The organism is Acidobacteriota bacterium (assembly GCA_028875575.1).
GTDB lineage: Bacteria > Acidobacteriota > Terriglobia > Versatilivoradales > Versatilivoraceae > Versatilivorator.
This window is the reverse complement of the sequence record JAPPDF010000042.1, coordinates 1-57,671: the sequence shown is the minus strand read 5'-3', so window position 1 is coordinate 57,671 and position 57,671 is coordinate 1. Positions and strand designations below refer to the sequence as shown.

The 57,671-nt window shown below is 60.6% G+C and carries 49 protein-coding genes and 1 tRNA gene (1 of these 50 running past the window's edge); 19 read left to right on the top strand and 31 right to left on the bottom strand.

Going from position 1 to position 57,671, the window contains the following annotated elements:
- The 5 genes from clpX to OXI69_06230 form a co-directional block, all read right to left on the bottom strand.
- Positions 1-923, bottom strand: partial view of an ATP-dependent Clp protease ATP-binding subunit ClpX gene (clpX, locus tag OXI69_06250; GenBank protein MDE2665733.1) — the 5' portion only. Its footprint begins 313 nt before the window's first position; the window shows 923 of its 1,236 coding nt (coding positions 1-923); its start codon is at positions 921-923; the stop codon falls past the left edge of the window.
- A gap of 134 nt (positions 924-1,057) precedes the next feature.
- Complete coding sequence (locus OXI69_06245) at positions 1,058-1,939, bottom strand: hypothetical protein (GenBank protein ID MDE2665732.1); 882 nt, start codon at positions 1,937-1,939, stop codon at positions 1,058-1,060.
- Between the two features lie 100 nt (positions 1,940-2,039).
- Positions 2,040-2,624: an ATP-dependent Clp endopeptidase proteolytic subunit ClpP gene (gene clpP, locus OXI69_06240; protein MDE2665731.1), complete on the bottom strand. Its 585-nt coding sequence runs from the start codon at positions 2,622-2,624 to the stop codon at positions 2,040-2,042.
- A gap of 37 nt (positions 2,625-2,661) precedes the next feature.
- Complete coding sequence (tig, locus tag OXI69_06235) at positions 2,662-3,951, bottom strand: trigger factor (protein MDE2665730.1); 1,290 nt, start codon at positions 3,949-3,951, stop codon at positions 2,662-2,664.
- 102 nt (positions 3,952-4,053) lie between these two features.
- Positions 4,054-4,138, bottom strand: a tRNA-Leu gene (locus OXI69_06230).
- 170 nt (positions 4,139-4,308) lie between these two features.
- Here OXI69_06230 and OXI69_06225 point away from each other — a divergent pair.
- Entirely contained in the window at positions 4,309-4,899 is a 591-nt protein-coding gene (locus OXI69_06225) for a TlpA disulfide reductase family protein (protein ID MDE2665729.1), read from the top strand.
- Positions 4,900-4,903: 4 nt separating this feature from the next.
- On the opposite strand, the gene OXI69_06220 is transcribed toward OXI69_06225, so the two are convergent.
- Positions 4,904-7,333: a hypothetical protein gene (locus tag OXI69_06220; GenBank protein MDE2665728.1), complete on the bottom strand. Its 2,430-nt coding sequence runs from the start codon at positions 7,331-7,333 to the stop codon at positions 4,904-4,906.
- Positions 7,334-7,488: 155 nt separating this feature from the next.
- Between OXI69_06220 and OXI69_06215 the strand changes: the two genes are divergently transcribed.
- Entirely contained in the window at positions 7,489-8,592 is a 1,104-nt protein-coding gene (locus OXI69_06215) for an isocitrate/isopropylmalate dehydrogenase family protein (protein MDE2665727.1), read from the top strand.
- A gap of 253 nt (positions 8,593-8,845) precedes the next feature.
- On the opposite strand, the gene OXI69_06210 is transcribed toward OXI69_06215, so the two are convergent.
- The 20 genes from OXI69_06210 to OXI69_06115 all read right to left on the bottom strand — a co-directional run bounded on the left by OXI69_06210 (position 8,846) and on the right by OXI69_06115 (position 34,203).
- On the bottom strand, positions 8,846-9,463 hold the full coding sequence (locus tag OXI69_06210; protein ID MDE2665726.1) for a cob(I)yrinic acid a,c-diamide adenosyltransferase: 618 nt from the start codon (positions 9,461-9,463) through the stop codon (positions 8,846-8,848).
- A 136-nt stretch (positions 9,464-9,599) separates the two neighbouring features.
- Complete coding sequence (locus OXI69_06205) at positions 9,600-10,379, bottom strand: phytanoyl-CoA dioxygenase family protein (GenBank protein MDE2665725.1); 780 nt, start codon at positions 10,377-10,379, stop codon at positions 9,600-9,602.
- Between the two features lie 37 nt (positions 10,380-10,416).
- Positions 10,417-11,181, bottom strand: a complete 765-nt coding sequence (locus OXI69_06200; GenBank protein MDE2665724.1) for an SDR family NAD(P)-dependent oxidoreductase — start codon at positions 11,179-11,181, stop codon at positions 10,417-10,419.
- A 613-nt stretch (positions 11,182-11,794) separates the two neighbouring features.
- Positions 11,795-15,646 (bottom strand): IPT/TIG domain-containing protein, encoded by a 3,852-nt coding sequence (locus OXI69_06195; GenBank protein ID MDE2665723.1) that lies wholly within the window; start codon positions 15,644-15,646, stop codon positions 11,795-11,797.
- Positions 15,647-15,678: 32 nt separating this feature from the next.
- A complete protein-coding gene (locus OXI69_06190) occupies positions 15,679-16,251 on the bottom strand; it encodes a hypothetical protein (GenBank protein MDE2665722.1) in 573 nt (190 codons plus the stop codon).
- A gap of 237 nt (positions 16,252-16,488) precedes the next feature.
- Positions 16,489-16,890: a M67 family metallopeptidase gene (locus OXI69_06185; protein MDE2665721.1), complete on the bottom strand. Its 402-nt coding sequence runs from the start codon at positions 16,888-16,890 to the stop codon at positions 16,489-16,491.
- Positions 16,891-16,945: 55 nt separating this feature from the next.
- Positions 16,946-18,133, bottom strand: coding sequence for a cell division protein FtsZ (ftsZ, locus tag OXI69_06180; protein MDE2665720.1), 1,188 nt, complete (start codon positions 18,131-18,133; stop codon positions 16,946-16,948).
- A 298-nt stretch (positions 18,134-18,431) separates the two neighbouring features.
- The gene (ftsA, locus tag OXI69_06175) at positions 18,432-19,670 is read right to left on the bottom strand and encodes a cell division protein FtsA (protein MDE2665719.1); all 1,239 of its coding nucleotides are present in this window, start codon (positions 19,668-19,670) and stop codon (positions 18,432-18,434) included.
- A gap of 55 nt (positions 19,671-19,725) precedes the next feature.
- Positions 19,726-20,628, bottom strand: coding sequence for an FtsQ-type POTRA domain-containing protein (locus tag OXI69_06170; GenBank protein MDE2665718.1), 903 nt, complete (start codon positions 20,626-20,628; stop codon positions 19,726-19,728).
- Between the two features lie 40 nt (positions 20,629-20,668).
- Positions 20,669-22,054, bottom strand: a complete 1,386-nt coding sequence (gene murC, locus OXI69_06165; GenBank protein MDE2665717.1) for a UDP-N-acetylmuramate--L-alanine ligase — start codon at positions 22,052-22,054, stop codon at positions 20,669-20,671.
- Positions 22,055-22,126: 72 nt separating this feature from the next.
- Complete coding sequence (murG, locus tag OXI69_06160) at positions 22,127-23,257, bottom strand: undecaprenyldiphospho-muramoylpentapeptide beta-N-acetylglucosaminyltransferase (protein MDE2665716.1); 1,131 nt, start codon at positions 23,255-23,257, stop codon at positions 22,127-22,129.
- Between the two features lie 81 nt (positions 23,258-23,338).
- Positions 23,339-24,430: a putative lipid II flippase FtsW gene (gene ftsW, locus OXI69_06155; protein ID MDE2665715.1), complete on the bottom strand. Its 1,092-nt coding sequence runs from the start codon at positions 24,428-24,430 to the stop codon at positions 23,339-23,341.
- 70 nt (positions 24,431-24,500) lie between these two features.
- Positions 24,501-25,865, bottom strand: a complete 1,365-nt coding sequence (murD, locus tag OXI69_06150) for a UDP-N-acetylmuramoyl-L-alanine--D-glutamate ligase (protein MDE2665714.1) — start codon at positions 25,863-25,865, stop codon at positions 24,501-24,503.
- A gap of 65 nt (positions 25,866-25,930) precedes the next feature.
- Positions 25,931-27,070 (bottom strand): phospho-N-acetylmuramoyl-pentapeptide-transferase, encoded by a 1,140-nt coding sequence (mraY, locus tag OXI69_06145; protein MDE2665713.1) that lies wholly within the window; start codon positions 27,068-27,070, stop codon positions 25,931-25,933.
- A gap of 104 nt (positions 27,071-27,174) precedes the next feature.
- Positions 27,175-28,578: a UDP-N-acetylmuramoyl-tripeptide--D-alanyl-D-alanine ligase gene (locus OXI69_06140; GenBank protein ID MDE2665712.1), complete on the bottom strand. Its 1,404-nt coding sequence runs from the start codon at positions 28,576-28,578 to the stop codon at positions 27,175-27,177.
- A complete protein-coding gene (locus tag OXI69_06135) occupies positions 28,553-30,034 on the bottom strand; it encodes a UDP-N-acetylmuramoyl-L-alanyl-D-glutamate--2,6-diaminopimelate ligase (protein MDE2665711.1) in 1,482 nt (493 codons plus the stop codon). The genes OXI69_06140 and OXI69_06135 overlap by 26 nt, the downstream gene beginning before the upstream one ends.
- Positions 30,035-30,094: 60 nt before the next feature.
- Positions 30,095-32,158 (bottom strand): penicillin-binding protein, encoded by a 2,064-nt coding sequence (locus OXI69_06130; protein ID MDE2665710.1) that lies wholly within the window; start codon positions 32,156-32,158, stop codon positions 30,095-30,097.
- Positions 32,159-32,270: 112 nt separating this feature from the next.
- Positions 32,271-32,696 (bottom strand): cell division protein FtsL, encoded by a 426-nt coding sequence (gene ftsL, locus OXI69_06125; GenBank protein MDE2665709.1) that lies wholly within the window; start codon positions 32,694-32,696, stop codon positions 32,271-32,273.
- A 59-nt stretch (positions 32,697-32,755) separates the two neighbouring features.
- Positions 32,756-33,718 carry a 16S rRNA (cytosine(1402)-N(4))-methyltransferase RsmH gene (gene rsmH / locus OXI69_06120; protein ID MDE2665708.1) on the bottom strand — a complete coding sequence of 321 codons (963 nt, stop codon included), beginning with the start codon at positions 33,716-33,718 and terminating at the stop codon, positions 32,756-32,758.
- Between the two features lie 32 nt (positions 33,719-33,750).
- On the bottom strand, positions 33,751-34,203 hold the full coding sequence (locus tag OXI69_06115; protein ID MDE2665707.1) for a division/cell wall cluster transcriptional repressor MraZ: 453 nt from the start codon (positions 34,201-34,203) through the stop codon (positions 33,751-33,753).
- A gap of 278 nt (positions 34,204-34,481) precedes the next feature.
- Between OXI69_06115 and OXI69_06110 the strand changes: the two genes are divergently transcribed.
- The 6 genes from OXI69_06110 to OXI69_06085 all read left to right on the top strand — a co-directional run bounded on the left by OXI69_06110 (position 34,482) and on the right by OXI69_06085 (position 38,980).
- A complete protein-coding gene (locus OXI69_06110) occupies positions 34,482-35,255 on the top strand; it encodes a hypothetical protein (GenBank protein MDE2665706.1) in 774 nt (257 codons plus the stop codon).
- Positions 35,256-35,561: 306 nt separating this feature from the next.
- A complete protein-coding gene (locus tag OXI69_06105) occupies positions 35,562-36,647 on the top strand; it encodes a DUF933 domain-containing protein (protein MDE2665705.1) in 1,086 nt (361 codons plus the stop codon).
- 549 nt (positions 36,648-37,196) lie between these two features.
- Positions 37,197-37,487 (top strand): helix-turn-helix domain-containing protein, encoded by a 291-nt coding sequence (locus OXI69_06100; protein ID MDE2665704.1) that lies wholly within the window; start codon positions 37,197-37,199, stop codon positions 37,485-37,487.
- Complete coding sequence (locus OXI69_06095; protein MDE2665703.1) at positions 37,484-37,879, top strand: VOC family protein; 396 nt, start codon at positions 37,484-37,486, stop codon at positions 37,877-37,879. Before OXI69_06100 ends, OXI69_06095 begins: the two co-directional genes overlap by 4 nt.
- Positions 37,880-38,057: 178 nt before the next feature.
- Entirely contained in the window at positions 38,058-38,186 is a 129-nt protein-coding gene (locus OXI69_06090) for a hypothetical protein (GenBank protein ID MDE2665702.1), read from the top strand.
- Between the two features lie 431 nt (positions 38,187-38,617).
- Positions 38,618-38,980 carry a hypothetical protein gene (locus OXI69_06085; protein MDE2665701.1) on the top strand — a complete coding sequence of 121 codons (363 nt, stop codon included), beginning with the start codon at positions 38,618-38,620 and terminating at the stop codon, positions 38,978-38,980.
- A gap of 4 nt (positions 38,981-38,984) precedes the next feature.
- On the opposite strand, the gene OXI69_06080 is transcribed toward OXI69_06085, so the two are convergent.
- Positions 38,985-39,407, bottom strand: coding sequence for an RNA chaperone Hfq (locus tag OXI69_06080; protein ID MDE2665700.1), 423 nt, complete (start codon positions 39,405-39,407; stop codon positions 38,985-38,987).
- A 24-nt stretch (positions 39,408-39,431) separates the two neighbouring features.
- On the opposite strand from OXI69_06080, the gene OXI69_06075 reads away from it, so the two are divergent.
- From OXI69_06075 to OXI69_06065, 3 genes are all read left to right on the top strand, one after another.
- Positions 39,432-40,286, top strand: coding sequence for a sugar phosphate isomerase/epimerase (locus tag OXI69_06075; protein MDE2665699.1), 855 nt, complete (start codon positions 39,432-39,434; stop codon positions 40,284-40,286).
- On the top strand, positions 40,286-41,596 hold the full coding sequence (gene asnS / locus OXI69_06070; protein MDE2665698.1) for an asparagine--tRNA ligase: 1,311 nt from the start codon (positions 40,286-40,288) through the stop codon (positions 41,594-41,596). The genes OXI69_06075 and asnS overlap by 1 nt, the downstream gene beginning before the upstream one ends.
- A 263-nt stretch (positions 41,597-41,859) precedes the next feature.
- Positions 41,860-42,963: a D-alanine--D-alanine ligase gene (locus OXI69_06065; protein ID MDE2665697.1), complete on the top strand. Its 1,104-nt coding sequence runs from the start codon at positions 41,860-41,862 to the stop codon at positions 42,961-42,963.
- A gap of 29 nt (positions 42,964-42,992) precedes the next feature.
- Here the strand turns inward: OXI69_06065 and OXI69_06060 are convergent, their stop codons facing one another.
- On the bottom strand, positions 42,993-43,352 hold the full coding sequence (locus OXI69_06060) for a hypothetical protein (GenBank protein ID MDE2665696.1): 360 nt from the start codon (positions 43,350-43,352) through the stop codon (positions 42,993-42,995).
- 140 nt (positions 43,353-43,492) lie between these two features.
- Here OXI69_06060 and OXI69_06055 point away from each other — a divergent pair, with 140 nt between their 5' ends.
- The 6 genes from OXI69_06055 (at position 43,493) to OXI69_06030 (ending at position 48,723) form a co-directional block, all read left to right on the top strand.
- Positions 43,493-44,104 carry a VTT domain-containing protein gene (locus tag OXI69_06055; GenBank protein ID MDE2665695.1) on the top strand — a complete coding sequence of 204 codons (612 nt, stop codon included), beginning with the start codon at positions 43,493-43,495 and terminating at the stop codon, positions 44,102-44,104.
- Positions 44,105-44,245: 141 nt separating this feature from the next.
- A complete protein-coding gene (locus OXI69_06050; GenBank protein MDE2665694.1) occupies positions 44,246-45,145 on the top strand; it encodes an outer membrane lipoprotein-sorting protein in 900 nt (299 codons plus the stop codon).
- 12 nt (positions 45,146-45,157) lie between these two features.
- Entirely contained in the window at positions 45,158-46,264 is a 1,107-nt protein-coding gene (locus OXI69_06045) for an ABC transporter permease (protein MDE2665693.1), read from the top strand.
- A 174-nt stretch (positions 46,265-46,438) separates the two neighbouring features.
- A complete protein-coding gene (locus OXI69_06040; protein ID MDE2665692.1) occupies positions 46,439-47,158 on the top strand; it encodes an ABC transporter ATP-binding protein in 720 nt (239 codons plus the stop codon).
- Positions 47,159-47,474: 316 nt separating this feature from the next.
- Positions 47,475-47,882 carry a hypothetical protein gene (locus OXI69_06035; protein ID MDE2665691.1) on the top strand — a complete coding sequence of 136 codons (408 nt, stop codon included), beginning with the start codon at positions 47,475-47,477 and terminating at the stop codon, positions 47,880-47,882.
- Between the two features lie 106 nt (positions 47,883-47,988).
- Positions 47,989-48,723 carry an outer-membrane lipoprotein carrier protein LolA gene (locus tag OXI69_06030; GenBank protein MDE2665690.1) on the top strand — a complete coding sequence of 245 codons (735 nt, stop codon included), beginning with the start codon at positions 47,989-47,991 and terminating at the stop codon, positions 48,721-48,723.
- Positions 48,724-48,833: 110 nt separating this feature from the next.
- On the opposite strand, the gene acnA is transcribed toward OXI69_06030, so the two are convergent.
- A complete protein-coding gene (gene acnA / locus OXI69_06025; GenBank protein MDE2665689.1) occupies positions 48,834-51,530 on the bottom strand; it encodes an aconitate hydratase AcnA in 2,697 nt (898 codons plus the stop codon).
- Between the two features lie 109 nt (positions 51,531-51,639).
- Complete coding sequence (locus OXI69_06020; GenBank protein MDE2665688.1) at positions 51,640-52,386, bottom strand: hypothetical protein; 747 nt, start codon at positions 52,384-52,386, stop codon at positions 51,640-51,642.
- A gap of 296 nt (positions 52,387-52,682) precedes the next feature.
- Here OXI69_06020 and OXI69_06015 point away from each other — a divergent pair, with 296 nt between their 5' ends.
- Entirely contained in the window at positions 52,683-54,461 is a 1,779-nt protein-coding gene (locus tag OXI69_06015; GenBank protein MDE2665687.1) for an SLC13 family permease, read from the top strand.
- A 60-nt stretch (positions 54,462-54,521) separates the two neighbouring features.
- Complete coding sequence (locus OXI69_06010; protein ID MDE2665686.1) at positions 54,522-55,502, top strand: nucleoside hydrolase; 981 nt, start codon at positions 54,522-54,524, stop codon at positions 55,500-55,502.
- A 124-nt stretch (positions 55,503-55,626) separates the two neighbouring features.
- Here the strand turns inward: OXI69_06010 and OXI69_06005 are convergent.
- Positions 55,627-57,671: TonB-dependent receptor (locus OXI69_06005; protein ID MDE2665685.1), on the bottom strand; the 2,045-nt coding region annotated here is incomplete at its 5' end.

Sequence of the window (57,671 nt, the reverse complement as noted above, 5' to 3'; positions counted from 1 at the left end):
AGGGTTCCCACCACGGGCATGCGGCCCACAAACTCGGGGATCAAGCCGTACCGGATCAGATCCTGCGGCTCCACTCTCTCCAGCATGGCCAGGTTTCGCCTCTGCTGCACCGTCTTGACGTCACTGCGAAAACCGAGGGTTCTCTTGCCGATGCGGCGCTCGACCACTTTTTCCAGGCCGACAAAGGCTCCACCGCAGATGAAGAGAATATCGGTCGTATCCACCTGGGTGAACTCCTGGTGAGGATGTTTCCTTCCACCCTGAGGCGGCACGTTGGCGACCGTTCCCTCCAGGATTTTCAGCAGCGCCTGCTGCACCCCCTCCCCGGACACGTCCCGAGTGATGGAGGGATTCTCGTCTTTTCGGCAAATCTTGTCCACCTCGTCAATGTAGATCATGCCATGCTGGCATTTCTCCACATCCCCGCCGGCGCTTTGAAGCAATTTCAAAATGATGTTTTCGACATCCTCGCCCACGTATCCGGCTTCGGTGAGGGTGGTGGCGTCCACGATGGCAAAGGGCACGCTGAGCCTCTTGGCCAGGGTCTGGGCCAGCAGCGTCTTTCCCGTCCCGGTGGGGCCGATCAACAGGATATTGCTCTTGGTCAGCTCCACTTCGCTACGCCGGCGGGCAAGCTCGATTCGCTTGTAGTGGTTGTAGACCGCCACGGCCAGCTTTTTCTTGGTCTTCTCCTGGCCGATGACGTATTCGTCCAGATACGCCTTGACCTCGTGCGGCTTCGGCAGCGGATGGGGTTTGGCGTCGGAGTCAACACCCTGGTCGTCATCGATGATGTCGTTGCAGACCCGGACACATTCGTCACAGATAAAGACGGTGGGACCGGCGATCAGCTTGCGAACGTCATTCTGACTCTTGTTGCAGAAGGAACATCTCAATGATTCCTCGGTGCTGTTTCTTTTCAAGTCAGCTCCTCCGGTCGGCGTGCCGAACCCTCTCCGGGACTCGCGCCGACCCAGCGACCTCCATTCCCCGATGCCGCCCAGGCGTCAAGGAACGGCTCCACTCTGGATTCTCCGACATTCCCCTCATTGGATGACTACTCCCCGAAATCGAGCCTGGTCTCTGCCTGATACTCCTGGTACTGGTGAAAGGTACTCTCCGCCAGGGTCGACCTGCCACGATACCGGGTATAAGCCAGCGATTTTAGCGGAAGCAGCGCAACCTCGTCACCAATCTCCTGAAAATCATAGTCGAAAAGCATTCTGCCCGACCTGACCCGGTGTCGCTTGGGCAATCCGATCGGTTCCTCGGCCACATATCTCAAAACACGCCCGCTGTCCCGGTCAATATAAATCTTTCCGCGGTACCCGACCAGCACGGTGTTGTCGCCGGCGCGCCCCCCATACTGGCAAAAATTCCTCGGCGTCACCGTACGGAACACATGCACTCCGTACCCTCGCAGCCGGGCATCTTTAATCCACTCGAACTCGGTGGGATACTTCTGGCCGAAAAGAGCCTTCAACCAATGACCGAAAAACCCCCATCCATGGCCGCGCTGATTGCCGCCGATCCATTCATAACTCTCCCGGCCTCCCTTCACCATCCGCACCAGCCACTCCGACTCATCGATCCGCGGCTTCCCTCCCCTGCTCGAACGCACCCATTTGGGTATCTCGACTGCCCAATCGCGCAACTCCGGCCTTCGAATTGCCGGAACCACAAAGACCCGTATGGTCTTCCGGCAGGTGAAATTGGGCAGGGAGTCCATGTATCCCTGCACCCATTGGCGGGTCCGGGCAATGACCGCGGCCGACTCCTCCTGGCTCATCCCGGTCGCCGCCAGCCCCAAGGAGGCCATCTCCGCCAGCGCCAACCAGAGCGCGGCGAACCCCGCCGCCGCCGAACCGATTCGCCTTGCGCGTGAGGACCCTGCCGAACCATCGGTGGGACCCGATGCCCTTCCACTGGCCTGACGCATTTTCGGTCACGCCGTCGCCTTTAGACAGCGCGCCTCACCACGTGGAAACCCGCCGGCCCCTTTCCGGAGCGGACCGGATGAAGGAAACCTCGGTTTGCCCTTACTCATGACGCACGATGACTTGATCGACCAGCCCATAGTCGTGGGCTTCTTCGGCCGTCATGATGAAATCCCTCTCCACGTCCCGCTCGATCCTGTCCAAAGGCTGTCCTGTATGGGAGGAGAGGATTTGGCTGGTGGTATCTCTCAATCGGAGAATCTCTTTGGCGTGAATGTCAATATCGGAAGCCTGGCCGGACAATCCGCCCATGGAAGGCTGGTGAATCAGGATCCGCGAGTTGGGCAAAGCAAAGCGCTTGCCCCGTGTCCCGGAGCTGAGCAGCAAGGCCGCCATGCTGGCCGCCTGCCCCACGCAGATGGTGGTTACATCCGGCCGTATGAACTGAATGGTGTCGTAAATCGCCAGGCCGGCCGTGATGGAACCGCCAGGGCTGTTGATGTAGAGGGATATGTCCTTCTCCGGGTCCTCAGCCTCCAGGAAAAGCAATTGAGCCGTCACCAGGTTGGCGATGTTGTCATCAATCGGGGTTCCGATGAATATGATGTTGTCCTTCAGGAGGCGGGAGTAGATGTCGTAGGCGCGTTCGCCCCTACTCGTCTGTTCCACTACCATGGGAACTAACATGTGGTTGGGATCCCCTGAAGTCTTGGCTGTGACTGATTTAGGGTTGAACGATAAGTCCCGGGGGAGTCTTGACGGACGCCAGACGAAGGATTAAATCCAGGCACTTCCTGTTTCGGATCGTGTTTTTGATTCTAGCGGCGCCCCCGTCCCTTGTCAAGCGCGATCTGACGGCCTCGATCGGCTGGTCCGCCCCCTGAGCGATGCGCGAGATTTCTTCTTCCAGCTCTTCATCGGAAACGGTCAGCTGCTCCTCTTCGGCAATGTGCTCCAGCAGGACGGCGCGTTTCACATCCAGCACCGCCTTCTCTCGCTGCTGTTCCCGAAACTGGTTCCAATCCAGCTTGAGCGTGCTGGGGTGAACGCCCTGCATCATCAGAGCCTGCATGGTTTCCTTCAGCCGTGTTTCGAGCTGTTCCTCGACCAGCACTTCGGGCACCTCAAAGGAGGTGTCTTCTACCATCCGATCGACCAGGCTGGATTGCATTTCGGAGCGGGCGGCTCTCTCCTTTCGCCCCACACAGTCAGCCCGTACCTTGGACCGCAAATCTTCGAGTGAGGAGTAGTCCCCGGCATCTCTGGCAAATTCGTCGTTGAGTTCGGGCAGGCGCTTCTGCTTGATGGCCTTGAGCTCCACGCGATAGTTCACCTGCTGGCCGGCCAGTTGCCTGTTGGGGTGATCGTCTTCATAGGTGACTGCAAAGGTCCTGGTCTCTCCGCACTGGGCCCCGCTCAGGTTGTCGGTGAATTCCTGCGGCGTCCCCTCTCCACCCAGCTCACAGGTGACGTCCTCGTCGCGGATATCCTTGCGCCCGGCTGTAGAGTACTTCCCCTCCAGCGAGATAACGGCATGGTCACCGGAGCTTGCCGGCCGGTCCTCCACCGGCAAATACTCCGCCGACTGCTCCCGCAACTGTCCAAGGACGACTTCCACTTCCTCGTCCTTGACCTCGGTCGGGACCTGTTCGATCTCCAGCCCCTTGTAATTGGGAAGCTCGAGAGTGGGCGGGACTTCGAAGGTGGCCTTGAAGGTAAAGGATTGCCCCGGAGCGAAGTCGACCTCTGCGATCTTGGGCAACGACAAAGGTGTCAGGGATTCCGATTCCACCGCCTCCTTGAAGTATTTGCGAACGGCCGCTTCCAGAAAATCGGCCCTGATGGAATCCCCGAATCGCTGTTGGACGATCGGCAGCGGCGCTCTGCCGGGGCGAAAACCCGGAACCCGTGCCTGCCGCAGGTACTTTTGGCAGACCGCCTGGTAGTCGGGCTTCCACCGTTCGGCTTCCACTTCTATGCCCAACTCGGTCCTGCAAGAACTCAAGAGGTTCACTTCAACCTTCAAGACATCCACCTTGGCAGGGACGCAACCCCGCTGCCTAGCTTGTTCTGGTTGGATCGAAAGGGTAGGAAACGATCAAAAAGGGTCGGAATCTGGTGCGAAAGAGGGGACTTGAACCCCTACCCCTTTCGGGACTGGATCCTAAGTCCAGCGCGTCTGCCAATTCCGCCACTTTCGCTTGGTGTGCATCTCCGAGCCCGGTTGCCCGAAGCTGCCCGGATCAGTAAGGCTGGGCACTGCGACGAATGCCAATGACAGCAGGCGACAAATTTTATAGCATCTTTGTCGTTTTCGTGTCAATTTCGAGCCCATAGGACAGGCCAACCTGACAGCAGGAGAAGTCCGGGTATGACGATTCCAGCCAGGTACCCGCGGGAAAAGACGGACGTGGGGAAGCGAAGGCGATTTCGCCGGCTTCTGACGCTGCTGGCAGCGCTCTGTATCTGCCTGCAGGCTGCCAGCCCGGCAGGCTCTCCGGCCTCCCTAGCCCATCCCCGGAAGTCGCCCCCCGGCGCCGACCCTGTTCTGAAAACGGTAGAGGCCGCCACGCTAAAGACAATTCTCAAGAAGAAGCAGGGAAAGGTCGTATTGATCAACCTCTGGGCCACCTGGTGCGTTCCCTGCCGCGAGGAGTTTCCCGAGCTGATCAAGCTCTACGGGAAATATCGGGACCAGGGTCTGGACTTGATCCTGATTTCGGTCGACTTTGCCGAGCAGCGAAGACAGGTGGAGGACTTCCTCAAGGAAAACGGCGTGACCTTCCCCACCTATATCAATGCCGAGGATAGCTACGAGGCGCTGATCGGCTTCCTTGCGCCGGACTGGATCGGAGGGTTGCCCACCACCTTCGTCATCGATCGGAAGGGCCGACTGGATCGGAGCCTGGTTGGTGGACAGAACTATGAGGTCTTTCACAAGGCCGTCGCCCCTCTTCTCTGATCCCTCACTGGGGCGGATCGAATGCCCGCGACAGATACCACAGAAAGTGCTGTGCTTCGCCCGAAAACGCACCCGCCGGGACCGACCGGGAGACTCCCCGATCCTGCGTTGCTTCGGTAAACACCCTCAGCGCCAGTTCCCAGAGTTTCGGATCGCGCCCGGTCTCGTAGAGAGCAGTCAATCCTGACGCCAGACTCATTCCGGCTTGCGGGAAGTTCCCGGAAGCCCTCAAGCCGGTCAGCAACTCTCCCGACCTGCCCCGGATTGACTCGGCCTCCCGTTCCAGGCAAGCTTCGACCCGGTCTTGCCCCAACCAGTCCCGACTCCTGTGGATCGCTGACCAGAGTTGCGCCCTGTCCCAGGCTTCAGTCTTGCCGATCCGCCCGCGTTCCGCCTGCCACCGCAGGGCGTTCAGCGGGGACAGTTCCTTCAAGCGCCCCCAATCCCCCTCTTGCCAGGCCCGGATGACATCCACCATCCACCGGGCCTTCTCCAGATAGCGCTCGTCCCCAAGCACCTGGTAACCCCTGACCAGTCCGATCAGGACCGCGGCCGCATGGCGGGGCGCCCGAGCGGGATTCACTTCGTCTGCAACCGCCACCTGCTCCAGCCACGAACGGGCGGCGTCCAGGGCTCGGCGATTCCCGGTCAGCAGATATGAGAAAAGCAGATGTTCCCGCCCGCGCCCGTCCCAACCGCTCGGCGCACATCCGCCGGAGGCGGGGTGGGTCCGCCCGGAAACTCCCAGATCCACCCAGTGGTCAACCAACTCCTCGGCAGCCTCCAGCGATCCGGGGTCTCCGGTCCGAAAGAAGTGGAGGAAAAGACCATGGGCAAGAGCGTCGCTGCGGTCGACGGTCCAGTCGATGCCATTCGAGGGGGTTTCGGCACTCTCGGGGCGGGGCCGCTCTTCGCCTGAACCGAGCCCGCCGTAACCGTCGTTGTCGCCCGCTTCCCGACTGTCGCGGGGCAAACCTGCCGGCAATTCCCGCTGTCTCTCCATCCAGCCGTCAACCTCTCTGACCAGCGGCCAGTAACCCTCCCGGTAGACCTCGGGGGAAGATTCCGAGAGCGGTCCCAGGGCCTGGCCGGCGCGGCAATACCAGGAGGGAGCCGCGAACGCATACACCGGTTTCTGCAGACCCACGAGTTCGTTCTTGACCCGACCCTGGGCAAGGCTGCGGTCGCCGTGAAAGTAGAAGAGCATTTGGTGGGTCCTGGACCCACCGGGCGGGAGGTCCCAAGGTTCGGCCTCCTCCGGAAACAGCCGCGCGATCAGGCTGCCCGACTTATTGATTTCAAAGGCCTTGGGATAGAACCGCCGGAACCGCTTCACACCCAGAGCCAGACCATGCCGCCCGTCGGCCAGGTCCGCCCAGCCCAGGTTGGATCGGAATTCCTTCTCCACCCGGCGCCGCAGCGTTGAGGAAACCGGTTCACGGCCAGCGCCGCCGTCAGGGGCTGACTGATCCGCCTCTACCACCGAGAGGCGATAGGAATCGGGGCTGTCCAGGTAGAGGGAAACGGTTGAAGTTCGATCCAAGTGGCCCTGATGATCCCGATCCCCCCCGCCCAGGGCGAACCGCCGCGAAAGCGGATCCAGGTTCAGTTGAGCCTCAAGGCTGAAGCCCTCCACCGGAAACTCCCCGGTCCCCGAGCCACAGGGCCGAATCAGCGTCAAGCCCAGCTTGAAAAACGTCTTTCCCCCATACACGGTAACCCTGGCCACGTATTCCACGGGGGCGACTCCCGCATCCTCGGAGACGAATGTACCCGACACCTTGATCACCGCGCGAAACGCATTGGCCTCTTCCACCTCTACCCGATTCTCGCTCCAGGGACCCATCCCATAAGTGTTGCCCCCACTTTTCAGGATCATCCGGAAACGGCCGCTATCCAGGATCCGGGTGCGCGCGGAGAAATCGTAGCCCCAATTCTCGTCCACCCAGACCTGGTCCAGCAGTTGCTGGGAAGGGCCTCCCATGAACAACCGCAGGGGCCCGGTAACCACTTCCACTCCCTCGCTGCGGCGGGACAGGCCGATGGGCGAGGGAAATCTCGGCAGGCCGCCGACCCGACGCAGGAAGTACACCACTTGCCCGTTGGCCGGCAGGCTGGCGGCAAAGTGAACCTGGACCCACTGCAGGCTCCCGTCATCCGGCCACCGAGCTATTTCCTTAATGACGGCGGGAACAAAGCGGCCCTGCCCGTCCATCAACTGGAGCAGGCGGCCTGATTCGAGAAGCCCCCGAGGTAGCGGAACGCCCGAGGTGATGGGATGCTGATTGCGAGCCAGTCCGGCAGTCTCCCGCACGGTCAGCGGGATGTCGATCTCTTGAGACCACCCCTTCTCCGAGGACCAGACCGACAGCACAATCAGGAGCAGAAACCACTTCATGGTCAGATCGAAGTCAATAATAAATCCGTGCCGCATACACGCCGCAGCACGAATGATACGATATCGGATGCTTGGACTGCATTTCTCACCGGGAAGCGTGGTCATTGCTCTGGAAAGATTTCACTAGATCGGAACGGCGCTGAACCGAGTTGGCGTGGCCGGCGGGGAATCACATCGTGCAGGGAGGGACCGTGAACCAGGAGACAGTCTTTCGAATTGCCGTGCTGCCGGGAGACGGCATTGGGCCGGAGGTTATCGCCGAGGCGGTCAGGACATTGAGAACCGTCGAGCAGGAACTGGAAGGGGTCTCCTTCGAACTGCAGGAGTTTTCCGTCGGGGCCGGGACCTTCCTGGAGTATGGAAATCCCCTGCCTCCGGAAACCCTGGAAGCCTGTCGACAGCAGGATGCCATCCTGCTGGGAGCCATGGGGCTGCCCAGCGTTCGCTGGCCCAACGGCCTGGAGATGGCTCCTCAGGTGGACTTGCGCGAGCAACTGGACCTCTACTGCGGCCTGCGCCCCTACTATCTCTATCAAGCCGACCTCTCCCCACTCAGGGGCATGGAGGACGGCAGGATCGACTTCCTCATCGTTCGGGAGAGTACTGAAGGTCTGTTCTCGGGCCGTCTCAGGCCGATGGAATTGACCGCCTCCGAGGTCCGCGATCAAATGGTCATTTCCCGCTCCGGGTCGGAACGCCTGTTTCGATCCGCCTTCCGGCAGGCCATGGGGCGCAGGAGACGACTCACGCTGGTCGACAAGGCCAATATCCTTCCGTCCATGGCTTACTTCCGGGGTGTTTTTCAAGAGATCAGCCGGGAGTTTCCGGAGGTTGAAACGGAAGCACTCTATGTGGACGCCGCCAGCCTCCATCTGATCGAGCGGCCGGCAGACTTCGACGTGCTGGTCACCGAAAACATGTTCGGAGACATCCTTTCCGACCTGGCGGCGGGGCTGGTGGGAGGAATGGGCATGGCTCCCTCCGCCGACATTGGAGACGACTTTGCCGTGTTCCAACCCGCCCATGGCTCAGCCCCCGACATCGCGGGCAGAGAATTGGCCAACCCGCTGGCCACCCTTCTTTCCACGGCCATGATGCTGGACTGGCTGGGACATCCCGAAACCCGGCGGGCCGCCGGGGCTGTCAGAAAGGCGGTGACCGAGGTGCTGGTCGCGCCACGGAACAGAACCGCCGATCTGGGCGGGCGATTGAAGACGGCTGAGATGGGCAGCCTGGTGACGGAAGCCGCCGCCCGTTTGCTGTCCCGCGAAGCGGGGAACCAGCCGGGAGACTAGCCCGCATCTCTCACCAAGCCGCTGGAGGCATTACAAGAAGTAGATTATCTTCAGCACCTTGATTGGCTCCATGTCAAGGGCTTGCGCATCACAGACGGCCCTGGGCATGCCCTGGCTTGTCCTTTCCCTTTCAGCGCACACATGCTCCCTCGACCGTAGAAACCGCTACGCTCTTCGGTCGCGAGCACGCGCTGAAGGGGAATGTCCTGCGCCATGATCATGCCCCCTGGTGAGATATGCGGGCTAGAGACACTCAGCCGGCAATATTGGGATCCCACAGGGTTTCCGGAGTCCCCGTCAGGTGACTGGCCCATCGGCTCCAGACGAAGAGCGCGTCTCCCAGCCGGTTGAGGTATTGAACGGCCGCCGCGGGGACGTCCCCCTCCTCACCCAGCCGGACACAGCACCGCTCGGCGCGCCGGCAGATGGTGCGGCAGAGGTGAAGCTCCAGGTTGAGTCGATTGCCTCCGGGCAGGACAAAGGATCGCAGGGGCTCCAGATCCTGGTTGGCTCGGTCCATCTCCTGCTCCAGCCGCTGGATGTCCTTCTCTGTCACCTGTGGCTGGCGGGGATGAATGTCCTCGGGCAAGGTAGCGAGCGTTGCCCCCAGGTTGAACAGCTCGTGCTGAACCCGGACCAGGCAGGTCACCATGGTCTGCAACTCCGGGTTGGGATCCACATGCTCTCGAGCCGTCTGGCAGGCCATACCAACGAATCCATTGAGCTCGTCCACTGTGCCATAAGCCTCCAGGCGCAAGGATCCCTTGGACACTCTTTGGCCCCCGACCAGCTTGGTCTGCCCGGAGTCGCCCTTCCGGGTATAGACGCGATTGATGGCCACCCTGGGTTTGTTGAATCGAGATTCCGTCAAGCCATGACCTCCTTTGGGGCTCCCCGACCTTAGGCGGACCCCTCTTGAGCCTTCTCCAACGCCTTAGTGGTCCTTCGTAATCCTTCGTGTCCCTTCGTGGGTAACTCTTTTTTTTTCAATTCTTAACGGTATGAAGCTAAAGGTCCGCCTCGAACCGGCGCACCTCCTCGAATCGGGTCCGGCCTCTCAGCAATCGTCCCAATCGGGGCCGGCGCTGGTTGTATACCTCCACCGCATCGGCGTCGGCGTAGCGAAAGAACAAAATGCGCCGGTCTCGGCCCGAGCGGTTGGGCCCCGATTTGTGCAGTGTCCAGCAGCTCATCACCAGCGACTCTCCAGCCTTCATGGGGACCGGCACGGCTTTGGACTCGTCTGCACGGGCCATCAGTTCGGCCCCATGCTTGACATCGGCCGCAGCCTTGCCCTGGGCGTGGGCCTGCTGTCCGGTCCGGTTGCTTCCGGGGATGACCCAGAGGCAGCCGTTCTCCAGGCTGGTGTCGTCCAGGGCGGTCAGACAGGAAAGGGCGTTGTAGGGCTCCAGCTCCCCGTATCCGTTGTCCTGGTGCCAGGGGAACACCATGCGGTTGCCCCTGGTCTTGAAGGTTAGCTGGCTGGTCGCCGCCTTGAGATTGGGCCCGATGATCTGCTCGGCCGCGTCCACCAGGGGTCCGGCAAAGTAGAATTGGCGCACCATGGCCGACCGATGGTGGATATTGGGCAAGAGGGCGTTCTCCAACCAGGTCTTACCGGGGTCGAACGCGCTCTTCTCCCTGTTCCAGGTGGCCATGCACTCCTCCCGGATCTGCTCCAGTCCGCGCGGGGACAGGGTAGCGCCGCACACCAGGTAACCCTCGGCGGCAAACCGCCTCAACTCGGAATCGCTCAGGCTCCTGAAAATGAAGGGTGCCTGGTTCATGAGCTTCCCCCTCCCGGCTACGATGCCGGACCCAAGTTCAATAGGTGGCTCGCGCACCGCTGATGTCCACGCAGGCGCCGTTGGTAAAGCTGCAATCGTCGCTGGCCAGGAAGTGGATGAGGGCCGCCACCTCCTGGGGCCTCCCCACCCGTCCCATGGGAATCTTGCTGATCATGTAGTCGATGGTTTCCTGCCCCACCTGGCGCAGAATCGGCGTATCGATCACCGCGGGCGTCACGCAGTTTACGTAAACGCCCTGCTGGCAGACTTCCTTGGCCAGGGCCTTGGTGAGGCAGATCACTCCGGCCTTGGTGGCCGAGTAGGGCGCCAAGGTGGGATTCCCCTCCTTGCCGGCAATGGAGGCCACGTTGACGATCCGGCCGGACTGATTCTTCAGCATGGTGGGCAGCACCCCCCTGCAGCAGAGAAAGACCCCCGTGAGGTTAACGGCCATCACCTGATCCCACTCTTCATCCGTTACCTCCACCAGGGGCTTGGTGGGGCCGGCGATGCCGGCGTTGTTCACCAGGATATCCACCGTGCCGAACCGGTCGAGAACGCGCTCGACCAGGCCGGCCACCTCGTCGGCCTGAGTCAGGTCCACCGGCGCCACCAGGCTGCGCTCCCCGGAGCCGTCCAGCTGGCCGGCTCTTTCCCTGGCGCCATCGGCGTCAATATCGGCGAAGACGACTCGGGCTCCCGCCTTGAGAAACCTCTCGGCGATAGCGGCGCCAATGCCGTGAGCGGCGCCGGTGACGATGGCCACCTTGTCAGCCAGAGAATAAAAGTTCGGATCAGTCATATCGGTCCCTCTTGTACGGTACACTCCGTTGAAAAACGAGTGAAGAGTGATTAGTGGATAGCTATTTGATCGATGGGATAAGCATCTTGTCGGCCCCGTCGTAGTCCATAAAACAAGCTCCGCCCCCGCCCCCCCACGACTGGGCGGATCACAAGAGGGTGAAACAACAAATCTTCATGGCCTAATTTTTAAACATGGATGCAACAGGATGCACAGGATAATCAGTATGGAAGGCTGCTGCACGAGGGGCTGACTCCAGCGATGATCGTGTGAGGATTTGCGCAAGTCCAGGACTGCAACGCCGCCGTCTCCAAGAAAAATCCTGTGTATCCTGTTCATCCATGTTAATAAACCCTCTACTCATGCTTGACTATCAAGCAGTATCCAACCACCATCCGCAGGCGTATGTTTCAGGTACGAAAAATCCTGTGCATCCTGTGCATCGATGTGAATCAAATTTCTGCCCATGTTTGACTTTGAACAGGTTTCCAGCCACTAAGCGCCGGCATTTTTTTCTGGCAAGTGACATGTCATCAGTCACTTGAATGTTCCCGAAACTCTTCGCTAACCACACTCCACGCTTCTCACTTCTCACTTCTCACTTCACACTTCCCTAAAACGGCTGTGCCAGGAAGAAGCCGCCGGTATCGTCATTGATGCTGTAGACACGCGACACGGCCAGCAGGGGCACACCATTCAGGGACTCGATTTCCACCGGGCCGAAATTGCTCGGCACCTCGAGGCTCCCCAGAAGATCGTCCAGATGGAAAATCCCGTTGGGGGGCAAGTTTCGGCTCCGGCTCTCGCCAATGATTTGCCCCTGGCGGTTTCGGACACGAACCCGAACACGAGCCTCTCCCCCGTTTCCCGCATTGACGATGGTGATCGTGGATCGGAACTGGTTGACATTGGTGGCCGAGGGTATCAGCAGTTTGGTGGAAGATAGCACGTCCGACCGGGCAAATCCCGGATCGCTGGTCTGGTTGTTGATCTGTGACACGAATCCAGCCACGGGGCGGTCGGCGTCCAACTGGATCCAACCGAGAGTGTCACCCCCCCCGCCTGAACCGGAAAGCCGCCGGTTTACCCGGTTCAACTGGACCAGACCGAACGGCGGCACCTGCTGGCTGGTCATTCCGAGACGGGTCCCCGCGGAATCGAACAGTTGGACCTGCACCCTGGCCGGCTGCCCGGAGAGGTTGGTGATCCCCAGGTTGCTGCGAAACTCCCCGCTCTCCCGGCTGATGGGAATCACCGCATGGCCGGAGGCTGCCTCCAGATCCAGTCCGCGGAAGAAGCCGCTGGTGCCGGAATCGAGCGCATACACCCGTGAGGTGGCAATCAGCGGCACCCCGTTGGTGGACTGGATCTCCAGGGGACCGGAGACCTTGGAGATTCCGAGGTCGGCATGCAGGTCCGGGCTCTGGAACTGGCCGCGTGCGGGGATGGCCACCTGCTGGCGGTGGAGCAGCCTGCCTCCTCCATCCCGCTGGATCAGGGAAACGTCGGCTGTCGTGTCTCCAACATTCAGAACAACCAGGGAGGAACGAAACTGGTTTACCGATGTGGTCGAGAGGATCCCCAGCCGGGTGCCGCCCGACATGGCCCCCAAATCCAGGCTGGGGTCGCTGGACCGGTTGTCGATCTGGGTGACGTAGGGAAACACCATCTGGTCGGAGGAAACCAGCACCGAACCGGAGACATTGGAGAGCTTACTGGACCCGCTGCCCAGCAGGCGGCGAACCAGGTGGTTGAGCTGGATCAGCCCACCTCGGGAAACGCTCTCGGTCCGGGAACCCAGCGGCTGTCCGGTGGGGTCGAACAGCGTCAGCTCGACAGTGGCCCCGGAGAGGATGTCGGCCGTCAGGCCCAGGTTGGTGCGGAATTCTTCGGTGTCGGTGACCAGCGGTAGAAACTGCTCGAAGGCATAGCTGCCGTCCTCGGGATTGAAACGAAAAAACAGACTTCTGCCTTCGGACAGCCGCGGCCGGTTGAAACCGAACTGGATGGCCCGGTCGCGTCGGTCATTCTGAAGGCCGATGGTGGCGCTTTCGCCTTGGGTCAAGGGCCCTTGCAAGCGCCGATAGAGGAAGGCGATGTCGTTGCTCCCCTCATAGAGCACCGCTTGAAAGGTCAACCGGGTCGCGTAGTCCGGTTCAGGGTCGTCCTCATCGTCGTAGGCGCTGAAGTTCTTCCATTCAATGATCAGACGGCGGTCGGGAGCCTCACCCAGCACGCGGGTGTAAACGGCGCTGTCGGTCTCTCCAACCACCAGGTCGTGAAAGAAGGGGGCGATCAGGTTGGCCGGCATCTGGCCGACAGAACGGTCGGGACGAGGCACCTGGTGTCCGGGAATTCGGCCGTTTTCCCATTCGGCCGTCCCCCCAACCGCAGGGGTCAGCGAGACCCAGCCGTTGGTGGAAATGTTGACCGGACTCCCTTCCGGAAACGCCCTGGTGAACAGGACGAACTTGAAGGGCAAGGCGACGCTGGCGAAGGAGTCGTCGGGGGTTCGGTCCTCTTCCTCGTCCAGCCGGAACTCCAACCGGGAGGCTTCCGGGTCCCGGCTCAGATCCAGGTAGGAGAAACTCGGCTGGGGACGGTTCCGGCTGGGCTGCAAGGGCAGCACCGTGAACTCGCTGCTGGTGGCAACCTTGCCGCAGACCTCTACTGTAACCGGACCGCTGGTGGCACCGAAGGGAACCAGCGTGACGATCCGGCTTACCGTTGCCGAGATCACTTCCGCCGGATGGTTGTTGAAGCGAACCCGGTTGTACTCGGCCACCGGATCGAAGTTGCGCCCGGAGATTGTGACCGTCGAGGTCACCTCGGCCGAACCGGGGGTCACGGAATCGATGGTCGGCGCCGGCGATACGGAATCGAATGCCGACTGCAGGCTGTCGCTGCTACCGTCGGGATTGATCACCAGCAGGTTGTAAGAACCGCAGCCGTTGGGCCCGGTAGTCCCCTGAATCATCCCCGAGTTCAGCCATTTCTGGTCGTTCAGAGGAATGCCGTCCAGGCTCACGATGGCGTCGCGATCAAAGTTCGAACCTGTGACGGTTACCGAAGTGCCCCCCGCGCGCGGGCCCGAACGGGGAGTGATTCCGGAAACCTCCGGGCCCGGCTCGGTTACCTCCAGGCCCCCGCTCAAGGCCGCCAGGACATCCCCTTTCTCCACGAACAGACTCCTCGAACCCAAGAGTGCGCTGCCTTCCACGTTCACCTGAATCTCCGCTCCACTGCCACCGATTGACCTGGGCGATTCCAAGACTATTCCCTCGCCCAGCAGGAAGTACCTGCTCCCAAACCCAAGTCCGTCCCCAAAGACTCGAATCGATCGTTTCTCGCCCCTATGGAGGCGAGTACCCAGAAATGGATCGTCGAGATTCAGGTGAGGTAAAGCCGGAGGCGAGACCGGGATATCCTGGCCCGTAAGGGTGGAGCCGGCGCTCACCGCGACCGGGTCCCCGACCTGGCTGTCCGGACCGCTCCCCAGGAAGGTGGTGGCGAATCGGGTGTTGAAGTCCGCAGAACCACGGGGCTTGATAATGTTGCGCTCCATCACCGGCCCATCCAGGGGCTCGGCGTAAACGGTATAGGAACCGGCGGGTAGCCCTGAAATCCGGTAGTTGCCGTCTTCGCCGGAAAGCGCCGAGGTGACCGCCCTCCCCTCCTCGTCCAGGGCCACCACGTGGGCGCCAAAGACCCCTTCGCCGTCGAGCAGAACGCTTCCCTCAATCCCTCCGGTAGAACGACTGAATGCGGGCTCAGGATATAGGACCGAACATCCGATGCGGTCATCCGTCTGCAGTACCCGGAAGAAGGTCACTCCCAGACCGGCCGTTGGATTCATGGTGGCCGACACGATGGCCGTGTGGTCCAACCCCAGGAGGTGTCCAATTTCATGGGTGGCAATCGACTGAAGATCGAAGGTGCCGCGTGCGCCGTCGCTCGAGAAGATCTGGTTGGGATTGAAGAGGATGTCGGCATCCACAATTGGAGGGTCTTCGACATTGCGAAAATAAAAGGTGAGAGTCACCGCAACCACGCCCGAGCTGAAGTCAAAACTGTCGTCCTGGAAGGAGATCACGTTGGTGTAGTCCAGGGCGGCAGCCCGGGTCTCGGTTGTGCCACCGTAAGAGAAGGTAATCGCCGAATCCTCTAAGGTTTCCCAGGCTTCAAAGCCGGCGTGAACAGCCACGAACTCGCTGCGGTTGCCGGTAGCAGGCAGGCCGCCCTGATGGATCTTGTAGACGACCGGAAAGGTTTTCCATTTGGCGCCGCTGAGGAAGGGAACGAAGGCCAGGGCTGGCGAATGGGAATTCCACCAGACAAAAACCGCTGCCAGCAGACAGAGGAGCGGCTGGTAGCGAGCCTTGCCGGGCGGGCAAGCATTCTCAGATGAGGCACAACCGCTCAAAGGGCCTCGGCCGGACTTGTTCCTGCCTGAATTGGATGACACGGAAACGGCTCCTCAAGGATGCATCCCGACAGTCACTTGCCGGAGTCGCCGACGAGTTGCCGGATCCTGCTCAACAGCCGATCCAGCTCGACCCGATTGGGAATCGGTGTTTGTGAGGACGATTCGGGCGAACCGGCGACCAAGCGAAGCCCGGAGGATGCATGATGGGCCGTCCTGACTCCCCGGCGATCGGCAGTGATGCGGAACATGCCCTGGGAGAGTCCCATGAGGATCCAGTTACCGCTCTTGCCGGCTTCCAGGAAAAGCAGCACTTCCTCGTGCACCCTGAAACTGGGCGTTCCCGAAACCAACAGGGTCATACCGTCGATGGTGCCGCCCACCGTCACCACCGTGGCCGTCCCCCGGGATTCTCCCTTCAGGTCCTCCGTCACCGCAAACCGGGTGGCGGTGTAGATCCTCGTTCGGCTCTTGTTCCAGTAGGTGTCCTGAGAAATGCAGCGGCCCAGCATGATGCGATGCGACCCGCGAACCATCTGCTCCAGGCTTAGCCGCTTCACCGTTGTAGCTTCCAACCCGGAAACCAAAACCGGAATACCGACCCCAGCCAGCAACAGGGTTGTCCCCAACCCTCTCCAAGCTCTCATCGCGATTCTCATGCCCGGATGCCTCTGCAGGACAGGAAAACTCCGAGTGTTTCAACACTTTCCGTTCCACCGGAACGGTCGAAACCCGGATTCAAGCCCTAACCAAAATGCTAACCCAAGAATTCCGATTGAAAAAGGCAGAATCGGTTAGCTCTTGGTGGCCCTTCGCCGTCCTTCGTGCAACTTCGTGGATAGCTCTTTTCCTGGCTGTCGACCTGAGGCGCGACGTCGCTACTCTCAGATCCGCTGGATCGCCCGCTCGGTGACACCAGCCTCCGTGATGGAAAAAGCCCTCACGGAAGGGACGCCCGGCGCCAGCAGGGAAAGAATGAAGTAGATGCAGTCGGGATAGAAGGCCTGGGCGATATCGGTCGCCGATGGATAAGCCTCGGAGGAGGGATGGCTATGGTAGATTCCGAGATGGCGCAGACCCGAGCCTCGGAGATCCTTGAAAAACTGAAACAGTTCCCCGGGAACCATCTCGTAGCGGACGGGACTTTGGGCCAGATTCCGCATCCTGCGAAGGTAAGTGATCCGTCCGGCCTGCCCCATCAACAGGCCGCAGCACTCCAGTGGGGCTTCCAATCGGGCATGTTCCACCATCGAGTCGATGATGGCGGCTTCGATCTGGACCCCCATGAGGTCTTTACCTGCGCCGGACCGGGAAATCCCGGTCCGGCGCCGACCGGCTTCTCTAATCGTCGAATTTGCGGCGGAGGTAGGCGGGAACCTCGAGGTCGCGCGGGTCATAGGGACGACCCTGGCCTGGCGGGATCCCGGATTCCGGAACGGTCACCGCCTCGGGCTCCGGGGCGTCGGGGCTTGTAGACTGGCTGGCGGAGTCTTCCAGATCCACGGAATCTCCGACCGGTGGCTGGATCGTCGATTCGGCGCCGTTGTTGTCGAATCCAGTGGCAATAACCGTGATTTTCATATCGTCCGTCATTTTTTCGTCGATCACGGCGCCGAAAATGATATTGGCATCCTCGTCGGCGGCTTCGTGGATTATGGAAGCTGATTCACTGACCTCGTGCAGAAGTAGCTCCTCCGATCCCGTAATGTTTATGAGAATTCCCTTCGCTCCCTGAATGGAGACATCCTCCAGAAGAGGCGAGGCGATCGCTCGTTTGGCGGCTTCCGCGGCACGCTCTTCGCCATTGGCGGTTCCGGTTCCCATCAAGGCTCTGCCCATGCCCTGCATGACCGCCTTCACGTCGGCAAAATCCACGTTGATGATGCCGGGTACCTGAATGATGTCGGAAATCCCCTGAACTCCCTGGCGCAGAATGTCATCGGCTACCTGGAACGCCCGGGAAAAACTGGTGCCTCTTTCCACGGTCTGGAGCAATCGCTCGTTGGAGATGGCAATGACCGTATCCACACAGGCCCTGATGTCCTGCAGCCCGCGTTCGGCCTGAACCCTCCGCTTTTTCCCTTCAAACAGGAATGGCTCGGTCACGATAGCCACCGTCAGCGCACCCAGTTCGGCCGCCAGGTTGGCAATGATGGGTGCCGCGCCCGTACCCGTACCTCCGCCCAGACCTGCCGCAACGAAAATCATGTCGGCCCCTTCCAGAACCTCGATGATCCTGTCCGTATCCTCCAGGGCCGCACTCCGGCCGACGTGGGGATCGGCCCCGGCTCCAAGACCGTTGGTGAGCTTGGCGCCGATCTGCAGCTTGGTCGGTGCCCGAGACACCTGGAGGGCCTGCGTGTCGGTATTGGCCACGATGAATTCGACGGCCTCGACGCCGGCGTCGATCATTCGGTTAACGGCGTTGGTGCCCCCTCCTCCAACGCCGATGACCTTGATGACAGCACCGTTGGAACGGGGCTCGTCCAACAGAAACTTGACGGAACGATCGGGCTTGGTCAATTCCATGGTTCCACTCCTTGGCATGGTAGCGCCCGAGACGTCATCTCTCGGGGCGACTGCGGTGAGTGCCTGACCGGGTCGTTGGTCGCCGGATCGTGACACCGGATCTTCGACTCCGGTTCGGTCCCGCGTGAAGCCGAACCGAAACAGCTTCAAAACATAAGCGCTTGAGTCGAGAAAATCAAGAAAAATACCCTATATTGTGTTGGTTGGTGCTACAAGCATCAAGGTTTGGTAGTCGTCATCCCTCGCTAGTCAGCCAGAAAATTCCGCCGATTCCGGGTCCGGTTCAGGGAGGTACGGGCTACAATTTGCCTCTCTTGCGGGAAAACAACCTCGAGCCCCATCTCTTCAGGAAGTTGTCGCGGTCCGGATGTCCAATCCACCGGTGGGCATGGGCGCGGTAACCGTAGAGGACCAGACCCACGGCGGTTGAATAGGCTGGAGCGATCAGGGCGTCCTCCATTTTTGCCACCCCCCGGGGACTACCCGGTCGAACCGGGAGGTCGAAGGTCTGCTCGGCCAATTCAACCACGCCCTTGAGCAGGGCAGTTCCCCCGGTAATGACCAGTCCCGCTCCCAACAGCCTCTCGAAACCCGCCTGTCTGATGTCCTCTTGAACCAGCGTGAGGATTTCTTCCATCCTCGGCTGGATGATCTCGCAGAGAATCCGTTTGCTGATGGACTTGGTCTGCCGGCCTGCGACGGTCGAAACCTCGAACTCGATATCCTCTTCAACCAGGGTCGACAAGGCGCATCCATGTTCACGCTTGATCTTCTCGGCCTCCAGAATCGAGGTTCTGAGACCGACGGCGATGTCGTTGGTGATCTGGTCCCCGCCCAGGGGTAGAACGGAGCTGTGTCGGATGCCTCCGTAGGTGTAGACGGCAAGATTGGTGGTACCCCCGCCCACGTCGACCAGGCCGACTCCCAGCTCCTTGTCATCATCGCTCAAGGTGCTCTCGGCGGAAGCCAGTTGTTGCAGGATGGTGTCCGCCACGATGAGCCCACTCCGGTTGATCGCCGTGACGATATTCTGCGCCGCTGTAGTCGAGCCGGTGACGATATGGCAATTCACTTCCAGTCGGGTACCCAACAGACCCAGAGGATCGCCGATACCGTCCTGGCCGTCGACCACGAATTCCTGGGGAAGCACGTGGACGATTTCGCGGTCGGAGGGCAGCGACACCGCCTTGGCCGTCTCCAGAACACGCCGAATATCGGCTCGGCCGATCTCCCGGCTCTCAGCCGTGACCGCGACCGCTCCCTGGCTGTTGAAGCTCTGGATGTGCCCCCCGGACAATCCCACGAACACCGACTCCACGGAAGTACCCGCGCTGCTCTCCGCCTCCTCCACCGATTTCTTGATGGCGGAGACGGCTCCGTCCAGATTGACGACCACCCCCCTGCGCATGCCCTTGGATTCGGCCGAACCGACCCCGACTACTTCCAGGGCTCCCTCATCGTTGACCTCGCAGATGATGGTGCACGTCTTGGTGGTGCCGACGTCCAAGCCAACCACATATCTGATTTTGCGGGCCAAGCAGACCTCCAGACTTCCGAAATGGGACCGATGGGTGAAATCGTTGCCGCTTAACTCAACTGTCTGAAGAATCTTTCCGGGAGACGCCCCGGGCCAGCTTGGGGTCCAGGGTTCTGATCACCACCTGATCCCGGTAGCGCATGTCCACGGAATCCAGGTTCCGGTACTTTTTCTTGAGTTCCCGGCTCGCCGCCAGATAACGACGAAACTTGGTCTGAAAACCGCCCCTGCCGAGGTAAACCAGAACCGTATCTCCATCGAGAATGACCGAGACGTTACCAGGGTCTTGAAGGTGCACCTCGGACAGATCCCGGCTCAACCCGGCACCGCCACGATTCAGGGCTCCAATCAGCTGCAGATAGAGTTCAATCCGCTCCCGGTTGCGCCGCAAAATTTCCGGGGTGAAACCGGATTCCATTCCCAGAATGACGGGAAAATCGGCCTGCGACAGCTGTTCCGGATTATTTTCCAGCAGCGTGCCCTCCTCATCGATCAGCAGGGTTTCCTGCCCCACACGGGCGAAGGCAACCGGCTGCCGCTCCTCGATGTCGACAATCAGCTTGTCAGGCAGCACCCGGCGCACAACCACCGTTTTCACCCATGGAATCAGTTCCAGGTTTCGTCGCAGCCGGTCCAGATCGAATCTCACCAGGTTACGGTCGGGGTGAGCCAACTCACTGATTTTAAGCAAGACCTGGTTCTGCGAAATCTGTTGCAGTCCGTTGATTTCAGTAATGGCGATATCGAACCTGGGAGAGTGGTAAAGCCTGTCTCGCACCCAGTAGAGGCCGAACGACAGCATGGAAGCCAGCAACAACCCGAAGGAGAGCTTTAGCGACCAGCGCAGAACCTCCCTTACAGTCCTGCCCTTGGTCTTGCCTGCTGCCCTTTGCCCTTCCAGAATGGCGCTTGGCTGTCTTTCCAGATAACCCATCGTCTTTGTCTTGCCCCTCTTCATCCAGGGTTCCTCCCCTCTTTGCGTCCGCGTGCAATATTGGCTATTTGCCGGACGCTCCCTCTGCAAGCTGCTTCAACAACGCATCCGCCAGTCTGGCGATGCTCCCGGCGCCCATGGTAAGCACCAAATCTCCGTCTTCGAGCAGCGGTGCCACCCGCGGCGCCATATCTTCGACAGCACCCAGGTACCGGGCCTCCGGGTGCCCGCGCTGTCGTATCTCCCGAGCCAGCCTGGCCGAAGTCAACCCGTCGATCGGTTCTTCGCCAGCGGCGTAGATGTCCGCCAGAAGAACCAGGTCGGCCTTGTCGAAAGCCCCGGTAAACTCTTTAAAGCAGTACTGAGTCCGGCTGTAGCGGTGCGGCTGAAAGACCACTACCAGGCGATTGGCCCGGAGATGCCCTGCCGCATGCAGGGTTGCCGCGATTTCGGTCGGATGGTGCCCATAGTCATCGATGAGAGTAATCCCCCCGACCTGGCCCTTGAGCTGAAAGCGCCGGTCAGGTCCTTCGAATTCGGCCAAGGCGGAACGCATCACCGACGAATCCAGACCGAGATCCAACCCGACCGCAACGGCTGCCGCCGCATTGAGGGCGTTGTGTCGTCCGGGAAGGTTGAGGCGGAAGGTGCCGAGGCTCCGACCGCGGTATTCGAGCTCGAACCCGGACCCGTATCCGGAGTATTGGGCCGCGGAGACTCTCAGATCGGACTCCCTGCCGAAACCGTAGGTAATGACCCGCCGCTTGATCCGGGGAAGGATCGAGGCGACGGCTGCATCGTCCCGGCAAAGAACCACCGCTCCGTAGAAGGGCACCTTGTTCACAAACTGCACGAAGGTGCTCTTGAGATCGTCCATCCCGGCATAGCTCTCCATGTGGTCCTGGTCGATGTTGGTCACTACCGCCAGCGTCGGAGACAGGAGCAGAAAGGAGCGGTCGCTTTCGTCGGCTTCCACGACCATGAACTCACCCGTGCCCAGCTTGGCGTTGCTTCCCAAGGCATTGAGGCGCCCCCCCAGCACCACAGTGGGGTCGAGGCCTCCATGCCCGGTCAGACCGGCCACCAGGGAGGTGGTTGTGGTCTTTCCATGAGTTCCCGCGACCGCGATGCCATACTTCCCTCTCATCAGTTCGGCCAACATCTCCGCTCTGGGAATGATGGGGATCTGACGGCGCCGGGCCTCCTCGATCTCCGGGTTGTCAGGCTTCACCGCCGAGGACACCACCACCACGTCTGCAGCATCCAGGTGCGCCGGAGCATGGCCTCCATGGATACGGGCGCCCCGTTCAATCAGTCGTTGGGTCACTGACGTCAGCTTGAGGTCCGAGCCGCTGACCCGGTAGCCTCGGTTCAGAAGCACTTCAGCGATCCCGCTCATTCCGGATCCGCCCACCCCAATGAGGTGAATCCGCTGAATCCTCTTGAACATGCACGCCTCTCGCGGGCCCAGCCCGCTTCTCTCACCGGGAAATGCGCCGATCCGGCGGCGGCCTCCGCGCCATCAATCCGAACCCGCCAAATGACCAATCAATTCCACGATTTTTCGGGCTGAATCGGGCCGGGCCAACCGGCCGCTCCGAGCCTCCATCCGCTCCAACTCCTCCGGGTGGCCAAGATAGTGTTCGACCCGTCTGGCCAGGAGCCTGCCACTCAATTCGTCCTGTGGGATGACTTCGGCAGCTCCTGCAGCCGCCAGCGATTCGGCGTTGCGCAGTTGATGGTTGTCGGTGGCGCCTGGAAAAGGAACCAGCAGGGAGGCCTTGCGCGCTGCCGCCAGCTCACCCAGGGTGGCGGCGCCGGCCCGGCATACCACCAGGTGGGCTTTTGGGAACTGGCTCGGCATGTCGGTGAAGAAGGGTCTTACCAGGGCCCTGGCCTCCGCCTCCCGATAGGCCTGCTCCACCCGGACGAAATCATGCTCGCCGGTCTGGTGAATGAAATGCATTTGGCCCAAGTGCGGGCGCAACCCCTCCAATGCATCCACCATGGCGCGGTTGATTGCCCGGGCGCCCTGGCTGCCTCCGAAAATCAACAGAACGAAGGGACGCTCGGGAGGTCTGGTCGGACGGGCCAAAAACTCCGGGCGCACCGGAGTCCCCGTCAGCACGGCTTTCCCGCGGAAAAAGGTCTCGCACTCCGGAAAGGCCACGGTCACCTTGCGGCAGAAAGGCGATAACAAGCGATTGGTGATACCCGGCTGGGCATTGGACTCGTGAAGCAGAGTGGGAACTCCTGCCAGCGAAGCGACCAGCACCGGCGGACCGGAGGAATAGCCCCCGACTCCCAGGACAACGGTCGGGCGGAATCGGCGAACGATTCCCCAGGCAGCCCACAGACTCCGCGGAAGCTTGAGGATGCCCCGGATCAGATCGATCCGCCCGACCCCCTTCAATCCCGATACGGGCAGTCGGTTCAAACGATATCCCGCCTCTTTCAAAATACGTGCCTCCAGTGGACGCCCGCTTCCGACGAATTGAACCTCCGCCTCCGGAAAGCGCCTGGCGAGCGCCCGGGCGACTGCGATTCCCGGGTAAAGGTGCCCTCCCGTGCCGCCACCGGCAATCAGGAGCCTGAGTTCTCCGTCCTCTGCAGGTTGCCGGGTGCGCCATGAAGAAGATTCCGTTTTCGGCATCTTTTTCGCCCAGACCTGATGGCTCCTGCATGGACTTCCGATTAGACCTGTCCGGTCCTGCCGCCGCCTGAGGCTGCCCCCTCAATCGGAGTGCTGGGAGATATTGAGCAGAACGCCGACACTTACCAGGCTGACCAGCAACGAGGAGCCGCCCGAGCTGACAAAGGGAAGCGGAATCCCCTTGGTGGGCAGCAAACTCAATACAACGCTGATGTTGACGAACGCCTGGCACATGACCATGGCGGTGAGGCCGAGCCCCAGATAACGTCCAAAGCCGTCCCCGGCCCGCAAGGACAGGCGGACGCCCCGCCACAGAAACACCCCGAACAGTCCCAGCACCGCCAGGGAGCCGACCAGGCCCCACTCTTCCCCGATGACGGCATAAATGAAGTCGGTATGGGGTTCCGGCAGGTAGAAGAGCTTCTGCTTGCCCGCCATCAGGCCCAGACCCGTCAACCCCCCACTCCCCACGGCGGTCCAGGATTGCAGGATCTGAAAGCCCGATCCCAGGGGATCGCTCAAGGGATCAAGGAAGGCCAGCACACGTTGCATTCGGTACTCATAGAAATAGATCAGGCAAAACAGGGGCGGTATGGCTAGAAGGGCGGCGCCCAGCACATAGGTGAGTCGCAGGCCGGCGCAAAACAGCAGCACAAATGCCACCGCCCCGATGGTGATGGAGGTGCCCAGGTCCGGTTCCGCGACGATCAATCCCAGCACCACAAACAGCACCGCCAGACAGGGCAGGAGCGTATGACGCCAGTCGTTCACCCGCTTGGCCTCCTTCTCCAGCAGGGAGGCCATGAAGATCACCAGGGCCGGTTTGCTGAGCTCGGATGGCTGAAATGACAGGGATCCCAACCGAATCCAGCGGTGGGTGTTGTGGTTGGGGTCCATGAAGAATACGCCAACCAGCAGCAGAATACAGATGAACAGTCCGCCATAGACACAGAGCGGGTGACGATAGGAGCGATAGTCGACGTGCATGGCCCACCACATGCCGATCAATCCCAAGAGCGCCCACACGCCCTGACGAATCAGAAAGTAGTAGGGGCTGCCGAACTTCTCCTCCGCCATCACGGCAGAGGCGCTGAAGACCATGACCACTCCCACGAGCACCAAGGCCAGGGTGGTGGTGAACAGCAGCTTGTCCGGTGACAGCTTTCGCGCCATTTGGAACGATCCAGGGATGCGACTTGCGGCCGGGGAGGAGGTTTCTCGAACTCCCGGCGGTCACTGAAATCTACTGGAGGCGATTTACCGCCTCCTTGAAAACGTCTCCCCTATCCTCGTAATCCCGAAACATGTCGAAGCTGGAGCAGGCAGGGGCCAGAAGCACTACCTCTCCCCGATCCGCTTGACCAAAGGCCAGGCGAACCGCCTCCTCCATGCTGGCGGCACGAGTCACGGGAGCCGTCCCGGCCAGTTGGGATTCGATCTTGCGGCTGGCTTCACCCAAGAGGACCAGGCCCTTCACCCGGCGGCTTACCTGAGGACTCAGCACGGTAAAGTCGCTGGCCTTGTCGCGCCCACCCAGGATTAAGACCAGCCGTTGCTCGAAGGCTTCCAGGGCTCTCTGTGCCGAGGTCGGATTGGTTGCCTTGGAGTCGTTGTAGAAATCGACGCCTCGAATCTCGCGTACCCACTCCAGCCGGTGAGAAACGCCGCGGAAACGCGCCACGGTTTCCCGGATGGACTCGACCGACGCACCCAGCAGGCGGGCCACGGTGACCGCGGCGGCCACATTTTCCAGGTTGTGCCGCCCCTTGATCCGGACGTCCTCCACCCGGACCACCTGCTCCCGTCTGCCCGGATTACTGAAGACCAGTGCGCCGTCTTGCAGGCAGGTCCCCTGCTCCACGGGGATCCTGGTGCTGAACCAGAACCTCTCGGCAGCGGTAGGTCCGGCCAGATCACGCAGCAGCCGATCGTCGCGATTCAGCACCGCCACGTCCGAGGCTTCCTGATTGTTCAACAGGTTCAGCTTCGCGCTCGCGTAGGCCGCCAGGTTGGGGTATCGATCCATGTGGTCGGGGGTGATATTAAGAATCACGCCCATGTGAGCCCGAAAGGAAGTGATCGCCTCCAACTGAAAGCTGCTCAACTCCACCACGTTGATCGAGTCGGAAGCGGAGCTTTCAACCAGGGAGGTCAGGGCTACTCCGATATTGCCTCCTACCTGAACCCGAAAGCCGGCAGCTTCAAGGATTTCGCCGACCAACGTGGTCGTGGTGGTCTTGCCGTTGGAGCCGGTGATTCCGACGATTCTCCCTCCAAGAAAGCGGGAGGCCAGTTCGATCTCGCTCAAGATCTCCGTTCCCCGACCCGCTGCCTCTCTCAGAACCGGCTGCTCCAGGGGAACGCCGGGGCTCACCACAATGCACTCCGCCTTCAGGAACGTTTCCGGCCGATGCCCGCCGACCTCCCAACCGATCCCAAGCGCCTGCAGCGTTCGGATTTCGGGCTCCAACTGGCTTTGACCCCGGGCGTCCGAGACCGTCACCCATGCTCCCCTGGTCCGCAGGAACCTTGCGGCGGCCATTCCACTGCGGGCCATCCCCACCACCAGGACCCTTTTCCCTGCAAACGACTCTGCTTCCAATGTCATTCCGTGTGGATCATGTCGTGTGGCAAGCCACGCAGACCGTGCCACGGAACCGCCATTTCAGAAGATCAGCGCAGCTTGAGCGTGGTCAGGCTGAACAACGCAAAGATCAGAGCGGCGATCCAAAAGCGCACCACCACCTTCGATTCGCTCCACCCGAGAAGCTCGAAGTGGTGGTGAAGCGGCGCCATGCGAAAGACCCGTTTCTTCCGCATCTTGAAGAAAGAGACTTGAATCATCACCGACAGACACTCCAGGACGAAAATGCCGCCAATGGCCACCAACAGAATTTCGTGCTTGATGATCACGGCCACGGTCCCGATGGCCCCGCCGAGGGACAGCGAGCCCACGTCGCCCATAAAGAGCTCGGCCGGATGGCAGTTGTACCAGAGAAAACCCAGCGAAGCGCCCACCATGGCCCCGCAAAAAATGGTCAACTCCCCGACACCGGCCTGATGGGGAATATCCAGGTATCCGGCAAAGGAGGCGTGGCTGGTGACATAGGTCAGCACGGTCAGCGCCCCGCCGGCGACGACCACGCAGCCAATGGCGAGGCCGTCCAACCCGTCGGTGAGGTTGACGGCGTTGGAAGATCCAACCAGAACCACCCACACGAAAAGCAGGAATGGAAGGAAATCCAGGAAATGAAGTGCGGAGCCGGCAAAGGTATCCAACACCAGATTGGGCTGCAGATCCTTGAAGAAGGGGACGGCCAGATCGGTCTGATAGGCTCCCCGAGACTTGAGAAGCAGCAGGCCGGCTGCAATGGCGCCGCTCAGGGCAAGTTGCAGTCCCAGCTTGATCCGAGCCGTCAACCCCAGGTTTCTCCGCCGCTTGATCTTGATGATGTCGTCGGCAAAACCGATGGCGCCGAACCCGATCATCGAACCCAGGCCGACCCACACCAGCGGATTGCCCAGATCCGTCCACAGGAAGGTGGGCAGCACCGTGCTGGCCACGATCAGAACACCGCCCATGGTGGGCGTGCCGGCCTTGACCTGATGGTGACTCGGACCCTCCTCCCGGATGTGTTGCTCCACCTGGAACTGGCGTAGGCGGCGAATGAGCCAGGGACCCAGGATCAGAGCCAGCACCAGGGCCGTGATGCTGGCAGAAGCCGTCCTGAAGGTGATATAGCGAAAGACGTTCAGTACCGATGCGTCGGGGAAAACGTCAAACAGCCACTCATAGAGAAGGTGGTAGAGCATTGGATTTGAGCCGACCTCCGCACCGGAAAGCCCGATGTTCTCGCCAGCCCGCGCCGGATCAGCCGTCGGGTCCGCGGCCGAGACCCGACGGGTAGTTCCCGACCTCAGGCGGAAAGAGCGAAGTCCTCCTTCAACCTCTGTATGACTCCCTCGGTTCTCACTCCGCGTGAGCCCTTCACCAGTATCAGGTCGCCGGGCAGGATGCGAGGGGCCAGCCATTCGCCGGCTTCGGCTGCGTCTTCGAAAAAGACCGATCGGCTGGGGTCGTACCCCAGGGCTCGAGCCGAGGCCACCACTCGATCGGCAAGTCCCCGCACTCCAAGAATCAGATCGAAATCCCAGCCGGCTGCCGCCTTGCCGCACACCTGGTGGAACCGGGGAGCGTCGGCTCCCAGCTCCATCATTTCTCCTGCGACCAGGATTTTCCTTCCATAGCCGGGGATCCCCTTGAGGAGTCGCATCATGGTCATGAGGGCGGCGGGATTGGAGTTGTAGCTGTCATCCACCACGCAGATCCCCTGTTCGAAAAACAGGGGTTGGCCCCTGCCCTGCCCCGGCTTCAGGCTGAGCAGTCGTGCGGCGATGTCCGGGAAGCTCATCTCCATGCGGTGGGCCAGAGCGATTCCGGGCAAGCAGTTCGAGACATTGTGGGCACCCAGCAAGGGTGAGGTCAACCGGTGGCTTCGACCGCGATGCCGCACCGTGAACTCACATCCACCCAGCCCCCTGTCCCAAATGCGGTCGACGTGGAAGGCAGCCGGCCTTTCAATGCCGAAGGTGACGACCTCGCCCGAAAAACTCCGGCTGAACTTCCGCACGCGGGCATCGTCATTGTTCAGGAGGGCAACTCCGCTGGGGGGCAGGTTCTCGATGAGTTCCCGTTTTGCCTTGGCAATGCCGCCGACCGAGGGGAAAAACTCCAGGTGAACCGGTTTGACGTTGGTCACCACGCCCAGATCGGGCCGGGCGATACGACTCAACCTGGCGATTTCTCCGGGGGCCGACATCCCGAGCTCCATTACGGCGATCTGGTGATCCGACTCCAACTGAAGCAGGGAGAGAGGCAGCCCGTAGTCGTTGTTGAAGTTTCGATGGTTCCTGAAAACCTTGAAGGGGCCGGCCAGCAGGTGGGCGGCAATCTCCTTGGCGGTCGTCTTGCCGACGCTTCCGGTAATTCCCACCAGGGGCTTCCCCCAACGGCGGCGCACCCAGCCGGCCAGTTGCTGAAGCGCCGTCAATGTGTCTTCCACCCGAATCCAGGGTGTTCCCGGCACCGACCTGCAGGCCTCCTCCCGGCTGACAATCAAGAGGGAGGCCCCTTTGCGCACCGCCTCGGAAATAAATTGGTGACCATCGAATCGAGGCCCTTGAATAGCGACAAAGCAGTCCCCGACCTGCAGGGTCCGAGAATCGATGGAATAGCCCGAAGGGACCGTCTGCCGGTAGGCCGAATCGATTGAGGATCCCACCGCTCGAGCGATTTCACCGGCAGGAAGCTGATTCACCATAGCCCATCTCCCGAAGGACAGCCCTGGCCACCTGGCGATCGTCAAAGGGGCGGACCCGGCCGGCTTCCTGCTGGCCAACCTCGTGACCCTTGCCTGCCAGAATGACCAGATCTCCCGATTCGGCCCGCGAAAAGAGCCGCCGAATCGCCTCCCGCCGATCCGGCTCGGCCTCATTCCGATCGGACCGAAAACCTGCCTGGATTTCTCCGAGAATCGCCAGCGGGTCCTCGCCGCGGGCATTGTCGGAGGTAAGCATGACCCAGTCGCTGTGCTGTTCGGCGATCGAACCCATTACCGGGCGTTTTGACCGGTCCCGCTCGCCGCCGCAGCCGAACAGCACCAAGACCCTCTTGGGTCCCAGTTGCCTGGCCGTGGCCAGGACGTTCCGCAAGGCGTCAGGGGTATGGGCGTAATCCACGATCACATGAAAGGACTGCCCGCAATCGATTTGTTCGAACCGGCCCGGAACGGGCGGACAGGCCTCGATTCCATGTCTCAGGGCATCCCGGTCGACGCCCAAACTGCAGGCGGTTGCTGCCGCGGCCAGAAGATTGGAGAGATTGAAGCTCCCCAGCAGTGGGCTGCGAACCTCCAGCTCATCCTCCTGAAACCGCAAGCGGACTCGCATGCCCCTCCACCCCGACCGACACTCCATAACTCCAATATCTGCCGGACGGCGCACGGAAAAAGTGAGACATCGGCCCGGAGTGCTCCGAGCCAGCTTTTGTCCCCAAGCGTCATCCACGTTCACAACGGATACCCCGGGCGGCCCATGGCCCATGGCCATAAACAACCGTTTCTTGGCCTGGTAATAGCAGTCCATGGACTGATGATAGTCCAGGTGTTCCGGCGACAGATTGGTGAAGACGGCCACGCGGAATTGGCTGGCGTAGACACGGTCCAGGTCCAACGCGTGAGAGGAGACCTCCATCACAACGTGTTGGCAGCCGTTCTGCCGAAAGCGATGGAACAACTCCTGCAGATCGAGGCTTTCGGGGGTGGTGAGCCCCGCAGAGGCTGACCATTCGGGGGTTCGATAGGCGATGGTGCTGATCAACCCCACCCGTGAGCCGCCGGTATGCAGGATGGACTCGAGAAGATAGGCGGTAGAAGTCTTGCCATTGGTCCCGGTGATTCCGATCAGGTGCAGCTTTCGACTGGGATGATGGTAAAAGTTCGCGGCGGTTTGGGCCAAGGCCCGGCGGCCATGCTCGACGCGAATCCAAGGCAGCGGAAAGGCCCTCGGTTTGGAATTTTCCGACAGGATTGCGCCGGCCCCACGCTGGACCGCCTGATCGACAAAACGATTGCCGTCGGTTCTGGTCCCACGGATGGCTGTGAATAGGTACCCCTTCTCGACCTGTCGAGAATCGTAGGCGATTCCTGAAATATTCGTCTCGGGGGACTCGGCCGCGGCAATAACGTCGACATTCCTGATCAAGTCCAGGAGCTGCATGGTTCCACCGGCTGAAATACCCCCGCTCCTCTCGCCGGGGAAGGTGGCGAGTCATGCGGGTCATAGTTGTCGATTGAGTTGGACCCTCACCGTCGAGCCCGGCGCCACCTTGGAATCGGGCGCTGGCGACTGTCGGACCACCAACCCGGCCCCCTCCGCCTCCACCTGCAATCGGGCTCGGGTCCCCTCCGCCATCACCGTGCGAAGGGACTTCCCCTTAAAGTCAGGTACGGCCACAACGGCCAAACCATCGATATCCGCATCCTCGTAGCTGGCCAGATCCTGCTCCTGTCGCCCACCCACCGTTGCCGCGCTAAGCCCCAATGCCTGCTGGCCGTTCAGGGAGGCCGGAGTCCACGAAACCGCATCCATTGCAGGTTCGTCCAATGGATCCTCCCCGGAACGCTCCGCAACCCGGGAGTCGTCCCTCCAATCCTGTTGGGGCTGATCGGGAGGCACGGAAAGATAATTCAGTGTCTTCTCCGCGATTTTCTTGAAAACCGGTGCGGCAACCTGACCGCCGTAATAGAGACCGCGAGGCTCGTCGATCAACACCACCACCGAGACAGCCGGGTTGTCGACGGGAGCGAAGCCGACGAATGACGCCACAAAACGGGTGTGGGAGTAGCCGCCGCGCTCATCCACTTTCTGGGCCGTACCGGTCTTGCCCGCCGCCGAAAAGCCTCTGAGCCGCGCCGCCCTGCCCGTCCCGGCGGAGACCACCACGCCCATCATCTCCTTGATGGTTTCGGCCGTCTCTTTCCGCAGGACCCTCCTGGGGCCGCCTCGGGAATCGGAAGGACTCCAGGAATCCCCACCCGAGCGAACTCGCTCAACCACTCGAGGGGGAACCCAAAAGCCCCCGCTGGCAATGACCCCCGCGCCAGCGATCATCTGCAGGGGCGTCACTCCAATCCCTTGTCCCATGGAAATGGTCCCCAGGTCGACCGTGTGCCAGTCCGAGGCCGGACGCAGCAACCCCCTGGCTTCTCCCGGCAGATCCACCTGGGTGGGCCGGCCAAATCCATAGTGCCGGAGATAGCGCTCCAGCCGCTGCTTGCCGATCCGAAAGCCCAGTTGGATGACGCCTACATTGCTGGAACGGGCGATCACATCCCGGACCGACAACCAACCAAAGGGCTTGTGATCCCGGATCCGGTGTTTCCCAATCACGATGCCGCCATTCATGCAGTGAATCTGCTCTTCGGGGGTGGTTAACCCTTCCTCCAAAGCCGCGGCGGCCGTAAAGATCTTGAAGGTGGATCCGGGCTCGTAGATGTTCAGGACAGCCTGATTCCTCCAGGAGGATTCGGAATAGCGGCCATAGTGATTTGGATTGAAAGTGGGGAGGTTGGCCATCGCCAGGATGGCGCCGGTGGCCGGGTTCATCACGATGGCGGTGCCACCTAAAGCCCTGCTTTTCTCGACCTGGGCCCGCAGTTCCTGCTCCACCAGGTACTGGATCGACTCATCCATTGTCAGCACCAGGTCTGAGCCTGCCGTCGGAGGTCTCTCCACACTGCTGTAGTAACGTTTTCTGGCATCGGTATGCAGAAGGATCCGGCCGGCCGTACCACGTACGTCCCGCTCGTACAGGTGCTCCAATCCGGCCAGCCCGTCGTTGTCCATGCCCACATAGCCGAGGACATGAGCAGCCAGCTCCCGCTTGGGATAGAAGCGCTTGCTTTCCGTCTCGAAGTAGATGCCGGGCAAGTCCAGCTCCCGGACTTTCTGGACTTGAGGAAAGTCCACTTTCCGCTTGATCCAGCAGAAGGACCGGGCCCCCTCCAATCTTCGCCGTACCCTGTCCGGGTCGAGATCCAGGGCATGGGCCAGCAGGGTAGCCGTTCGGGACTTGTCGGCTATCTTGTGGGCAACTGCAAATACCGACTCCACCTTGATACTGACTGCCAGCTCCCTGTTTCGGCGGTCGTAGATCGTCCCGCGCTTGGGACTGATCTCGAACACGCGGGTCTGCTGGCGCCGCGCACGTTCCCGCATTTCCGGGTAGCGGACGATCTGCAGGTCGACAAGGCGGAAGACGATCAGGCAGGACCAGGCAACGAAGAAGAGCACCAGAAGGCTGAGGCGGGTCCGGAATGGCTTTGGACGTTTGGCCGACATGGAAAGTCCCACTGATGAATCAAAAGGCTATCGCCGTGAGAAGGGCTTGCCGCCCTGGAATCCTGTCCGCCACCCTCGTCCACCGTTGTGAATCAGGAGCCCGCAATTCGGCTCAGGGAAGCGCTCCGAATCGAGCCGGGAGAGTCGCTATTCCGCGACCTTCCCGGGCTGCAACCAGAATTTCGGTCGGTTGCGGCGCCTCAGGGGCGGGCTGTATCACAATCTGGTCGAAGGAGGGACTGGTGAGTCCAAGCTGTTTCCTGGCGATCAGATCGATGCGCTGAGGACTGCGCAAGGTGGCCCTCTCCAGCTTGAGCTGGCGGTTGATTTCAGTCAGATGCTTGATGTCCTTCCGCAGTTCTTCACGCTCATAGCCCCGGCGAATGACCTCGAACTGCTGCCAGGCCAGACAGAGGAGCACCAGCAGACACAACATGGCCAGGACCATGAGCACCAGGCATTCCTTGGTCTTTTGAGAATCCAACTCCTTGACCAGCCTGGAGTTGTCAATCTGTTTCACCATGTGAATCTCAGTCATCGGACCTCCTCACCTCAACCGATACTTCGAAGCTCGACGGCATCGGAACTGCTGCGGCTTCACAACCGTTCGGCCACCCTCAGCTTGGCGCTTCGTGACCGGGGATTTCTGATTTTTTCCCCCTCGGTTGGAGAAACGGGCTTGCGGCAAACCAGCTTCAGCAACTTTTTCCGACTACAGACACAAACCGGCACCTCGGGAGGACAGATACACCCCCGAGCCATGGAGCCCAGGGAGCCTTTCACGATCCGGTCCTCCAGAGAATGGAAGCTGATGATTGCCAGCCGCCCCCCTTCCTTCAGCAACCCGATCGCACTGGCGACGAATTGCCGTAGCGCCTCCAATTCGTCATTGACAAAAATTCTGAGTGCCTGGAAGGTTCGCGTGGCCGGATGAATTTTCGCCCGGCGTCTGGATCGCACCGCCCGCGAAACCACCTCCGCCAGACTCTGGGTGTCGTGCAGGGGTCTGGCTCGCACGATAGCCCGGGCGATTCGGCGAGAACCCGGCTCCTCCCCGTAGCTGTAAATCAGCCCTGCCAGCTTGGGTTCCGGAAAGCGGTTGACCACCTCGGCAGCCGTCAGTGAGGAGGTGGTGTCCATTCTCATGTCCAGTGGTCCGGATCTTTGAAAGCTGAAGCCACGTTCCGCCGTTTCCAATTGGAAGGACGAAAGGCCCAGGTCGGCCAGGATTCCGTCACAGGTTCCGAATCGCCTGTGGCGGGCGATGTCCTCCACCTCGGCAAAATTCCCGTGGTGGAACTCAACACGTCCCGCGTATCCAGTCAGCCTCCGGGCAGCCTTGTCCAGGCTCTGCCGGTCGCGATCGATCCCAAGGAGTTTCCCTTCGGGCGAGGACTCCTCCAGAATGGCCCGGGCATGTCCCCCCAGCCCAAGAGTGGCGTCGATATAGACGCCTCTCGATTGAGGCCGCAGATGCTCGATGACTTGGGAGAGCATTACCGGCTTGTGAGTGTCACCCACCTCTCCGGCGCCAGTCTTGACTCGTGACGTCGAAACCATTGGAGCGCCTGTGGCCGCGAGACCGGTCAAGCTCATCCCGCGATCCCCAATTCAGAGAGTTCCTCGTCGTCGCTGTCGTTCCACGGATTGCTCTCGACAGCACTCTTCAGGGTGTCGTCTCGCCAGATTTCCAGATAATCCATGGAGCCCACGACCCTGACTTCATTTTCCAACCGGGCCGACTCCCGCAGTCCCAGAGGAAGCAGCAATCGACCCTGGCTGTCCATCACGGCCTTTTGGCCGTAGTAGCTGGTCGCGCGCAAGAATTTCTTGACAACCGGCTTCTTCGCGCCGAGATTTGCAATGTGCTTTTCCAGTTCGTCCCATACGTCAAAGGGATAGAGCCGGATGCAGTCTCCCTTGAGGCTGGTGACATAGAACTCGTTTCCATGTTCCCGCTCGATCTCGGAGCGAAAACCCATGGGTAGCTTGATGCGGCCCTTCCCATCCAGCTTGGTGGTTTGGCTTCCCCTGAGTTGCAACATGAGACATAACTCCGAAACGGCCCATAATCGGGAAACGAGAAAGTCACTCCATGCGGACCTGAGATCCACATAAGACCACAAAAGTCTTTTCTAGTCCACTTTACTCCACACAAGTCTACGGGTTCCGACGGCGGAGTCAAGCAGTTTATTTGTTGGGGTTGAACTTTTTTCTGCTAGTCTGATGGCAGGCTTGGGCGTGACTGTTCCGTGGAGGAAACCGCCTGCCTGCAATCCCGGTTTTGCCTCGGAGGAGTGATCGGGGCAAGGCAGATTCCGACATGATTTCCCGTTTGATTACCAACTGGGCCGGTTCCTGGTGGATTGCCGGGGCATGCCTGGTTCTGCTCTGCGCGGCAACCATGATCTCCTCGGGCCATCCCTTGACCCGGTCAAACCAGGCGGGCAAATTCCCGGTGGGCTTCTTGACTTCCAAGGGCACTCTGCAACTGACCGGCCGGGTCGACTGGGGGCGGGGTGGACGGTCCCCTTTCCCCATGATTTACGACGGAACCAGGATCCGTAGCAAGAGCGGCAAAGCCAATCTGGAACTTCTGGCGGGAGGGCGAATCGATCTCTGTCGGGACACGGACTTGACGATTCAGCAGCCGCGGTCTCCCTTCCTCCTCACCCTGCACGGCGGGAGCGTGGCCTATGATTTTCCGGATTCCCAGGGTGACCTGTTCCTGACACCCGACTTCCTGATCAGAGTGGGTCCGGACCCACAACTTGAGTCGGACACCTGCCGGGGCGAGATCACGCTGGAGCCCGATGGGACCATCTGTGTGCAGTCCGACCGGGGCCTTTTGGAAATCACCGGCCAGGACAGCTCCCAGGCTCTCACCGTGCCCCCGGGGCCAGGGATGAGAGTGACGCCCGGCCGAATCCTGTCCCCGGAATATTTCCGGGATTGCCAGTGTGTCGGTTCGCTGCCTTTCCGAGAGCGGAATGGTCCGGGAGCATCAGCTTACGGCTCCTCCCGTCCCGCCGGAAGGTCGCCTTGGAAGTCCTTCCTGAGAGTTTTGGTCAAGGTATTGACCCTGGGCCTGGTGTGAGCGGGCAAGCCCGCATTTCTCACCAGGGGGCGTGATCATGGCGCAGGCATTTTTCCCTCAGCGCGTGCTCGGGAGCGAAGAGCGTAGCGGTCACTACGGTCGAGCGAGCATGGATGCGCTGAGGGGAAAAGGACAAGCCAGGGCACGCCCAGCACAGTGAGTACACTGAAGACTCCAAAAGAAGCGCTGCAAGACGTTAAAGACGAACACTTTTCTACCGCATGCTCAGCGGCCTGGTGAGAAATGCGGGCTGTCGGTCGAATCAGTGCGCCCCCGCCACAGCACGGCGGGCCAGGGAGTCTCTTGGTGAAAGCCGGAATTATCGGGTTCCCTTCGGCGGGCAAGTCCACCCTCTTCAAGATCCTGACCAAGGCAGACATCGGTCCCGCGGCTCAATCCCGCAAGCGCGGAGGCTCGGCGGTTGGCGTGGCTACCGTCCCCGATTCACGCCTCGACCGGCTGTCGGCTCTTTTCCGGCCAAGAAAAACCACCCCGGCGGTGATTGAATTCCTGGACGTCCCTTCCTTTAACAGAGGCGCTGCCGCTCCGGAGATCCGGTTGGGAGACTTCCGCAACCTGGATGTACTGGTGCACGTGGTTCGAGCCTTCGACCAGGACCCGTTGCCTCAGGGCGAGGTCCCTGGTCTTCCGGAAGGGAACATCACCGAACTGGATCTGGAACTCATCCTGGGCGACCTGACCGTGATTGAAAGGCGGCTGGAACGCCTGCAAAAGGATCTCAAGAAAATGAAGAATCCGGATTTGATCGGGGAAGATGCGCTGCTTCGAAAATGCCGGCAGTGGCTGGAACAGGAAAAGCCCCTTCGGTCTCTCAGGCTGAGTGGGGAGGAGAAAAAGCGCCTTCGGGGGTTCTCCTTCCTGTCGGAGAAACCGGTGCTTCACGTTCTCAACCTCCCGGACAGTGCCGCCGCCCAAATCCCGCACCTGGCCGAGTTCTACCGGCTCAAGACCCTGGCGGGCCAGGCGAATGTCGACATGACAGCCGTCTGCGGCAAACTGGAGGCGGAGTTGGCGGAGTTGGCCGACGAGGAGGTGGAGGTCTTTCTGGCCGACTACGGGCTCGCCGAGCCGGGTCTGGTACGGTTGATTCGGACCACCTATCGACTGCTTGGACTGATTTCCTTTTTCACCGTGTCGGAGGAGGAATGCCGTGCCTGGACTATCCCCGGGGGAACACCGGCTCTCAAGGCGGCCGGCGCTGTCCACTCCGACATGGAAAGGTGCTTTATCCGGGCTGAAGTGATTCCCTGGGATGTGCTGCTGGAGGTCGAATCCCTTTCCGCCGCCCGACAACGAGGACTACTCCGACTGGAGGGCAAGGAGTATCCGGTTCAGGACGGCGAGACGATTTATTTTCGGCACAGCGCTTGACCGGGGGGCGAAAGCAGTCGATGCACCCCTTGACTGAAACAAACGCCGGCGCCTGGTGGCTGGAAACCGGTTCACAGTCGAGGATGGGCAGATAATTGATTCACATCGATGCACAGGATGCACAAGATTTTTTTCTGGAGACGGCCGGCTTGCCGCCCTGGACATCCGCTAATCCGCACGCGACCATTGCCGGAGTCGGCTTCCCGTGCAGAAGCGTCCCTGCTGTTCCACCCCAGTACTTGTCCCGATACACGCCCAACACCCTCTCCACCGTCGCCAAAGGAACCCGCTTCGGCGAGGGCCGCTTCCTGTACCTTCATTGCCAGCTCTACCGCGCGGCTCGGATATAGCGCCACCCTCCCCCCGTTCTGGTTGGGCAAAACGCCTATCCTGTGCCGCTTCTCCCAAAGTGGACACTTCACCTGCTATCGACACCGGTCACTTCGCATGCTACCGACAGGTGTAAAGTTGAACAGTTGACATGCAAGCACGCACTTGCATACCATAGGCCCCTGACATGCAAGCGAACCATTGCCTTGGACTGGTCTCGTGGACGTGTATCGCGCCATCGCTGACTCAACCCGGCGAGCCATCCTGGATGAACTCGTCGATCGATCAGGTCAGTCGCTCTTCGAACTCTGCGCACGCCTGACCATGAAGCACGGCATCAACTCCTCGCGGCAGGCGATCACGCAACACCTGGACGTCTTGGAGGCCGCCGGGCTGATTCGCACGAGGCGGGAGGGGAGGTCAAAGCTCCATTGGTTCGAGGGCGGCCCGCTGAAGGCCATCGCGCAGCGTTGGCCGATCTCGATGGATGAAAGGACATTTGAGAGATGAGAATTCACCTGGCCAGCGTGCTGGTAGACGACCAACAGAAGGCACTTCGCTTCTACACGGAAACACTTGGCTTCCAGCTGAAGCACAACATCCCCCTGGGAGAGCATGCCTGGATCACGGTGGTATCCGAGGAAGCTCCAGAGGGGACGCAGTTGGTGCTCGAGCCCGATGTCCATCCCGCGGTGCGTCCGTTCAAGAGAGCGCTCGTGGAGGACGGTATCCCCTGGACCTCCTTCGCGGTCGACGACGTCGAAGCCGAACACGAGCGTCTCCTGGGAAGAGGGGTTCGATTCGTACAGCCGCCAACGGACCTCGGGACTGTCATTGCCGCGGTATTCGACGATTCGTGCGGCAACTTGATCCAGATCGTAGAGGAGAAGCCTCAACCGTGACGATCGTGAGCAGATCAGCCTTGAATGCCTGCCCTCTCAGAGGGCTGAGTGTTCGCCGTTGTGGTTCAGGCGCTGCCTGAAAACCCCAATGGGACAGGGGGTTTCCGGCGTCCTCACGACCTGAAACGGCGGCGTGATGTCCCACGCACCTCCTCCTCTCGTTCGGCACGATCTCGGAATGACAATTGCACACCGAATTCCGCCCTTTTCGTCCCTGATTCAGATTCGCTGCCTCCACAGCGACCCCAGCGGGATGGCCATCGAGCCTGCCAGGAGGCCGGCGCTGGAAACGGCGGGCCGCAGGTGACCGGCTGGCCACGACCAGCACGCCTCGGCGGTGCACATAACCCGAGAGTTCCGCTTCGCCGTATGCGCAGCTTGCCACTTCACTTGACGGCCTCGGACTCAGGGTCGATACTTGGCTAACGGTCCGCCAACGTCCCGGAACGTACAGCCGGTTCCTTTTCGAAAAGAGGGATTCAATGAAGGAAATTCAACGGGATGATCCGCAGTAAGTACATTGTAATTAGTGGTTTATATTTGAGAGACTGCGGCCCATGCGCAGCGTCCCGTTCTGACTATCCTGTCGATCCTGCGTATCCATGTTCAATCAATAGATATGGAAAACCGGATCAAGGGGACAGGGTCCTTGTTGCGGACTTGCCATGAATGTTCGATGTTTCACTCTCGTATGATCCGCCCACCAGGGCGGGGGCAACAATAACCGGAGAACCTGTCATGCCTGATGAAGTTCTGGTACTGGTGGACGATCTTTTCTTTTCGAGCAAAATCGCCTCCACGGCCCGGATGTGCTCCGTCCCCGCCCGGCTCCTGAAGACCCCCCGGGAACTTCTCCGGAACGCCGACCCGGAGAATGTCAAGCTCATCATCATCGACCTCAATGGTCGGACGACCGAGCCGGTTCGCGCCATTCAGGAACTCAGGGGCTCGCCCGGACCGGACGCTATTCCCATTCTGGCTTACTTTTCCCACGTTCAGACCGAGCTTGCCGAGGAAGCCCGCAAGGCCGGAGCCAGCTGGGTCCTGCCCCGTTCCGCATTCTCCGCCCGTCTGCCCGGGATTTTGACGGACCTGCAATGATGGGTCAGCGTTCCCGGATATACTTGATCTGGTGCTTGTAGATGAACATGTTGGCTTCGCGATTGCGGGTCACCCGGATAAAGCGCTTGTCGTAGTACTCAATCCACCCCTCAATTTCTTCGTTATTGAGCAGCTTCACCACGACACGCCTCTTGTCGCGAACCAGATTGTTCAGGTAGAGGGTTTCGGCGTGGGTCTGGTCTTCCACCTGGTGGGATCGAAGAATCGCCTCCGAGATCCCGTCTCGGGACCTACCGGGGGCATTCTTGCGACGGCTCTTCTTGTTCAAGTTCAAGGCATGCTCCCTGGCACCGAGCCCCAATCCGGACTCGGACCAGCTTGAATGATGATAGTATCCCTGGTCGATCAGAGCAAGCGCGGCCAGGTCCTCTTCTCTCGATCCCGCCTCCAGCCTACGTCCGCCCATTCCGCCTCCGGCCCTTGAACCGCCATGCAGCCAGGTATTTCCACTTATCTGTTCATCGAAGATCGACTGGATCTGGACAAGCTGAGGACTCTGCGTCGCCAAGGCTTTCAACGGTTGGAAATCCTGGCCTTGAGGCCTCACTTCGACTATCGAGACAACCAACTCGGGCGCGAGGTGGCCGACTGGCTGCAGGACCAGGAGTCTTTTCTTCACTCTCTGCACCTGCCCCATTGTCTGGAATACCGGCCTGGCAGAATTCAAACCCCGCTTTCCATTGCAGCCACCGAACCTCACCGAAGGACCCAGGCGGTGGACGAGGCCCGTAGAGCGCTGGAATTCGCCGAGAGAGTTCCCTGTCCGCTGGGTGTGATACACGCGGGGGCATTAGAGGATCGATATCGCCCCCGGCACCTGGACGCCATCTACCAGAGTCTGGAGATCCTGGTTCCGTTTGCCGGAGACCGCGGGGTTCGCTTGACACTGGAGAACATTCCCAACAGACTTTCTCTGGAGAGGATGGGCCGGTTCCTGCAGGAAGCGGACCTGACAGGCGTCGGGATCTGCTTCGACGCCGGACACGCGCACTTGGAATCCACGCCGGCAAGCCAGATCACGGCTGCCGGGAAGTGGATCCTCACCACCCATCTCCACGATAACCATGGACACCGGGATGAACACCTGCCCCCGTTTGCCGGAACAGCTCCCTGGCCGGAAATTCTGCGGGGCTTGGCAGACTCCGGCTACGACGGCTGTTTCTTGTTGGAGTTTCGCGGGGGTGAAAGGGACTTCCCAACTGCATTGAGGTCGGCTCGAAAGGCCCGCGACCGCCTGGAAGCCTGTTGGGAGGCGGCGCGGAAAACGGTAGAGAAGGAGGAGTGATGGCTGAAATCGCGATTCGGGACGCAGCCCATCACGAGGGAAATTCGGCGACCATCCGAGGATGGCTGTACCACCATCGATCGAGCGGAAGGATCATCTTCCTGGTTCTGCGAGACGGAACCGGGCTGATGCAGGCGATCATCCTCAGGAACGCGGTTTCACCCGATGTATTCCAACAGGCCAAGGATCTGACCCAGGAGTCTTCCCTGGAGGTCACCGGAATCGTCCGAAGAGTCCCTGAAGGCAAGACGGCTCCCGGGGGAGTCGAGATGGAGGTCACGGATTTGAAGACCATCCAGCGGGTTCCGGCGGAGCGGCCCTTTCCCATCAGCCCCAAGGAACATGGCATCGAGTTCTTGCTGGACCAGCGCCACCTGTGGCTCCGGTCATCCCGACAGCACGCCATCCTCAAGGTCCGGCACGAAGTGATTGCAGCCACCCGCAATTTCTTCGATCAGCGCGGGTTTACTCTGGTCGACACCCCGATCTTTACCCCGGCCGCCTGTGAAGGCACCACGACCCTGTTCGAGGTCCCCTATTTCGATGAGAAGGCTTACCTGACCCAATCGGGGCAGCTCTACAACGAGGCGGCGGCAGCGGCTTTCGGTAAAGTCTACTCCTTCGGTCCCACCTTCCGGGCCGAGAAATCGAAGACCCGCCGCCATCTCACCGAATTCTGGATGGTGGAGCCCGAAGTCAGCCATGCCACGCTGGAGGATATCCTGGCTCTGGCTGAAAACCTCATATCGGAGATCCTCAGCCGGGTGCTGGGCAACTGCGACTCCCAACTGGCCACCCTGAACCGGGAATTGGAGCCGCTCCGGAGAATTGCCCCTCCCTTCCCCCGCCTCACCTACGATGAAGCCGTGTCCATCCTGAAATCCAAGGGCTCGAACATCGAGTGGGGCAGCGATCTGGGCGGAGCCGACGAAACCCTTTTGGCGCGGCAGTTTGACCGCCCGGTGATGGTTCACCGCTACCCTTCCGAGGCCAAGGCTTTTTACATGGAGCCTGACCCCAATCGTCCGGAAGTGGCGCTTTCGGCTGATGTCCTGGCTCCGGAAGGCTACGGTGAGATCATCGGTGGAGGACAGAGGGCCACCAACCTGGATTTTCTCTGCCAGCGCATCCGGGAGCATCGCCTGCCGGCCGAGGCCTTCGAGTGGTACCTGGACCTGCGCCGATACGGCAACTTCCCTCACTCGGGCTTCGGCATGGGTATCGAACGGGTGGTGGCCTGGATCTGCGGGCTGGAACACGTCCGCGAGGCGATTCCCTTCCCCCGGACCATTTATCGGCTTACGCCGTAGTGAAGTGTGAAGTGGGAAGTGTGAAGTTTGAAGTTTGAAAAGTGGAGAGTGGAATGGAGCCAGCCGAGGGTGTCGGGAACGGGAAAGCGCCTGATGACCTGACTGCGCTTACTCGAAGGACTGCGCCGAGACCGACAAGATGCTTTGCGTATCGATCACATAGCTCTTCACTCTCCACTATTCACTTTTCACCTAGCCGCGCCGCCATCCCATTCGATTGGGCGGTTGATACAGAGCAAAACAGGGGTCGTTGGGACGAGCTAATGAAAAAGATTACCGTGGGTTTGCTGTTCGGCGGCAAGTCCGGAGAACATGAAGTCTCGTTGCGGTCAGCGGCCTCGATTTTGTCGGCCATCGATCGGGCCAAGTACGACGTCATCCCCATTGGAATCACCAAAAAGGGGTACTGGCGCGCCGATCCGGGATTTCTGGAGGGGGAGTTCACCAAGATCCTGCAGCAGGGAGCCCCCGTTCTCCTGCCTGCCGAGCCGACCCCTTCGGGACAGTTGATTCAAGTTGATACTCCCGGCTCCCAGGCAGGCCGGCGGACTTCGATCGACGTGGTTTTTCCGGTGCTACACGGTCCCTTCGGAGAAGACGGCACCATCCAGGGCCTGCTTGAGCTGGCCAATGTCCCCTACGTCGGCGCCGGTGTGCTGGGTTCCGCCGTGGCCATGGACAAGGACGTGATGAAGCGCCTGTTTCAGCAAGGGGGATTGCCTACGGCTCCCTTCCTGGCCTTCCAATGGGACCACTGGATGAATCGGGAGCGGGAGCTGGAACAGGAAGTGGCTGTCAAGCTGGGTTATCCCTGCTTCGTAAAACCGGCCAACCTGGGATCGTCCATCGGGATCAGCAAAGCGGGAGGGGCGGAGGAGCTCTCGAAAGCTCTGGCTCTGGCGGGAGAGTATGACAGGAAGGTCATCGTGGAAAAGGCTCTGGACGCACGCGAGATCGAGTGCTCGGTGCTGGGGAACAGCGATCCGCAAGCATCCCTCCCGGGTGAAATCGTCCCCCGTTCGGGATTCTATGACTACCAGGCCAAATATCTGGACGATAGCGCGGAACTGGTTGTTCCCGCAAAGCTCCGGCCGGACCAGGTGGAAGAGATCCGGGAAATGGCGCTGAGGTCCTTCCAGGTGCTCGAGTGCCGGGGAATGGCCAGAGTCGATTTCTTCCTGGAAAAATCCACGGAAGACATCTATGTCAATGAAATCAATACGATACCGGGATTCACATCGATCAGCATGTACCCCAAGCTGTGGCAGGCCAGCGGACTGCCCTACTCTGAGCTGATTGACCGACTAATCCAGTTGGCTCTGGAACGCCATCGTCGACGGCAGTCCAGACGGATTGACGGCGATTGAGCCTGGGCCGCCGAGGACTAGCCCTGAATTCAGGGGAACCCCCGCTTGACCCGTTTCTTGATTTTTCTGGCCAGTTTCTCGAGTTCCTCAGCCTTCTTGAAGATTCCTATCGAGTAGGTATGGGGACTGGAATTCTGAACCATTTCCTTAAGCTGCGCGGATCCCTCCGCCAGCTTCTCCGAGTCGCTTTTCAGCTTCTGAAAGGCATCCCGCACCCTCCGCGAATTCATCTTGGCTCTTTGATCGGCGGAAAGCCCCGATCGGCCCGCGGAGTTGGTAGCGGTGGAAAAACTCGGGGAGATCGTGGGTACGGTCTGACCCTGGTGAGAATGGCAAAGGACCAACAGAAACACGCTTCCAAGAAAGGCCAACCCAAGCTGTGCTTTCATGAACCGGCTCCTTTTCTTCGGGTGACGACTCCGTGGAGTAAACTGTATCGTGACTGTCTTGTCAATTCGGACTTGTTTCCTGCCGGGCAGTCGTCCCAATCCGCATTCCGATCGAAATCCGATGCTCCGATGAGGGTCCCGTGAAAGAGGTTTTGCTCAAGATCCAAGGCTGGTTTCTGGCACTGACCGAACCTCTGGGAGGGTGGGGGCTTTTTCTGATCGCCCTGGTCGACTCCTCGTTCCTCTCGCTTCCGGAAGTAAACGACATCCTGATTATCACCCGGTCGATCCAGTCCCCCGACCAGATGTTCTTCTTCTGTTCCATGACCACGATCGGCTCCGTTCTGGGCTGCATGATCCTCTATCTTGTCGGACGCAAGGGCGGCGAGGCCCTGGCTCGCAAGAAATTCGCGCCCCGCCGGCTGGAACAAATTGGCGGCTGGTATCGCCGCTACGGCATTCTGGCCGTGATCGTTCCTTCAATCCTGCCTCCGCCCACGCCCTTCAAGATCTTTGTCCTGAGCGCCAGCATCTTCAAGGTCAGCCCCGCCAAGTTCCTTCTGGCCATCACCCTGGGTCGGGGATTTCGCTATTTTCTGCAAGGATACCTGGCCGTCAGATACGGGCAGCAGGCTCTCTACTACATGAGACATCACTATCCCACCATAGCCTGGGTGATCCTGGCCTTGTTGGTTTCGGGGGGCCTCATTCTTCTGCTGGCTCGCCGGTTTCGACGCGCTCAAATCAGTTGACCTCATTCCACCTGATTTGGTAACATAATCGTATTAAAGACGTTAGGAGCCTTTTGTAAAATTCGACAGGTAGAAAGTTTTCGGGGGGTAGCCCCGCGCTGCACAACGAATTTCGCAAACGGCTCGACGTTAGGTAACCCATTGTCTTTTTCCCGCCTCTCCCTGATCGTCCTCGCCGTCGCCAGCATTTCTTTCTCCTCATCCGGTTGCAGTCCGGTTCGCAGGAGCCAGACGGCCCGGGTTCCTACCCCTCAGGCTCCCCTGCCGGCCATGACGGCCACCAGGGCGGAGTTGATTGAGAGGGCCCTCCAGGCATCGAAATCGATTCAAACCTTGAAACTCGAGGTTTCCTACCGGCTAACCGGCCGCAACCCCGAGACGGGCGAGGTCAAGGAGTGGCGTGAATCCGATGGATTCATTCTCCTGAGAAAGCCTGCCGACATTCGGGTCAGGGTTCAGGTGTTTCAGGTCACGGCCATCGACATGGTGTCGGATGGAAAGGAATTCTCGATCGACGTCCCTCGCAAGAACACCTTCATCCGAGGACTCAACCGACAGGTCATCCCCCCACGCAAGGACGTTCCCGTCAACGTTCGGCCCCAACACATCTTCGACGCACTGGCTGTCCAGGTGCTCGAGGGTGCCGACCCGTCCTTGATTGCCCTGGAGGAAGACCAGCAGGACGGAAGGAAGTTCTACCTTCTGTACTGCCACCAGTGGTCCTCCGACGGAAGTCTGGCCTTGAAAAGAAAGATCTGGTTCGATCGGCTCGACCTCAACATCGTGAGACTGCAAGCATACGCCCCGAGAGGCCGGTTGGAATCCGAGATCCACTACAGCGATTTCCGCACTGTGGACGGACATGTCTATCCGGGACAGGTTCGCCTAGAGAGGCCTCAGGAAGACTACCGGATGGAGATTCGGGCTCAGGAGATCCAGGTCAACCCCCACCTGCCCGCTGCCGCCTTCGTGCTCAGGAAATCACCAGTCCGCCAGGTCGTCGACTTGACCCGCGACCCTCTGCCGGAAACAGCGAACTGAGGGATCTGCCGAGTGAGCTCCCAACTGATTCTGTCCAACGTCGTCTCCCGCCCGATGCGTTCGCTGGCTACCGCCCTGGCGGTCGGGGTGGAGGTCGCATTGATTCTGCTGCTCGTCGGCTTGTCCACGGGCATGATCCGGGAAAACAGCAAACGCATGTCTGGAGTGGGAGCCGACATCGTCCTGCAACCGCCCAACTCCTCTCTGGTACTGGCTGCCAGCACCGGAGCCATGTCGGTCAAGATTGCCGACCTGGTTTCCGGGATCGAGGGGGTGAAGGCTGTGGCGCCCGTATATCTCCAACTCAACACCAGCGGCGGACTGGGGCTCGTCTGGGGCATTGACCAGGAGAGCTTCAACGGGATCACACAGGGGTTCATCTATCGGGAAGGCACGGGCTTTCAGGGACCCGACGACGTCATTATCGACGACATTTACGCCGATGCAAGGGAGCTCCGGCTGGGGGAGGAAATCACGCTGATGAATCGCTCCTTTCGCATTGCCGGCATTGTCGAGCACGGAAAGGGATCCCGAGTCTTCATTCCCATTGGAACCATGCAGCGACTGGTGGGCACACCCGGACAAGCCACCATGATGATGATCAAGTGTCATGACAAGTCCGATATTCCCGGGGTCAAGGCCGAGCTGGAAGGCCGTTTGAAGTCCTACCCCATATTTGACATGAGCAGCTTCGCCGCCCACCTCGAGGAAGCCAACCGGGACTTTGGACCCATAAAATTTTTCACCCGCACGGTGGTGTTCATTGCCACGCTGATCGGGTTTTTCATTATCTTCCTTTCCATGTACACGGCCACCACCGAACGCACCCACGAGATCGGCATTCTGAAGTCACTGGGAGCCCCCCAGGGCTACATCTCGCTTCTCTTCCTGAAGGAAGCCCTGGTGCTGGGGGGGCTGGGCTTCGTGCTGGGACTGGGTCTGACCTTCGGCGGCCGGTTCTTTTTCCAGTTGTTGATGCCGACCCTCCAACATCAGCTTCCCCCGGAATGGCTCCTTTACACCGGGGTGCTGGCGCTGTTCAGCGCCAGTTTGGGAGCCCTCTATCCGGCCCTGAGGGCTGCCAGGCAGGATCCTATCGAGGCCTTGGCCTATGAGTAGGCGGATAGTGAGGTCCTGCCTCGGATCCGATGAGTCTCAGGTTCGCAACCGCAACCCCGGGAGACCTCCTGCCCCGCCCGTACAGAGAGATCTCCGCTTCGATATTTTTCCGTGCCGGCTTCAGAACTGACAGTCCCTAAGCTATAATGCCGTTGCACTTAGAGGCCTTTTCCGATGAAGACCATCCTGGAATCAATAGCACTTACCAAGATATTCAAGACCGGCCGGATTGAGGTCACCGCTGTCAGGGAGGTCTCACTCAAGGTGCCGGAGGGAGAATTTATCGCCATCATGGGTCCTTCAGGATGCGGCAAGTCCACATTGCTGCATCTATTGGGCGGGTTGGCCACACCCACCTCCGGCAGGGTCCTGGTGGACGGAGAGGAAATCTCCTCGGGAAAGGACGCCGTTCGCACGGACATCCGCCGTCGCAAGATCGGTTTCGTATTTCAGCGATTCAATCTGCTTCCCACCCTGAGCGCCCAGGGAAACCTGGAAATTGCTCAGGAGATTCATCGGAACGGCAGTCGAGACCGGCAACATGTGGATGAGATCCTGAACCTGCTGGGCCTGGAAAAGAAAACTCACCACAAGCCCTCCGAGCTCTCGGGCGGGGAGCAGCAACGATTGGCCATTGCCCGGGCCGTCATCAACAGACCCGCTATCCTTCTGGCCGATGAACCGACCGGGAACCTGGACACCCGGAACTCGATGGTGGTGCTGAAGATGATTCAGGAACTGAACCGGGCCCTGAGTCAAACCATCCTCATGATCACTCATAATCCGGAGGCCGCCGGCATCGCCAACCGTTTGATCGAGATGAGGGACGGGAGGATCGTTTCTCAGCAGCAGGAAGGCGAATGGAACGCTGCCGAAGATCGCATGTCTCTCTAGCCCGCATTTCTCACCAGGGGCATGATCATGGCGCAGGAATTTCCCCTTCAGCGCGTGCTCGCGACCGAAGAGCGTAGCGGTTTCTACGGTCGAGGGAGCATGTGCGCGCTGAAGGGAAAAGGACAAGCCAGGGCATGCCCAGCGGCGTCTGTGATGCGCAAGCCCTTGACATGGTGCCAATCAAGGTGCTGAATAATCTACTTCTTGTAATGCCTCCAGCGGCCTGGTGAGAAATGCGGGCTGGCGTCAAGCGATCTTCGCAGCCAGATTCGGTGGCGACCGGCCGGCTCGGTGCAATACGTCAGGGCGGGGTCTAATGGGACGCTTCCTCGAAGGACTGGGTTCTGTTGTATTGTGGTCCTACAACCGCGGCACCTTCCCTTACGACGTCATGTGCGCCGCAATTCTGCTCTTCGTATTCCTCACACCCGGCAGTGTATTTCACGACCAACCCGCCCCAACCCCGACTCCCGCGGCGCCAGTGGGACCGCAGGACATCTCCTATACCCGGTTTGAGCAGGGCAAGTGGGTATTCTTCGTCAGCGCTCGCCTGATCCCGGCCGGCCAGAATGAGACCCGTCTGATGCACACCGCCCGGACCCAAATCGAGAAAATATTGAATCAACCGTTTGTGGTCGCCGACATCAAACCTGTCGTGAGCGGCAATGGAGAGACGGTCGGACATTCCGTTTGGGTGAGCACAACCGAACCCAACCCCGAATAGTCGGTTCAGTCCAAAGAGTCTGAGACCCACCGCCCCGATATGCCCCACGACTGTGTTATATCCTCGGTTGGTCTCACCCGGTGGAATCACCGGATCAGGAGATGCTATGAGAGGTAAGACCCGGTACCGGACCCGCATGGCACAGGCGCTTGCAATCCTGATGGCGGTCGGGTCTGCAGGTGCGGTAGAGGGACTGGCACAAAGCAAGCTGTCGGCCGAGGCCAGGCGAGTGCTGGATCGCATGGATGCCAGGGCCAAGACCTTGAATAGCTTGACTGCCGATCTGAAACAGACCAAGGTGACCATAGTGGTTGAGGACGTGGCTGAGAAAGCCGGCAAGCTTTTTTACAAGAAGAGCCGCCGGAAAAGCGCCTTCAAGATTGAATATCAGGAGCCGGTTCCCAGCATCATACTTCTGGAAAAAGGGAAAGTAAGCATTCTGGAGCCCCGAATCAAACGCTACCAGGAAGTTGACACCGGCAATGGCTCGGCAACGGCCAAGTTGCCCCTGTTCTGGATCGGCCGCTCCGGCCGAAGCATCCGCAGGGACAACGACGTCCGCCATCTCAAGACGGAACCGGTCGACAGCCGGGCGGCCTCTCTGCTGGAACTCAACCCCAGATCCACCGCTACCCAGGGCATGTTCCCTCGGATCCAGCTGTGGGTGGACCACAAGTATTGGATCCCCATCCAGACACGAATCTTCGAGGCCAGCGGCGACTACCACACCATCCTGCTGTCCAACGTCGAAATCAATCCCGGCCTTCAGGACCGGATCTTCAAGCTGAAGGTCCCCCCGGATTTCGAAAGGATGGAACAGAAACTGCCCCCATCGCGTTGACTTGTATTGCACAGCGGGGGTTCTCAGGCAGGAATTGCAAGGAGCGCAGGGCGGAGATTGGAGAGAAGTCGGGCGGCCGGCTGTTCGCCGCCTGCATCCTGACAGCAGGGTCAGGTCGTCAACAATCCGCTCAGCACGTAGGGCAGGATGCCCTGGTGGCGGTAATATTCGACTTCCACCGGTGTATCGATGCGCACCGTAACCGGGACCGTTTCGGTCTGGCCGCCGGGCCGGTGCACCACCAGATGGACCTGTTGCCGGGGTTGGATCTCGGACTCGATTCCAACCAGGTCGAAGACTTCGCTGCCATCCAGGCGGAGTGAATCGGCGCCGGTTCCCTCCTGGAATTGGCAGGGCAGCACTCCCATCCCCACCAGGTTGCTGCGATGGATGCGCTCGAAGCTCCGGGCGACCACGGCCCGGACCCCCAGCAGCCGGGTCCCCTTGGCCGCCCAGTCGCGGGAACTGCCGGTTCCATACTCCTGACCGGCCAGTACGATGAGGGGAGTGCCCTGCTCCCGGTAGCGCAGCGCCGCCTCGTAGATGGTCATTCGGCTTCCGTCCGGCTGGTAGCGGGTAAAACCTCCCTCGATTCCCGGCACCATCAGGTTCTTGATGCGCACGTTGGCAAAGGTGCCGCGAGTCATGACCCGGTCATTGCCCCGGCGCGAGCCATAGCTGTTGAAATCCCTGGCGGCAACCCCACGCTCCACCAGGTAGGCGCCGGCCGGAGACGCCTGTGCAATGGCCCCCGCCGGACTGATATGGTCGGTAGTCACCGAGTCCCCAAGTATTGCCAGGGGACGGGCGCCCTTGATATCCCCCACCTCCCCGGCTCCGGGGGAGAAGTCTTCAAAAAAGGGCGGTTCCTGGATGTAGGTCGAATCGGAATCCCACTCGAAAAGGTCTCCCCGGCTGGCGGGGATCTCCTGCCACCCGCCGTTGGAACCGGTGGAGTCCCCGTACATCCGGCGAAAGGTCTCGGGGTCGAAGGCCGCCGACATCAGATCGCTCACCTCCTGAAGGCTGGGCCAGATGTCCTTGAGGTAGACCTCCTCCCCGTCGCTGCCCCGTCCGATGGGTTCGGAGGACAGATCGATATCGATGCGCCCGGCCAGCCCAAAGGCAACCACCAAGGGGGGACTCATCAGGAAATTGGCCTTGATGTTGGGGTGGACCCTGGCTTCGAAGTTACGGTTGCCGCTCAGGACGCTGGCGGCAACCAGATCGTTGCCGGTCACCACCCGTTCGATATCCGGATCTAGAGGACCGGAATTGCCGATGCAGGTGGTGCACCCGTAGCCGACCAGGTTGAAGCCGAGCCGATCCAGGTAGGGCTGCAATCCGGTGTTTTCCAGGTAGCTGGAGACCACTCGAGAGCCTGGAGCCAGGGATCTCTTGACGGTGGGGCCTATGCTCAGGCCCTTCTCCACGGCATTCCTGGCCAGCAGCCCGGCAGCCAGCATCACTCCCGGATTGGAGGTATTCGTGCAGGAGGTGATGGCCGCGATTAACACGTCGCCATGGCCCACAACCGAGGCGCCGGATGGAGTTCCCAGCGGGTAACGCTTTTTCAATGCAGAGGGTTCCTGCTCAAATCCTCCCTCACTGAGAGGCCGGCTCAGCAGTTCCCGGAACTTCGGTTTGAGCTGGTCGAGCTCAAGCCGGTCCTGGGGACGCCTGGGACCGGCTACCGAGGGCCGGATCTCCCCCAGGTCCACTTCCAGGACCCGGGTGTAGTCACAGTCTCTCTGGCGCGGAATACCGAAGAGGCCCTGGGCCTTGTAGTAGTTGCGAAATGCCTCCACCTGTTGGCCACTCCTCCCGGTTGCCAGGAGATAGCTGCAGGTCTCCTCGTCTACCGGGAAGAAACCGATGGTTGCCCCATACTCGGGAGCCATGTTGGCGATGGTGGCCCGGTCGGTTACCGGCAGGGAGGTCGCTCCCTCGCCGAAATATTCCACGAACTTTCCCACCACTTTGGCTTTCCGCAGCATCTCGGTGCACTTCAGAACCAGGTCGGTGGCCGTCACCCCCTCGCGGAGACTCCCGGTCAGGTGAACCCCGACCACGTCGGGAGTCAATATGTAAACGGGTTGCCCCAGCATTCCTGCTTCGGCCTCGATGCCCCCGACCCCCCAGCCCAGGATCCCCAATCCATTGATCATGGTGGTGTGGGAATCTGTGCCCACCAGGGTATCCGGGTAGTAGATCCCTTCTTTTTCCACAACCCCCTGGGCCAGGTATTCCAGGTTGACCTGATGCACGATTCCCACCCCGGGCGGTATGACTCTGAACTGGTCGAAGGCCTGCATTCCCCACTTCAGGAACTGATAGCGGGCCCGGTTGCGCCGGAATTCCATCTCCATGTTCAGTTGCAGCGCCTGGGGGCTTCCCGAGTAATCCACCTGTATGGAATGGTCCACCACCAGGTCCACCGGGACCAGGGGTTCGACCCGTTTCGGCTGTCCGCCCATTCGGGCCACCGCGGATCTCATGGCGGCAAGATCGACCAGCAGGGGGACGCCGGTGAAGTCCTGGAGCACGATGCGGGCCACCACAAACGGGATTTCCCGCGTGCGAGTCCCGGTGGCCTTCCAGTTGGCCAGGGCATGAATATCCTGCTCCGTGATCCTGTTGCCGTCAAAATTGCGGAGCAGGGATTCCAGAACGATTCGGAGACTGACCGGCAGCCGGGAGATGGAGCCGATTCCCCGCCGTTCCAATTGAGGCAGCGAATAGAAACGCCCCGTTCGGCCATTTCCCGGGCCGAATTCCTGAAAGGAGTTGTAGAGATTGTGGCTCACGGTACCCCGCCCCAATAGCTTACCCTGGTCCGCAACTGCAGCCGCGAGAATATGCGCTGGTCCGCCGACCTGTCAAGAGGCGCAGGGGGCGTCCAATCGGGGCTTCGGCTCAGTCCAGGCTCTCGACCTCGACCTGATCGCTGGGACCGATTCCGGGATTCAGGCGGTAGTCGCGAAACAGACTGGTCTCCCTGCGGTGGGTGCCTTTGAAGAGAAGGCTCCGCCGGTAGGTTACGGTGGTAAAGGTAGGGAGCCAGAGGCCGTTGCCGATATCGGCCTGCTCCAGGGTGATGGTGGCGCCTTTCTCGAGACTGCCGAACAGGCCTCCCACGAATCGGACATCCTCGCCGAGCCTCCCCGTCAACCGAATCGGCTGGTGGGACTCCCTCGTGACCCAGAGCTTCCCGCTCAGACTTCTCAGAAAGGCGGAACGGAAGGAGGGTGGCTCGAAGCCCGCTCGCGGCTCAAAGTCCAGCACCAGGGTCTCCCACCCATTCACGTGTTCCCTGCCTGTCACAGCAAAACGAAAAGCCGCCAACAGGTTGCGAAAGATTTCGGTCTGCATTTGCCTGTCACGTTCCCGCTGGGTTCTGGCGATTGTGGCCTTCCGTTTTTGGGGAGAGAGCCGCTCGGCATCGGAGATGGACCGCTGGATGGCGTTGTCCTGGGCTCGAAGATACTGCCGGTCGTAACGAGCGCCATTGATGGAAATCAGCTTGGAGAAGGACTCCAACTCGGTGTGAATCCAGTGATAGATTCTGGTAACCGACTTCTCGATGTTTCCGCTGGAGTCGTAGCGGTCCTCGACTGCCTTTTCCTCGTACAAATAGCGGTAGCGGGCTCGATCGTTCTTCATCTGGTTCTCGATCACTTGCTTCAAAATCGCATCCAGTCGCGCAGGTGTCGGGGTCTCATCCGCTCTCCCGTCGCCCCCCTTTCCGCAGACCGGAACCAGAAGGATCCAAATTAGCAATTTCCGGACCATGGTGGCATTATAACGCCGCAACCGCGGCGCCTCGCCGATTCCCGCTTCGGTGAAGCCGTCGGACCGTGGAAGAACACGGGACGGCGGCGGAAATTCCCAAGTCCCGCCGAGGGCAGCGCTTTGAACGGTGAGAACCGCTCCCGTCCTTGAAGCGGGGGAGAACGACCGTGGAGACACTGCTTGTCTCAGCCATCTTGTTGTTGGCCCTGGTCCTTTTCGTAACCGAGCTGGTCCCGATAGACCTGACGGCTCTGCTGGTGGTGGGGTCACTGATACTGACCGGGGTGCTGACCCCCGCCGAGGGATTCTCGGGCTTCAGCCACCCGGCGCCGGTCACGGTGGCGGCCATGATGGTCCTGAGCGCCGGCCTTCTCCGAACCGGGGCGGTGGCGAAACTGGGACAGAAAGTCTCGGCGCTGGGCGGATCCTCCGAGTTCAGCCAATTGGCGGTGATCTTCCCGGTGGTCGCCCTGCTTTCCGCCTTCATCAGCAACACGGCGGCGGTGGCCATGTTTATCCCCCTGGTCCTGAATATTGCCAGGGAAAAGAAGCTGAGCCCCTCCAAAATGCTGCTTCCGCTCTCCTACGCGGCCATCCTGGGCGGCGCCTGCACCTACATTGGCACCTCGACCAACATCATCGTCGGCACCATCTACGCTTCCGGGGCCAGTCCTCCGCTCCAGATGTTCGAGTTCACCGGTCTGGGGCTGGTCCTGTTGGGCCTGGGAGCCGTCTACATGCTCGCCATCGGACAGAGGAATCTCCCCTACCGGCCCACCGAAGCCAGTCTCACCGAGGGTTACCGGCTACGCGAATACCTGACGGAGCTGGTGATTCGGGCGGATTCCCCGCTGCTGGACAAGACCCTGCGAGAGACCGATTTCAGCCAACTGCTGGACATCGAGGTCCTGGAAATCCAGCGCGGCCAGGAGAAGCTCCGCTTGTTCCTTCAGGACATCCGGCTCAGCGGAGGCGACATTCTGATCGTGAAAGGGAACCTGGAGAATATCCTCAAGATTCGCGATACCGAAGGGGTCGACATCCTGGCTGAGGTCAAGCTGAGCGACCGCGACCTGAAATCGGAAGACATCACCCTGGCCGAGGCCGTCATTTCACCCGACTCTTTCCTGATCGGGCGGACGCTGAAGGAAGCCAACTTCCGGCAGCGCTACCAGGCCACGGCGCTGGCGATCCGAAGACACGGAAGCCAGATCCGGGACAAGCTGGGGCGGGTACGCTTGCGTGTGGGAGACATGCTGCTGGTCCAGGTGCACAAGGCAATTCTGGGCAACTTGAGGCAGGACTCCGATTTCATGCTGATCCTGGAGGAATCTCAAGGTTCCGATTTCCGCTTCAGCAAGCTGCCCCTCGCGGTCCTGATCTTTCTGGGAGTGATTGCCGCCGCGGCCTCCCAGAAACTGGACATCGTGGTGGCGGCCCTCACGGGCGCCCTGCTGATGGTCTTTACCCGGTGCCTGACTCTCCGGCAGGCCTACCTGGCCGTGGACTGGCGCATTGTCATCCTGATCGGGGGAACCCTTGCCCTGGGAACGGCCATGGAAAAAACCGGGACGGCCAACCTCATTGCCGACAGCCTGGTGGGGTGGTCCGGCGCCCTGGGACCGGTGGCGCTGATCGCCGTGCTCTACCTGTTGACCATGGGGATGACCGAGATCATGTCCAACAACGCCACCGCGGCTTTGTTGACCCCTATCGCCATCTCCATTGCCCATCAGGGCGGTTGGGATCCCCGGCCCTTTGCCTTTTGCGTGGCCTTTGCCGCCTCTTGCAGTTTCCTGACGCCCATCGGCTATCAGACCAACACCATGGTGTACGGCCCCGGGGGATACCGGTTCACCGATTACTTCAAGGTGGGAGCATGGCTGAGCCTCATCAGCTGGATCGCGGCCACCCTGTTGATCCCCCGCATCTGGCCCTTCAATTAACCCGATTGCATTGGAGGGACCCGCCCCGCCGGATTGCACGGCAGCGATAGGGAGCCAACATTGACCATTCGAACCCTGTCAATTCCCGCCCTCCTGTGCCTCGCACTCTTGGCCATGATCATTCAACCCACCGCACGGGCCGAGCCCATCAAGGTCATCCTGGACTCCGATCTGGGCTCCGACGTCGACGACGCCTTTGCCCTGGCGCTGCTGCTGGCCAGTCCGGAATTCGAGATCTTGGGGATCACTCTGGGACACGGCCAAACCCAAGAGAGAGGCCGGCTGGCTTGTCGTCTCCTTTACGAAACCGGGCGCGAGGAGATCCCGGTTGCCCTAGGCAGATCGACCTCTCTGGTGGTGGGTCACCCGGAAATCACAGGGCCCGATCCCAGGCAGTTTTCCTGGGCGGAGGGTTTTTCAGCGCTCGAACCGATCGATACACCGGCTGCCGACTTCATTGCCGACCAACTGCGCCGACATCCAGGGCAGATCACCCTGATATCCGTCGGTCCCGTATCCAACCTGGCTGACCTGCTTCAAAAAGACCCTGAGGTGCTACAACTGGCCAAGCAGGTCTACTCCATGTTCGGTTCCTTCTACCTGGGATACGGCAGCAGCCCCGTTCCTTCGGCCGAGTGGAACGTGCGGGCCGATATCCCCTCGGCCCGCAGCCTGTCGTCCTCAACGTCCCCGATCACCTACGCCGGCCTGGACGTCACCGCTTTCGTCGAGTTGAAGGCCGAGCAACGTCACGCCCTCTGGTCCCACCGTTCCCCCCTGACCGACGCGCTTCAGGCCCTCTACCGCCTATGGGGGCGGGAAACACCCATCCTCTTCGACCCCGTTCCCATCGGCATGGTTCTGTGGCCGGAGCTGTTTCGCACCCGCGCCGCCCACGTCCGCACCACCGCCGAGGGATTCACGGTCATCGACGAAAGCCGTCCCCCCAACAGCCGAGTGGCCATGTCGATTCAAACCGACGAGTTCCTGAAGCGTCTGGTCGACCGCCTGCTGCAGCAAGACCTGAAGCGGGGGCGTTGAGGAGAAGGCAGGCCTCAGAACGAAATCGCGACACAGGTCGCCACGATTCGACTCGTTGAGTTGCCAGGGGTATCCCCAATCTCGTTGAATCGACGGGTGTTGGTTCCGCTCAGCCTGCGAGCCGCTAGAAATTTAGTCTGAGCGACAACTGGAACTGCCTCGGATCGAATGCCGCCGTGAAGGAGAAGGGCTCGGTGACCGGTCCCCGGCGGCCCACCAGCCGGGAGGGAAGCTCATCGATGCTCACGTCGCCGACCGTGCTGTTGATGTGCTTGAAGTTGGTGCGGTTGAACAGATTGAAGGCCTCGGCGATCAGCCCCAGTGTCCAGGTCTCGGTCAGCGGAATCTCCCGGTTCAGCCGGAGATCGAAAGAGAAGAAGTCGGGCCCCATGCCGACGTTGCGGCCTACGCCCCAGGGACGGTGGGTGTCGTTGTGGCGGTCGCCCACGTTGTCGAAGCCCGAGTTGAGATTGAAGGGAGCACCCGAGCGGGCGCTGGCAATGGCCGAGACCGTGAAGTCCCGGATGAGGGCGTGACCCAATCCGCCCCCGGAGCCCGATCTCCAGGGGAGATCCACCACGGTGTAGGCTACGAAGTTGTGTTTCCGGTGGAAGGAAGACAAGGCCCACTCGGCCTTGGCGTCCCACTGCAAGTGCGGCTGGAACGAGGAGTTGTAGTCGGTGTTCTCGTCCATGGTCTTGCTCCAGGTGTAGTGGGCCGAGAGGGTGAATCCGTCGAAGAAGCGTTTCCGGAACTGGGCCATAAAGGCGTGGTAGGAGGAATTGGCCCAACTGCCGTAGATGTTGTTCTGCAGCACCAGCGGATTGTGAAAGCCCACGATGGGGCGTCCCAGCTCGTTGGTTCCCGCCTGGTAGACGTTGGTGTCCAGGGGGCGGATGATGTGCACCCCCCGGTTGAAGTTGTATCCCAGCGAGACGGTGTAGCCGTCGGCCACCTCGCGCTGGATCTCGAGGCTGGCCTGCTGGGAATAGGGATTGACGGTGTCGTCGGCCACATCGAACTGCACCCGCAGGGGAAGCCCCGGTCCCGGATCGATCCCGTGGATGGCCAGGTCCTGAGGCGTGATGGTCCGAGTCCCCAGGATGCCCCGCTGCAGGGCGGTTTGGTAGATCTCTGCCGAGGTGAGCAGATCGCCGGTCAGCGCGCTGTTGATACCGGATAAACCGGTCAGCGGGATGAATATCTGGAAGATATCACCCGCCTCTCCCAGCAGGTCCCGGATGTAGGTGATCTGGCTTTCGATCCTGGCGTAGTAAATGCCGAAGCCCCCGCGTACCACCATCCTTGGATCGGGGCTCCAGGCGAAACCCAACCTGGGCGCCAAGTTGTTCTTGTCGGTCGGGAACCGCGTCTTAACCTCGAACTCGTGACGGCCGCCCAGCGTCAGTTGCAGATTGGGTCTCAGGCGCCAGGAGGCTTCGGCGAAGAAGTTGAAATAGTTCTTCCATCCGATCCAGTAGGGCTCGCCGAAGCCTTGCTGGTAAATGAGCGGCAGCCCCAGGGCATAGGCCTGCAGGGACGAGATCGGTTCGTCCACCGCGGCTGCAAGCTGGGGCTGTCCGAACGCCGTCAGAGCGCCCTGCAGGAGCTGCGCCCCCCCTCCGCCGATGGCGTTATCGACTATAAGGGACAGAGGCACAGCCTCGCCGAACTGAAAGCGCCCTCCGAAAAAGGTTTCCGACCTGATGCTGAAACGCGAGCCCCCGACGTCGACCCCGAACTTGTAGGTATGCGGGCCGGAAGTTCGAGTGAAATTCTGCCGCACCTGGCCGGCCCGTTCCACGACGCGGGTCGGCATGATCAGGTCTCTTCCGAACAGGCCGAATCCGTTGATGTCGATCGACGGGCCATAGGGGTCGGTCGGATACACGCCGGAGTCGTGATAGTTGACTCCCACCAGGGTTTCGCTGGCCAGCTCCGGACTGATCAGCAGCGTATTGCCCAGTGCCACCCCGAAATCGTTGATGTGGATGTTCCGGCCGCGGCTGTAGGAGACCAGCGATCCGAACTGCGTATTCTCGCTGTCCTGGCTGGTCCAGTTGACCCGGCTGAACAGCGTGTGTCCATCCCCCACCGTGTGGTCCACACGCCCCAGGAACTGCTGGCGTTCCTCCCCGAACGGAAACACCCCGCTGTTTTGCTCGAACA

What these genes read in the sequence shown, in the direction of transcription:
- OXI69_06245 (MDE2665732.1), bottom strand. Translation starts at nt 1,939, where the DNA reads ATGCGTCAGGCCAGTGGAAGGGCATCGGGTCCCACCGATGGTTCGGCA.
- clpP (MDE2665731.1), bottom strand. Translation starts at nt 2,624, where the DNA reads ATGTTAGTTCCCATGGTAGTGGAACAGACGAGTAGGGGCGAACGCGCC.
- OXI69_06225 (MDE2665729.1), top strand. Translation starts at nt 4,309, where the DNA reads ATGACGATTCCAGCCAGGTACCCGCGGGAAAAGACGGACGTGGGGAAG.
- OXI69_06220 (MDE2665728.1), bottom strand. Translation starts at nt 7,333, where the DNA reads ATGCGGCACGGATTTATTATTGACTTCGATCTGACCATGAAGTGGTTT.
- OXI69_06205 (MDE2665725.1), bottom strand. Translation starts at nt 10,379, where the DNA reads ATGAACCAGGCACCCTTCATTTTCAGGAGCCTGAGCGATTCCGAGTTG.
- OXI69_06200 (MDE2665724.1), bottom strand. Translation starts at nt 11,181, where the DNA reads ATGACTGATCCGAACTTTTATTCTCTGGCTGACAAGGTGGCCATCGTC.
- OXI69_06190 (MDE2665722.1), bottom strand. Translation starts at nt 16,251, where the DNA reads ATGAGAGCTTGGAGAGGGTTGGGGACAACCCTGTTGCTGGCTGGGGTC.
- OXI69_06185 (MDE2665721.1), bottom strand. Translation starts at nt 16,890, where the DNA reads ATGGGGGTCCAGATCGAAGCCGCCATCATCGACTCGATGGTGGAACAT.
- ftsZ (MDE2665720.1), bottom strand. Translation starts at nt 18,133, where the DNA reads ATGGAATTGACCAAGCCCGATCGTTCCGTCAAGTTTCTGTTGGACGAG.
- OXI69_06170 (MDE2665718.1), bottom strand. Translation starts at nt 20,628, where the DNA reads ATGAAGAGGGGCAAGACAAAGACGATGGGTTATCTGGAAAGACAGCCA.
- murC (MDE2665717.1), bottom strand. Translation starts at nt 22,054, where the DNA reads ATGTTCAAGAGGATTCAGCGGATTCACCTCATTGGGGTGGGCGGATCC.
- murG (MDE2665716.1), bottom strand. Translation starts at nt 23,257, where the DNA reads ATGCCGAAAACGGAATCTTCTTCATGGCGCACCCGGCAACCTGCAGAG.
- ftsW (MDE2665715.1), bottom strand. Translation starts at nt 24,430, where the DNA reads ATGGCGCGAAAGCTGTCACCGGACAAGCTGCTGTTCACCACCACCCTG.
- murD (MDE2665714.1), bottom strand. Translation starts at nt 25,865, where the DNA reads ATGACATTGGAAGCAGAGTCGTTTGCAGGGAAAAGGGTCCTGGTGGTG.
- mraY (MDE2665713.1), bottom strand. Translation starts at nt 27,070, where the DNA reads ATGCTCTACCACCTTCTCTATGAGTGGCTGTTTGACGTTTTCCCCGAC.
- OXI69_06140 (MDE2665712.1), bottom strand. Translation starts at nt 28,578, where the DNA reads ATGGTGAATCAGCTTCCTGCCGGTGAAATCGCTCGAGCGGTGGGATCC.
- OXI69_06135 (MDE2665711.1), bottom strand. Translation starts at nt 30,034, where the DNA reads ATGCAGCTCCTGGACTTGATCAGGAATGTCGACGTTATTGCCGCGGCC.
- OXI69_06130 (MDE2665710.1), bottom strand. Translation starts at nt 32,158, where the DNA reads ATGTCGGCCAAACGTCCAAAGCCATTCCGGACCCGCCTCAGCCTTCTG.
- ftsL (MDE2665709.1), bottom strand. Translation starts at nt 32,696, where the DNA reads ATGACTGAGATTCACATGGTGAAACAGATTGACAACTCCAGGCTGGTC.
- rsmH (MDE2665708.1), bottom strand. Translation starts at nt 33,718, where the DNA reads ATGGTTTCGACGTCACGAGTCAAGACTGGCGCCGGAGAGGTGGGTGAC.
- OXI69_06115 (MDE2665707.1), bottom strand. Translation starts at nt 34,203, where the DNA reads ATGTTGCAACTCAGGGGAAGCCAAACCACCAAGCTGGATGGGAAGGGC.
- OXI69_06110 (MDE2665706.1), top strand. Translation starts at nt 34,482, where the DNA reads ATGATTTCCCGTTTGATTACCAACTGGGCCGGTTCCTGGTGGATTGCC.
- OXI69_06095 (MDE2665703.1), top strand. Translation starts at nt 37,484, where the DNA reads ATGAGAATTCACCTGGCCAGCGTGCTGGTAGACGACCAACAGAAGGCA.
- OXI69_06090 (MDE2665702.1), top strand. Translation starts at nt 38,058, where the DNA reads ATGACAATTGCACACCGAATTCCGCCCTTTTCGTCCCTGATTCAGATT.
- OXI69_06085 (MDE2665701.1), top strand. Translation starts at nt 38,618, where the DNA reads ATGCCTGATGAAGTTCTGGTACTGGTGGACGATCTTTTCTTTTCGAGC.
- OXI69_06080 (MDE2665700.1), bottom strand. Translation starts at nt 39,407, where the DNA reads ATGGGCGGACGTAGGCTGGAGGCGGGATCGAGAGAAGAGGACCTGGCC.
- OXI69_06075 (MDE2665699.1), top strand. Translation starts at nt 39,432, where the DNA reads ATGCAGCCAGGTATTTCCACTTATCTGTTCATCGAAGATCGACTGGAT.
- asnS (MDE2665698.1), top strand. Translation starts at nt 40,286, where the DNA reads ATGGCTGAAATCGCGATTCGGGACGCAGCCCATCACGAGGGAAATTCG.
- OXI69_06065 (MDE2665697.1), top strand. Translation starts at nt 41,860, where the DNA reads ATGAAAAAGATTACCGTGGGTTTGCTGTTCGGCGGCAAGTCCGGAGAA.
- OXI69_06060 (MDE2665696.1), bottom strand. Translation starts at nt 43,352, where the DNA reads ATGAAAGCACAGCTTGGGTTGGCCTTTCTTGGAAGCGTGTTTCTGTTG.
- OXI69_06040 (MDE2665692.1), top strand. Translation starts at nt 46,439, where the DNA reads ATGAAGACCATCCTGGAATCAATAGCACTTACCAAGATATTCAAGACC.
- OXI69_06035 (MDE2665691.1), top strand. Translation starts at nt 47,475, where the DNA reads ATGGGACGCTTCCTCGAAGGACTGGGTTCTGTTGTATTGTGGTCCTAC.
- OXI69_06030 (MDE2665690.1), top strand. Translation starts at nt 47,989, where the DNA reads ATGAGAGGTAAGACCCGGTACCGGACCCGCATGGCACAGGCGCTTGCA.
- OXI69_06020 (MDE2665688.1), bottom strand. Translation starts at nt 52,386, where the DNA reads ATGAAGAACGATCGAGCCCGCTACCGCTATTTGTACGAGGAAAAGGCA.